This window comes from uncultured Stenotrophomonas sp. (assembly GCF_945952405.1).
GTDB lineage: Bacteria > Pseudomonadota > Gammaproteobacteria > Xanthomonadales > Xanthomonadaceae > Stenotrophomonas.
In genome coordinates, this window is the sequence record NZ_CAMFIA010000014.1 from 56,907 (window position 1) to 105,569 (window position 48,663).

43 protein-coding genes (1 of these 43 cut by a window edge) are annotated in these 48,663 nt (G+C 65.7%); 26 read left to right on the forward strand and 17 right to left on the reverse strand.

Translation table 11 applies throughout. The features are described from left to right. The 7 genes from Q0P60_RS14565 to rpmH all read right to left on the reverse strand — a co-directional run. Window positions 1–286: the beginning of a DUF1629 domain-containing protein gene (locus Q0P60_RS14565; protein ID WP_294994815.1), read on the reverse strand. The gene continues 356 nt to the left of window position 1, outside the view; the window shows 286 of its 642 coding nt (coding positions 1–286); the start codon lies at window positions 284–286; the stop codon falls past the left edge of the window. Window positions 287–838: 552 nt separating this feature from the next. Then, on the reverse strand, window positions 839–1,945 hold the full coding sequence (locus Q0P60_RS14570; RefSeq protein ID WP_294994818.1) for a glycerophosphodiester phosphodiesterase: 1,107 nt from the start codon (window positions 1,943–1,945) through the stop codon (window positions 839–841). 79 nt (window positions 1,946–2,024) lie between these two features. Continuing rightward, entirely contained in the window at window positions 2,025–3,374 is a 1,350-nt protein-coding gene (mnmE, locus tag Q0P60_RS14575) for a tRNA uridine-5-carboxymethylaminomethyl(34) synthesis GTPase MnmE (protein WP_294994820.1), read from the reverse strand. Between the two features lie 3 nt (window positions 3,375–3,377). Then, a complete protein-coding gene (locus Q0P60_RS14580) occupies window positions 3,378–6,050 on the reverse strand; it encodes a polysaccharide deacetylase family protein (protein ID WP_294994823.1) in 2,673 nt (890 codons plus the stop codon). Between the two features lie 115 nt (window positions 6,051–6,165). Further along, on the reverse strand, window positions 6,166–7,881 hold the full coding sequence (gene yidC / locus Q0P60_RS14585; protein ID WP_294994826.1) for a membrane protein insertase YidC: 1,716 nt from the start codon (window positions 7,879–7,881) through the stop codon (window positions 6,166–6,168). After that, window positions 7,881–8,375 (reverse strand): ribonuclease P protein component, encoded by a 495-nt coding sequence (gene rnpA, locus Q0P60_RS14590; RefSeq protein WP_125429104.1) that lies wholly within the window; start codon window positions 8,373–8,375, stop codon window positions 7,881–7,883. Before rnpA ends, yidC begins: the two co-directional genes overlap by 1 nt. Before the next feature lie 5 nt (window positions 8,376–8,380). Further along, window positions 8,381–8,521, reverse strand: coding sequence for a 50S ribosomal protein L34 (gene rpmH, locus Q0P60_RS14595; RefSeq protein WP_005411729.1), 141 nt, complete (start codon window positions 8,519–8,521; stop codon window positions 8,381–8,383). 255 nt (window positions 8,522–8,776) lie between these two features. Between rpmH and dnaA the strand changes: the two genes are divergently transcribed. The 15 genes from dnaA (at window position 8,777) to Q0P60_RS14670 (ending at window position 25,751) form a co-directional block, all read left to right on the forward strand. Continuing rightward, the gene (gene dnaA, locus Q0P60_RS14600) at window positions 8,777–10,108 is read left to right on the forward strand and encodes a chromosomal replication initiator protein DnaA (RefSeq protein ID WP_005411730.1); all 1,332 of its coding nucleotides are present in this window, start codon (window positions 8,777–8,779) and stop codon (window positions 10,106–10,108) included. A gap of 275 nt (window positions 10,109–10,383) precedes the next feature. Next, window positions 10,384–11,484, forward strand: a complete 1,101-nt coding sequence (gene dnaN, locus Q0P60_RS14605; RefSeq protein ID WP_005411731.1) for a DNA polymerase III subunit beta — start codon at window positions 10,384–10,386, stop codon at window positions 11,482–11,484. A gap of 988 nt (window positions 11,485–12,472) precedes the next feature. After that, a complete protein-coding gene (recF, locus tag Q0P60_RS14610; protein WP_294994836.1) occupies window positions 12,473–13,567 on the forward strand; it encodes a DNA replication/repair protein RecF in 1,095 nt (364 codons plus the stop codon). A 112-nt stretch (window positions 13,568–13,679) separates the two neighbouring features. Beyond that, window positions 13,680–16,139: a DNA topoisomerase (ATP-hydrolyzing) subunit B gene (gene gyrB, locus Q0P60_RS14615; RefSeq protein ID WP_294994839.1), complete on the forward strand. Its 2,460-nt coding sequence runs from the start codon at window positions 13,680–13,682 to the stop codon at window positions 16,137–16,139. Between the two features lie 67 nt (window positions 16,140–16,206). Continuing rightward, window positions 16,207–17,052: a CPBP family intramembrane glutamic endopeptidase gene (locus Q0P60_RS14620; protein ID WP_294994842.1), complete on the forward strand. Its 846-nt coding sequence runs from the start codon at window positions 16,207–16,209 to the stop codon at window positions 17,050–17,052. A 71-nt stretch (window positions 17,053–17,123) separates the two neighbouring features. Then, a complete protein-coding gene (locus Q0P60_RS14625) occupies window positions 17,124–17,930 on the forward strand; it encodes a M48 family metallopeptidase (protein WP_294994845.1) in 807 nt (268 codons plus the stop codon). A 132-nt stretch (window positions 17,931–18,062) separates the two neighbouring features. After that, on the forward strand, window positions 18,063–19,250 hold the full coding sequence (locus Q0P60_RS14630; protein WP_294994848.1) for a tetratricopeptide repeat protein: 1,188 nt from the start codon (window positions 18,063–18,065) through the stop codon (window positions 19,248–19,250). 254 nt (window positions 19,251–19,504) lie between these two features. Then, window positions 19,505–20,062, forward strand: coding sequence for an energy transducer TonB (locus tag Q0P60_RS14635; RefSeq protein ID WP_294994930.1), 558 nt, complete (start codon window positions 19,505–19,507; stop codon window positions 20,060–20,062). A 93-nt stretch (window positions 20,063–20,155) separates the two neighbouring features. After that, on the forward strand, window positions 20,156–20,917 hold the full coding sequence (gene exbB, locus Q0P60_RS14640; protein ID WP_005411738.1) for a TonB-system energizer ExbB: 762 nt from the start codon (window positions 20,156–20,158) through the stop codon (window positions 20,915–20,917). Window positions 20,918–20,978: 61 nt separating this feature from the next. Continuing rightward, on the forward strand, window positions 20,979–21,404 hold the full coding sequence (locus tag Q0P60_RS14645; RefSeq protein WP_005411739.1) for a biopolymer transporter ExbD: 426 nt from the start codon (window positions 20,979–20,981) through the stop codon (window positions 21,402–21,404). 3 nt (window positions 21,405–21,407) lie between these two features. Further along, window positions 21,408–21,821, forward strand: coding sequence for a biopolymer transporter ExbD (locus Q0P60_RS14650; protein WP_005411740.1), 414 nt, complete (start codon window positions 21,408–21,410; stop codon window positions 21,819–21,821). 182 nt (window positions 21,822–22,003) lie between these two features. Further along, window positions 22,004–23,464 carry a cardiolipin synthase gene (gene cls / locus Q0P60_RS14655; RefSeq protein ID WP_294994855.1) on the forward strand — a complete coding sequence of 487 codons (1,461 nt, stop codon included), beginning with the start codon at window positions 22,004–22,006 and terminating at the stop codon, window positions 23,462–23,464. Between the two features lie 40 nt (window positions 23,465–23,504). Then, entirely contained in the window at window positions 23,505–23,774 is a 270-nt protein-coding gene (locus Q0P60_RS14660; protein WP_294994858.1) for a hypothetical protein, read from the forward strand. A gap of 9 nt (window positions 23,775–23,783) precedes the next feature. Then, a complete protein-coding gene (locus Q0P60_RS14665; protein ID WP_294994861.1) occupies window positions 23,784–24,527 on the forward strand; it encodes a pyridoxine 5'-phosphate synthase in 744 nt (247 codons plus the stop codon). A 132-nt stretch (window positions 24,528–24,659) separates the two neighbouring features. Continuing rightward, window positions 24,660–25,751 (forward strand): PA0069 family radical SAM protein, encoded by a 1,092-nt coding sequence (locus tag Q0P60_RS14670; protein ID WP_294994864.1) that lies wholly within the window; start codon window positions 24,660–24,662, stop codon window positions 25,749–25,751. An 18-nt stretch (window positions 25,752–25,769) separates the two neighbouring features. On the opposite strand, the gene Q0P60_RS14675 is transcribed toward Q0P60_RS14670, so the two are convergent. The 3 genes from Q0P60_RS14675 to Q0P60_RS14685 all read right to left on the reverse strand — a co-directional run bounded on the left by Q0P60_RS14675 (window position 25,770) and on the right by Q0P60_RS14685 (window position 29,064). Continuing rightward, on the reverse strand, window positions 25,770–26,480 hold the full coding sequence (locus Q0P60_RS14675) for a 2OG-Fe(II) oxygenase (protein ID WP_294994867.1): 711 nt from the start codon (window positions 26,478–26,480) through the stop codon (window positions 25,770–25,772). A gap of 107 nt (window positions 26,481–26,587) precedes the next feature. Next, entirely contained in the window at window positions 26,588–27,604 is a 1,017-nt protein-coding gene (locus Q0P60_RS14680; protein WP_294994870.1) for a class 1 fructose-bisphosphatase, read from the reverse strand. A 257-nt stretch (window positions 27,605–27,861) separates the two neighbouring features. After that, a complete protein-coding gene (locus tag Q0P60_RS14685; RefSeq protein ID WP_294994873.1) occupies window positions 27,862–29,064 on the reverse strand; it encodes an amino acid aminotransferase in 1,203 nt (400 codons plus the stop codon). 171 nt (window positions 29,065–29,235) lie between these two features. Here Q0P60_RS14685 and Q0P60_RS14690 point away from each other — a divergent pair, with 171 nt between their 5' ends. Beyond that, window positions 29,236–31,326 (forward strand): TonB-dependent receptor, encoded by a 2,091-nt coding sequence (locus tag Q0P60_RS14690; RefSeq protein WP_294994876.1) that lies wholly within the window; start codon window positions 29,236–29,238, stop codon window positions 31,324–31,326. 116 nt (window positions 31,327–31,442) lie between these two features. Here Q0P60_RS14690 and Q0P60_RS14695 read toward each other — a convergent pair whose 3' ends face one another. After that, entirely contained in the window at window positions 31,443–31,787 is a 345-nt protein-coding gene (locus Q0P60_RS14695; protein WP_294994879.1) for a hypothetical protein, read from the reverse strand. A 147-nt stretch (window positions 31,788–31,934) separates the two neighbouring features. Here Q0P60_RS14695 and Q0P60_RS14700 point away from each other — a divergent pair, with 147 nt between their 5' ends. From Q0P60_RS14700 to ligD, 3 genes are all read left to right on the forward strand, one after another. Further along, window positions 31,935–32,333, forward strand: coding sequence for a hypothetical protein (locus Q0P60_RS14700; RefSeq protein WP_294994882.1), 399 nt, complete (start codon window positions 31,935–31,937; stop codon window positions 32,331–32,333). Window positions 32,334–32,535: 202 nt separating this feature from the next. Further along, on the forward strand, window positions 32,536–33,480 hold the full coding sequence (locus Q0P60_RS14705; RefSeq protein ID WP_294994885.1) for a Ku protein: 945 nt from the start codon (window positions 32,536–32,538) through the stop codon (window positions 33,478–33,480). A gap of 3 nt (window positions 33,481–33,483) precedes the next feature. Next, window positions 33,484–35,952 carry a DNA ligase D gene (ligD, locus tag Q0P60_RS14710; protein WP_294994889.1) on the forward strand — a complete coding sequence of 823 codons (2,469 nt, stop codon included), beginning with the start codon at window positions 33,484–33,486 and terminating at the stop codon, window positions 35,950–35,952. A 71-nt stretch (window positions 35,953–36,023) separates the two neighbouring features. Here the strand turns inward: ligD and Q0P60_RS14715 are convergent, their stop codons facing one another. From Q0P60_RS14715 to Q0P60_RS14730, 4 genes are all read right to left on the reverse strand, one after another. Then, a complete protein-coding gene (locus tag Q0P60_RS14715; RefSeq protein ID WP_294994891.1) occupies window positions 36,024–36,413 on the reverse strand; it encodes a hypothetical protein in 390 nt (129 codons plus the stop codon). 127 nt (window positions 36,414–36,540) lie between these two features. Further along, a complete protein-coding gene (adhP, locus tag Q0P60_RS14720; RefSeq protein ID WP_294994894.1) occupies window positions 36,541–37,569 on the reverse strand; it encodes an alcohol dehydrogenase AdhP in 1,029 nt (342 codons plus the stop codon). Window positions 37,570–37,665: 96 nt separating this feature from the next. Continuing rightward, window positions 37,666–38,304: a bifunctional 4-hydroxy-2-oxoglutarate aldolase/2-dehydro-3-deoxy-phosphogluconate aldolase gene (eda, locus tag Q0P60_RS14725; protein ID WP_294994897.1), complete on the reverse strand. Its 639-nt coding sequence runs from the start codon at window positions 38,302–38,304 to the stop codon at window positions 37,666–37,668. Between the two features lie 138 nt (window positions 38,305–38,442). Next, window positions 38,443–39,033, reverse strand: coding sequence for a cysteine dioxygenase family protein (locus Q0P60_RS14730; RefSeq protein WP_294994900.1), 591 nt, complete (start codon window positions 39,031–39,033; stop codon window positions 38,443–38,445). A gap of 245 nt (window positions 39,034–39,278) precedes the next feature. Here Q0P60_RS14730 and Q0P60_RS14735 point away from each other — a divergent pair, with 245 nt between their 5' ends. After that, on the forward strand, window positions 39,279–40,334 hold the full coding sequence (locus tag Q0P60_RS14735; protein ID WP_294994903.1) for a LacI family DNA-binding transcriptional regulator: 1,056 nt from the start codon (window positions 39,279–39,281) through the stop codon (window positions 40,332–40,334). Between the two features lie 105 nt (window positions 40,335–40,439). Here the strand turns inward: Q0P60_RS14735 and phhA are convergent, their stop codons facing one another. Continuing rightward, window positions 40,440–41,333 (reverse strand): phenylalanine 4-monooxygenase, encoded by an 894-nt coding sequence (gene phhA, locus Q0P60_RS14740; protein WP_294994906.1) that lies wholly within the window; start codon window positions 41,331–41,333, stop codon window positions 40,440–40,442. A gap of 124 nt (window positions 41,334–41,457) precedes the next feature. On the opposite strand from phhA, the gene Q0P60_RS14745 reads away from it, so the two are divergent. From Q0P60_RS14745 to Q0P60_RS14770, 6 genes are all read left to right on the forward strand, one after another. After that, window positions 41,458–41,943: an Lrp/AsnC family transcriptional regulator gene (locus Q0P60_RS14745; RefSeq protein WP_294994909.1), complete on the forward strand. Its 486-nt coding sequence runs from the start codon at window positions 41,458–41,460 to the stop codon at window positions 41,941–41,943. Between the two features lie 216 nt (window positions 41,944–42,159). Continuing rightward, the gene (locus tag Q0P60_RS14750; protein WP_294994912.1) at window positions 42,160–43,071 is read left to right on the forward strand and encodes a hypothetical protein; all 912 of its coding nucleotides are present in this window, start codon (window positions 42,160–42,162) and stop codon (window positions 43,069–43,071) included. A gap of 77 nt (window positions 43,072–43,148) precedes the next feature. Then, window positions 43,149–44,129, forward strand: coding sequence for a hypothetical protein (locus tag Q0P60_RS14755; RefSeq protein ID WP_294994915.1), 981 nt, complete (start codon window positions 43,149–43,151; stop codon window positions 44,127–44,129). Between the two features lie 49 nt (window positions 44,130–44,178). Further along, window positions 44,179–45,051: a hypothetical protein gene (locus tag Q0P60_RS14760; protein WP_294994918.1), complete on the forward strand. Its 873-nt coding sequence runs from the start codon at window positions 44,179–44,181 to the stop codon at window positions 45,049–45,051. Window positions 45,052–45,206: 155 nt separating this feature from the next. Next, the gene (locus Q0P60_RS14765) at window positions 45,207–46,061 is read left to right on the forward strand and encodes a hypothetical protein (protein WP_294994921.1); all 855 of its coding nucleotides are present in this window, start codon (window positions 45,207–45,209) and stop codon (window positions 46,059–46,061) included. Next, window positions 46,058–47,425 carry an XVIPCD domain-containing protein gene (locus Q0P60_RS14770; protein WP_294994924.1) on the forward strand — a complete coding sequence of 456 codons (1,368 nt, stop codon included), beginning with the start codon at window positions 46,058–46,060 and terminating at the stop codon, window positions 47,423–47,425. The genes Q0P60_RS14765 and Q0P60_RS14770 overlap by 4 nt, the downstream gene beginning before the upstream one ends. Window positions 47,426–47,449: 24 nt before the next feature. Here Q0P60_RS14770 and Q0P60_RS14775 read toward each other — a convergent pair whose 3' ends face one another. Further along, window positions 47,450–48,442 carry a patatin-like phospholipase family protein gene (locus tag Q0P60_RS14775; RefSeq protein WP_294994927.1) on the reverse strand — a complete coding sequence of 331 codons (993 nt, stop codon included), beginning with the start codon at window positions 48,440–48,442 and terminating at the stop codon, window positions 47,450–47,452. Window positions 48,443–48,663 lie beyond the last annotated feature (221 nt).

Consider the following 48,663-nt stretch of genomic DNA (forward strand, 5'->3'; position numbering starts at 1 on the left):
CTGCCTCCATCACCTGGCGGAGCCGTTCCGACACCAGCCAGTAGCCACTCATCCCCCCTTCCAGGTCTTCCGGCAGTACGCCTTCGCGCGGGTAGTAGACCAGGCGCGGAACTTCCCGCAGTGGAGGGAAGCCGCCTTCCTCCGGCTTCAAGATCAGCCGAGGAGGAGTAAGGAGTGCTTGTCGGTTCTCAAAGACGACGCCGTGACCCTTTCCACCCCGGCCAACGTCGGGCCTGAGCTGAAAGAACTCTCCCGCCTTGGGTTGATTGGTCATTGCTGGTTCCATCGTGTCCTGACCTGTCCATATGCCTGCGGCTTTTCCGCACGCGAACAGTAACCCGTGATCATGGGTGGCCCGTCAAGCCGGGCCGGCGCCGACAGGGAGCCGGGTGCTTCAGTTGCGCCAAGCACCTGTCCGCGCCCGCAGAAGTCAGGACGCTCTGAAGTGCCGCAATCCCTTGTTACCAGCAACGATGGCATGTTGGAAAAGCAGCCCAGGCAACTGGAGACCCGTTGTCCTCTTGGGCATGCCGAGTGCATTGAGCGGCAAGGGATTTCATCGGCAGCGCTACCTGCCAGGCAGAAGCAGGCGCGTTACCAGATCAGTGTTGCTGCCCCGCAATCCATCGGGGAAGGATTTCTTCCTGGACGCTCTTGGACGACCTTTTCACCCCCACCTGGCTGCTGCCGAATGGGTGTCCTCTTGCCAGCGGGATGAGGTCGGTCGCGACATCCTCGGCGCACTGCTGTTCCTCAACGCCGACCCGCTGCCGCAGCAGCGCGTGCCGGTGCTGAGAATGCCGCGGGTGCCGGCCAGCGGCCGGCACTACCGGGAGAGTCAGTTCCCCGCCGCGCCCATGCCGTCCACCGCCTGCCGGCCCAGTGCCGGGTCATCGGTGAAGAAGGCATCGATGCCGGTGGCCAGGTAGGCGCGCATCTCGGCGATCGAACCCTCGGCATTGCGCGCGGTGTCGGCGCCCTTGCGCAGGTTGCTGGCCTGGAAGTGGTTCTCCGGGCGGAACGTGTACGGGATCACCATCAGGCCTGCGGCATGCGCATCGCGCACCAGCGCGGTCGGCGTGCCCAGTGCGCCGTTGGCGTCCAGCGGAATGATCGAGCGCAGCTCCGGACCGATGCTGTCCGCATACACGGCAATGTCCTTCAATCCGGCCGGGGTCATCATCTGCGCATAGGTCAGCTTGCCGCCGGCCTTGGCGATGTCGGCCGGCTGGGTGTCGCCCTTCCACAGCAGCTGCAGCAGGCGGATGTTGCTGCTGCGCCCGATCTTGCCGCGCAGGTAGCGCAGGTTGGCGGTCTCGAACGACTGGATGGTGACCGGGCCGACGTTGGTATAGGCGTTGCCGCGCAGCGCAGCCAGCAGTCTGTCTTCCATCGGCAGGCCGATCGACTGGAAGTAGGTCGGGTGCTTGATCTCCGGCACCAGGCCGATGCCACGGTTGGCACGGCCGGCCTGCTGGACCAGGAAGGCCAGGATCTCGTCGAGGCTGGCGATGCGGAACTGGCCGTCGTAGGCGGTGCTACGCAGCTCCGGCAGGCGCTCACGCGCATACAGGGTCTTCAGCTCGGCCAGGGTGAAGTCTTCGGTGAACCAGCCGTCGACCTTCTGCCCGTCGATGACCTTGCGGGTCCTGCGGCTGGCGAACTCCGGATGCGAGGCGACATCGGTGGTGCCGCTGATCTCGTTCTCGTGGCGGGCCACCATCACCCCGTCCTTGGTCATCACCAGATCCGGTTCGATGTAATCGGCGCCATCGGCGATGGCCTGCGCGTAGGCGGCCAGGGTGTGTTCCGGCAGCAGCGCGCTGGCGCCGCGATGGCCATAGACCGACACCTTGTGCGCGGCCGGGGTGGAGGATTCGGCACTCATGGCCACCGATGGTGCCACGGCCAGCGACAACAGCAACGCACAACCCCACGACTTCACTGCGACTTCCCCAAGCGGTATGTGATGGGCGTCAGTATGCGGCGGCAATGTGACAGGTGGGGGACCCGGGGTCGCGGTGTTATTTGCCGATGCAGAAACTGGAGAAGATCCTTCCCAGCAGGTCATCGGCGCTCATCTGCCCGGTGATCTCGCCCAGCGCGTCATGCGCCAGCCGCAGTTCCTCGGCGGCCAGCTCCAGATGCTCATGCGCCAGCTCACCGTCGGCGCGCTGCGCATGCTCCTGCGCACGCTCGATCGCATCCACATGGCGCGTGCGCGCGGAGAATTCGCCGTCCACCTGCTCGCCTGCCCCGGCCGAGGCAATCGAACGCAGGCGCGCATGCAGGTCTTCCAGGCCGGCGCCGGTGGCGGCCGAGACGAACACCCGGTCCGGGTCGTCCAGCGTCGGCAGCGCGTCCAGCAGGTCCGACTTGTTGTGGATGTAGACCTTGTGCGGCACCGCCGCCACGGCATCGCCCAGCGCCACTTCACCGGCTGCCGGATCACGCGCATCCAGCACGATCAGCGCCAGGTCGGTGCGCTCGATTTCCACGTGCGCGCGGCGCATGCCTTCGCGTTCGATGGCATCGCCACCGTCACGCAGGCCGGCAGTATCGACCAGGGTCAGTTCCAGGCCATCCAGGCGGATGGTCTCGCGCAGGGTGTCGCGGGTGGTGCCGGCGATGTCGGTGACGATGGCACGCTCGCTGCCGGCCAGCGCATTGAGCAATGAACTCTTGCCGGCGTTGGGCGGGCCGATCAGCACCGCGTGCAGGCCATCGCGCAGGCGGCGGCCGCGTTCGGCATCGCGTCGCAGCAGGGCCAGGTCGCCGCGCGCCTGCTCCAGCCCACGCCGCACCTGTGCGCCACCCAACGTATCCAGCGGTTCGTCGGCGAAATCGATGGCCGCTTCCACATGGATGCGCAGCAGTACCAGCTGCTCGACCACGGCGTCGATGCGGCGCGAGAACACACCCTCCAGCGAACGACGCGCCGCACGTGCGGCGCGGTTGTCACCGGCTGCGATCAGGTCGGCGATGGCCTCGGCCTGGGCCAGGTCGAGCTTGCCGTTGAGGAAGGCCCGTTCGCTGAACTCACCCGGCCGCGCCTGGCGCGCCCCCAGCGCGATGCAGCGCGCGACCAGTTGCTGCAGCAGCACCGGACTGCCATGGCCCTGCAGCTCCACCACCTCTTCGCCGGTGAAGCTGTTCGGCGCCGGGAACCACAGCACGATGCCGTCGTCGATCACGTCGCCATCGGCGTCGCGCAGGCGCGCATAGTGCGCGTGGCGCGGGCGCAATGCAGGCGCTCCCAGCGCAGTGGCGATGGCCGCGGCACGCGGCCCGGACAGGCGCAGCAGGCCGACCCCGCCAGCGCCGGGCGCGCTGGCAATGGCGACGATGGTGTCGGTGCGGTACGCGTCGTCCATGGCTCAGAGCTTCTCCAGCTGCGCGCGCGCCTGCGCTGCACCACTGCCCTGCGGCTGCAGCGCCAGGTAAGTGCTGTAGGCCTGCTTCGCCTTGGCCTTGTCACCCGCGTTGAAGTAGGCATCGCCCAGGTTGAGGTAGGCCACCGCACGCGAGGGATCGATCTTCAGGGTGTTCTCCAGCCAGCGCGCGGCTTCGGCATAGCGTTGCTGGCGGTAGTAGACGAAACCGAGGTTGTTCGCCGCCTGGGCGAAGTCCGGGCGCAGCTTCAGCGCCTCGGTGAACTGCGCCACCGCTTCGTCGTACTGCTTCTCGCGGTACAGCTGCAGACCACGGTCATTGGCCTGCTGCGCGCGCTGGCGGTCCGAGGCCGGGCCTGCGCTCGGTACCACCAGCCTGGCCTTGCCGCCCTGCAGGTCGGCCACGGTCACCGGTGCCTGGCTGCCCTTGGCTTCGCTGGCGGCATCGACCTTGTTGTTCAGGGCGATCGCATCGGCGGTCAGCTGGCGCGTATCGGCATTGAGGAATTCCTGGCTGTCCGGTACCTGGAACACGAACTCGCCCCCCTGCGAACCGGGCAGGCTGCCGAACGCCGGGGTCTGGTGCGAGACCGCCGACACCGCCGGCGCCACATAGGCCGCCAGTTCGGTGCCGGTGATCAGGCCATCGCCATTGAGATCGCCCTTGCCGGCCAGCGCCTGCAGCAGCACCCAGGTGAACACCGAATGGCCATTCGGGCCGGCGTCGGCCACCTGCTGGTCGGCGCCGCCGGCGGTGAGCATCTGGCGCGCGCTGCGGCGCGCGTTCTCGCGCAGGAACGACGACGACGACGGGCCGCCACGGGTCAGCCCGAGGCCGCTGTAGCAGGCATCCATCACGAACATCACGTGCTTGGCCTGCATGCTTTCGGCGATGTTCTGGATGTCGGTCATCGCGATGGCGTCGGTGGCGAACTCCTTCGGGTCCGAATCGACCGGAATGATGTAGCCGAGGTCGCGCCCGGAGGCGAGCTGGCGGGTGGCACCGTGGCCGGCGAAGAACACGAACACGCGGTCGTTCTTGCCGGTGCGGTCGTCGGCCAGGCGGTCGTGGAAGGCGGCCAGGATGTTGTTGCGGGTGGCCTGCTCGTTCTTCAGCACGATCACCTGCGAGGACGGGAAGCCGAACTGACCGGTAAGCGTATCGGCCATCGCCTGGGCGTCATGGCTGGCGTATTCCAGCTTCGGCCATTTGGCGTAGTTGTCGATGCCGACCACGATCGCCCACGACTTCTCGTAGCCGGTGGTGACGGTGGCCGCACTGGCCTCGCCCTTGCGCGCACGCGCGACGGTGAACTCGCGGCCGTTCCAGCCGGCGAACTGGTAGCCATCGGCGATCAGGCGGTCGAGGATCTGCGGCAGCGCCTTCACCGCGCGGTCGTGGATGTCGTGGAACAGGATGATGCCGCGCTGCTCCTTGTTCACCTGGTCGAGCACGCGCTGCACGATCGATTCCGGCACCGGGTCGGCCCAGTCCATCGAGTCGATGTTCCACATGATCGACTTCAGCCCGGCCTCGTTGAGCAGCTGCAGGCCTTCGGCGTTGCGTGCGCCGTACGGGAAGCGGAACAGCGGCGCGCGCTTGCTGTCGACGTCCTTCAGCAGCGTGTCGGTGTCCAGTACCTGCTGGCGCAGCGCATCGCCGGTGGTGCGTGACAGCTGGGCATGGGTCAGGCTGTGGTTGCCGACCGCATAGCCCTGTTCCATCAGGCTGCGGCTGATCTTCGCCATCGGGCCCAGGCTGACCTTGCCATCGCTCTCGACCTTGCCGAGGTTGCGCCCGACCTCGAAGAACACGCCGGGCACGTCGTAGCGCTTGAGGATGGCCACCACTTCATCGGTGTAGGCCTTGTGCGGGCCATCATCGAAGGTCAGCACCACGGTCTTGGCCGGCAGGTCGCGGCCGAAGATCTCGCGGTCGCTGTCCTTCATCGACATCGGGTACGGCTCGATCACGCCGTAGTCGCGCAGGATCGCCTCGCGGCTGTAGTCCTTGTGCAGGTGGGCAATGTAGTCGTCCCACTTTTCGCGCTTCAGCTCGATGGCGCGGGTGCGCTCGAAGCGGCTGAAGATGCGGGTCAGTTCCTGGTTGTAGTTGCGTTCGATCTCATCGAGCGCCTCCAGGTCCTCGCCAATGCGCTGGTGCAGCTTCACTGCCGGCAACGACGAGTCGGCGCCCACCCGCTCATGCAGGTCGCGCAATACTTCGCGGAACGCCAGCCGATCCGCGTCGAACAGTTCCGGCGCCGATTCGATGTAGTCCAGCACGGTGCCAAGGGTGGCGAAGCGCTGTGGGCTGGAGCCGCGCAGCAGGCTGTCGAACTGCGCGGCGATGGCCGTGCGCTGCTCCAGGCCATCGTGGAACAGCTGCTGGCCCACCCGGGTGGAGGTACCGCGGTCGGCGGCCGACTGCTGGTCCTCGTCGGCCAGCAGCACGATGATCCGGCGGTAGCCGTCGAGCTGCTTCTGCAGCGCGGCCAGCAGGGGCGCGGCGGCCGGATCGGCGGCGGCGGCGGCCTGCGCGCTGGGCTGGGTGACGGTGCTCGCCGGCGCCTTCGCCTCCTTGTCGCCACAGCCGGCAACGGCCAGGGTCAACAGCAGCGAGGGCAGGAACAGGCGGAACGACGACGCACGCGGCATGGCGGACTCGGAAGTGGGAGGAACGGTGTGCGGGCAATTCTAACGCCGCATGCGAAAAGCCCGCCTTGCGGCGGGCTTTTGCTGGAGCCAGCCGGCCAACGGCCGGCTCTACCCCTTACTTCTTCTTGACCGGTGCCGGCGCGGTGGTCGCCGCCACCGGCTCGCCGCCGTGGCGCTTGGTCATCCACCACTGCTGCAGCAGGCCCAGGCCACCGTTGACCACCCAGTACAGGACCAGGCCGGACGGCATGAAGGCCATCATGACGCCGAACACCAGCGGCATGAACTGCATCATCTTCTGCTGCATCGGGTCCATGCCCGGTGCCGGGGTCAGCTTCTGGGTGAACCACATCACCGCTACGTTGATCACCGGCAGGATGAAGTACGGGTCGCGCGCGGTCAGGTCCTGGATCCAGCCGAACCAGGGCGCCTGGCGCAGTTCGACCGATTCCACCAGCACCCAGTACAGGGCGAAGAAGATCGGCATCTGGATGAGGATCGGCAGGCAGCCGCCCATCGGATTGATCTTTTCCTTCTTGTACAGCTCCATCATCGCGGTCTGGAACTTCTGGCGGTCATCGCCATAGCGTTCCTTCAGCTGCGCGATGCGCGGCTGGAAGCGGCGCATCTTGGCACCGCTCTTGTACTGGGTGGCCGACAGCGGGTACAGCACCAGCTTCAGCAGCACCACCAGGCCGACAATCGCCCAGCCCCAGTTGCCGACCAGCTTGTGCACCTGGTTCAGCACCCAGAACAGGCCCTGGCCGATCACCGCCATCATCGAGAAGCGGCTGTAGTCGACCACGCGGTCCAGGCCCGGCACGTCTTCCTTGGCAATCAGGTTGACCAGCTTCGGGCCGACCCACAGGCGGGCTTCGGTGCTGGTGGACTGGCCCGGGGCCACGGTGAAGGCCGGGCCACGGGCTTCGATCAGGTCACGACCGGCCACCTGCGACAGCACGTAGTGTGCGGTCTGGTCCTTCTGCGGGATCCAGGCGGTGAAGAAGTGGTGCTGCAGCATCGCCAGCCAGCCGCCGGTGATGTTCTGGTTCAGCGTGCCGTCTTCCAGGTAGTCCTTGAACGCACGACGCTGGTACTTCTTGTCGTTGTCGTACCAGGTGGCACCGTTGAAGCTGAACGAATCCGGGTTGGTCATGCTCCGCGACAGGATGGTCGGGGTGCGGTCCAGGGTGCGGTAGACGTAGCCGTTCCACGGCGCGGTGCCGGTGTTGCTGACTTCATCCTTGAAGCGCACGGCGTACTCGTTGCGCGAGACGGTCAGGGTGCGCTTGATGGTCACGCCGTTGTCGGCGGTCCACACGAACGGGATCTGCAGCTCGTTCTGGCCCTTGGCCAGCACGAAGTCCTGGGTGTCACCGACCAGCTTGAAGCCGTCAGCGCCCGGAACCGGGGTGTTCTTGTCTTCGCTGGCCCAGCCACTGATCGCGCTGTACGGATGCGCGGGGTCTTCGGTCAGCAGGCGGACTGGCGGGCTGCCTTCGTCCTTGGTCTGCGGGAACTGCAGCAGCTCGGCGTCGAGCACGCGGCCTCCGTCCAGCACCAGGCGCAGCACGTCGGTGGTGACGGTCACGCGCTGGCTGGCCGGGGTGGCGCTGGCCTGGGCCTGCACGGCGGCCTGGCCGGGCGCACCCGGAACCTGGGCACTGGGAATGGCGCCCGGGGTCGCGCCCGGAACACTCTGTGCGGCAGCCGGGGCCGACGTGGTCGTCGGTGCCGGGGTCGGAGCAGCCTTTTCACGGCTCCACTCCATCCACAGCAGCACGGCCACCATCAGCCAGGCAAAAATGAGGAATACGCGGGTCTGGTTCATCAGCGGACAGGCTCGGCGGGGCCGGGACGCGATGCCGGCTCGGTCAAAGAAGGAGTTGCGATGCCATCAGGCGGCGGCATTGTGCCGTCCACGCCCGGCGCGGGCAATGCACGCAGGCGACGCAGCAGGCGCAGGAAGGCCTGGCGGATCTCGTCGTTGCTGGCGGAACGCGCAGCACTACGAGCCACGACGACGAAGTCGCCTGGCTGGATATCGGTACGTGTCTGACGCAGGATGTCGCGCAGGACGCGCTTGATCCGGTTACGCCCAACGGCGTTCGGATCAACCTTGCGGGAAACCGCCAGACCCAGCCTGGCCGGCCGGTCAGCCGGCAGCCAGTGCAGGGTCATCAGCGGATCGGACACACGGCGGGCGCCGTTGAAGACCGTTGAGTATTCGGCACGCGTGCGAACCCGCGCAGAGCGAGGGAATCGCTTGCGCGGGTCTGCAGTATTCACTGTCGAAGGGATTGCGTCTGCCGCGATGTGCGGCATGGCAATCAGGCGCTCAGGACTTTGCGGCCCTTGGCGCGGCGACGCGACAGGATCTTGCGGCCGTCAGCGGTCTTCATACGGGCACGGAAGCCGTGGTCGCGCTTACGCTTGAGGTTGCTGGGCTGGTAGGTGCGCTTCGTGGCCATTGGGGGCCTCTCGTATGAATGGGACGGAAAGAACCGGAAATTCTAGAGAGGTACCCCGGCACAAGTCAAGCCCTGGGAGCTACGCGAATTCACCGGGCTGTGCAATAGCTGTGGATGTTTTTGTGAATAAGTAGGGGACAAGCATTCCGAAGGCGGGCGCTCGGTGGTAGTCTGAGCCATCCATTTCCCCCCTTTCCGGCCTGTGTTTGGGCGCCTTGTCGCGTCCATGCCCCGGCCACCGGACGATTATTGCTGATGGATGCCTGGTCCCGTAGTCTCGAGCGCCTCGAAGCGGAGTTCCCGCCGGAAGACGTTCACACCTGGTTGAAGCCGCTGCAGGCCGATCTGCGCGTGGACAGCCTGGTGCTGTATGCACCGAATGCCTTCATCGTCGACCAGGTCCGCGAGCTGTACCTGGCCCGGATCCGCGAACTGCTGGCCCACTTCGCCGGTTTCAGCGACGTTTTTCTTGAAATCGGCTCGCGCCCGCGGCCGGTGGAGGCGCAGAACGCGCCGGTTTCCACGCCTTCGGCGCACGTTTCCAGCGAACCGCAGGTGCCGTTTGCCGGCAACCTGGACAACCACTACACCTTCGCCAACTTCGTCGAGGGCCGCAGCAACCAGCTGGGCCTGGCCGCGGCCTTCCAGGCAGCACAGAAGCCGGGCGATCGTGCGCACAATCCGCTGCTGCTGTACGGAGGCACCGGCCTCGGCAAGACCCACCTGATGTTTGCCGCCGGCAATGCCATGCGCCAGGCCAACCCGGGTGCCAAGGTGCTGTACCTGCGCTCGGAACAGTTCTTCAGCGCGATGATCCGGGCCCTGCAGGAAAAGACCATGGATCAGTTCAAGCGCCAGTTCCAGCAGGTGGACGCGCTGCTGATCGATGACATCCAGTTCTTCGCCGGCAAGGACCGCACCCAGGAAGAGTTCTTCCACACCTTCAACGCACTGTTCGATGGCAAGCAGCAGATCATCCTGACCTGCGACCGCTATCCGCGCGAAGTCGAAGGCCTGGAAGCGCGCCTGAAGTCGCGGCTTGCCTGGGGCCTGTCAGTCGCAATCGAACCGCCGGACTTCGAGACCCGCGCCGCGATCGTGCTGGCCAAGGCACGCGAACGCGGTGCCGAGATTCCCGATGATGTTGCGTTCCTGATTGCCAAGAAGATGCGCTCCAACGTGCGCGACCTCGAAGGTGCGCTCAATACCCTGACCGCCCGCGCCAACTTCACCGGCCGTGCGATCACCACCGAGTTCGCCCAGGAAACCCTGCGCGACCTGCTTCGCGCCCAGCAGCAGGCGATCAGCATTCCCAACATCCAGAAGACCGTTGCCGACTACTACGGCCTGCAGATCAAGGATCTGCTGTCCAAGCGCCGGACCCGCTCGCTGGCCCGCCCACGCCAGGTCGCGATGGCCCTGACCAAGGAACTGACCGAGCACAGCCTGCCCGAGATCGGCGATGCCTTTGCCGGTCGCGATCACACCACGGTGCTGCACGCCTGCCGCCAGATCCGGACCCTGATGGAAACCGACGGCAAGCTCCGCGAGGACTGGGACAAGCTGATCCGGAAGCTGAGCGAATGATGCACGGATGCCGATGAGGCGTCATCGCACAAAACGGTGCAGAATCCGGTAGCAAGCGCGGGACACGTTGTGGATAAAAACAGCTTCTGAAATCGCGGCAGATTTATCCACAGCTTTCCCCACCCCCTGGGGGTCGGTAATACAGAGGGTTTCGAGGCTTGAAACTCTTTTATTTACAAAGACTTAGCGTTGTTTTCCAGCGATTCTGTCTCTACCAGCACCACCAAGCTTTTGATTTATTCCACATTTTTTAAAGCATAGGGGCACGGAACCACATGCGTTTCACACTGCAGCGCGAAGCCTTTCTCAAGCCGTTGGCACAGGTCGTCAACGTGGTCGAACGCCGCCAGACCCTTCCGGTTCTGGCCAATTTCCTGGTCCAGGTGCAGAACGGCCAGCTGTCGCTGACCGGTACCGACCTGGAAGTGGAGATGGTGTCGCGGATCGCGGTTGAAGATGCCCAGGACGGCGAAACCACCATTCCGGCCCGCAAGCTGTTCGAGATCATCCGCGCCCTGCCCGACGGCAGCCGGATCACCGTCTCGCAGACCGGTGACAAGATCACCGTGCAGGCTGGCCGCAGCCGCTTCACCCTGGCGACCCTGCCCTCCAACGACTTCCCGTCGGTGGACGAAGTGGAAGCTACCGAGCGCGTGGCCATCGGCGAAGCGACCCTGAAGGAGCTGATCGAACGCACCGCGTTCGCGATGGCCCAGCAGGACGTGCGCTACTACCTCAACGGCCTGCTGTTCGATCTGCGCGGTGATGCCCTGCGTACCGTCGCCACCGACGGCCATCGCCTGGCACTGTGCGAAACCGATCTGGCCAAGCCGAGCGGTTCCAAGCGCCAGATCATCGTGCCGCGCAAGGGTGTGACCGAACTGCAGCGCCTGCTCGAGAGCGGCGATCGCGAGATCGAGCTGGAAGTCGGCCGCAGCCACGTTCGCGTCAAGCGCGACGATGTCACCTTCACCTCGAAGCTGATCGATGGCCGCTTCCCGGATTACGAGGCCGTGATTCCGATCGGCGCCGACCGCGAAGTGAAGGTTGATCGCGAAGCCCTGCGTGCGTCGCTGCAGCGTGCCGCGATCCTGTCGAACGAGAAGTACCGCGGCATCCGCGTGGAAGTCTCGCCGGGCAACCTGAAGATCAGCGCCCACAACCCGGAGCAGGAAGAAGCCCAGGAAGAGATCGAAGCCGATACCACGGTCAGCGATCTGGCCATTGGCTTCAACGTGAACTACCTGCTGGATGCCCTGTCTGCCCTGCGCGATGAGGAAGTGATCATCCAGCTGCGCGATTCCAATTCTTCGGCGCTGGTGCGTGAATCCAGCAGCGAGAAGTCGCGCCATGTGGTGATGCCGCTGCGTCTCTGACAGCAGCGCTGTTCCACGTGGAACCGAACGACGCCCGGAATCTTCCGGGCGTTTTTTTTTGCTGGTTCCACGTGGAGCATTAGCCCATCTGCGTTCGGATCGACACAGGCCCGACGCCTTCGTGGCCGTGGTCTGCGGTTCCACGGTCTCCGCGTAGCGAGGCGTGATCGTCGAATCGATCTCGAGTGCCAACGCTGCGCGCCTGGAGCGATTGGCACTCACTGGCTTGCACCGGATCACCGTTGCAGCGATTCACGACCTGGATCCTCCCCAGCTGCCGATGCCCCCGACCCTCCAACTGAGCTGGTCTTCGGTTCCTGCAAACGCCACTGTCCACAGGCCGGGTTTGGGGCAGATCGGGTCAAGCCTGGCTTCTAAATCTGGGTATAAATCTAAAGCATGGTGGTGATGGTAGGGCCAGATCTCGTGGAAAAATCACTTATCTATTTGATTTTAAATGTATTTATGCACCTGAAACCCCCTGTATAGGGGGCCTTGGGGCTGGGGGGGAACCTGTGGATAGTTTCTCGGGCCAGGCAAAAGGGCTTTTTTATCCACAGATTGCCCATACCTTGTGTATAAGTCATACAGGCCCCCTGTGGACAGCGTGGAACGGTCACTCCGAATTTCTTGAAATCTGTGGAACCGCCCAGAGCATGGCCTCGCAGATTTCAAGGAATCTGCGGGTTTGAACGGGCGGGCTGCGCTGCAGAGGGGCCGGGAGGCGCTTGGCGCCGCCGTGGAATCGGTGAAATCTGCCGGTATTGCCCCTGCCAGCCTGCCCAGAATTGAAGGATTCCGCCGCCTGGCCGTGGGCCAACGCGGTCACACCGGAAAGATTGCGCCACGTGGAACCGGCCGTTGCTGCCGACTCGACCGGGCTGCCTCCGGCGTGGCAGCGTGTGGGCCTCGTCGGGCTTGACCGATGCAGTAAGCTGATGGATCCCCTGCCCTTCAACCGCCCCGAGCGGATGGTCTTTCGCGCCCCATGCAGATCCGCCGCCTCGCCTTGCATCAACTGCGTCGCTTCAGTACGGTGGAGCTGTCACCCCAGCCGGGCTTGAACCTGCTGACCGGAGACAATGGCGCCGGCAAGACCAGCGTGCTCGAAGCCCTGCACCTGATGGCGTACGGGCGCAGCTTCCGTGGCCGGGTGCGCGATGGCCTGGTGCGCCAGGGCCAGGAAGCGTTGGAAATCTTCGTGGAATGGGACGAACAGCGTGCCAATCACCCGCCGCATCGCCGCAAGGCGGGCCTGCGCCATAGCGGCCAGGACTGGAAGGGCCGGTTGGACGGCGAAGACGTGGCCCAGCTTGGCAATCTCTGCGCTGCCTTGGCGGTGGTGACGTTCGAGCCCGGCAGCCATGCCCTGGTCAGTGGCGGCGGTGAACCGCGCCGGCGCTTCCTCGATTGGGGCTTGTTCCACGTGGAACCGGATTTCCTGTCGCTGTGGCGGCGCTACTCGCGGGCCCTGAAGCAGCGCAATGCCCTGCTCAAGCAAGGCGGGCCGTCGCGGATGCTCGATACCTGGGATCATGAACTGGCCGAAGCCGGCGAACCCCTGACCAGTCGTCGCCAGCATTACCTGGAACGGTTGCAGCAGCGCACCGGGGCGTTGGCGGCCAGCCTGGCCCCGCAATTGGGGATACAGGGTCTGGAACTGAGCCCAGGCTGGCGCCGGCACGAACTTCCGCTGGCCGATGCCCTGCTGCTGGCCCGGGAGCGCGACCGCCAGGCGGGTTACACCTCGGTCGGCCCGCATCGGGCGGACTGGAGTGTGGATTTCCACAGCATTCCCGGACGTGACGCGTTGTCGCGGGGCCAGGCCAAGCTGACGGCCCTGGCCTGCCTGCTGGCTCAGGCTGAAGACTATGCGGAACAGCGCGGCGAGTGGCCGGTGATCGCGCTGGATGATCTGGCTTCGGAGCTGGATCGCACCCACCAGGCACGGGTGCTGGAGCGCCTGCTCAATGGACCGGCTCAGATCTTCATTACCGCCACCGAATCCCCGGCGGCACTGCAGGATCTGACCCACATCACCCGGTTCCACGTGGAACATGCACAGATCGTGGCTGTGCCATAGTGGGCACACCAGGGCCGCTCGACCCCGGCTGGTATAATTCGGGTTGGAATCCTTTCATTCTCGGCACATCGCCCCAAGCGGTGTCCGACCTGCGGAGCCTACGGCAAGCGCAATGAGCGACGAACAGAACACCCCGGCAAACAACGGCAATTACGACGCCAACAGCATTACCGCCCTGGAAGGCCTGGAGGCTGTCCGCAAGCGTCCTGGCATGTACATCGGTGACGTGCATGACGGCACCGGTCTGCACCACATGGTGTTCGAGGTCGTCGACAACTCGATCGACGAAGCGCTGGCTGGCCACGCCGACCACGTTGCAGTGACGATCCACGCCGACGGCTCGGTCTCGGTGTCCGACAACGGCCGTGGTATCCCGGTCGGCAAGCACGAGCAGATGAGCGCCAAGCTCGGCCGCGAAGTCTCCGCCGCCGAAGTGGTGATGACCGTCCTGCACGCAGGCGGCAAGTTCGACGACAACAGCTACAAGGTTTCGGGCGGCCTGCACGGCGTCGGCGTCAGCGTGGTCAACGCGCTGTCGCAGAAGCTGCTGGTGGACGTGTTCCAGGGCGGCTTCCACTACCAGCAGGAATTCAGCAACGGCGCTGCGGTCACCCCGCTGGCGAAGCTGGAAACCACCACCAAGCGCGGTACCACCGTTCGCTTCTGGCCGTCGACCGTGGCCTTCCACGACAACGTGGAATACCACTACGACATCCTGGCCCGTCGCCTGCGCGAACTGTCGTTCCTGAACTCCGGGGTCAAGATCGTCCTTGCCGACGAGCGCGGTGACGGCCGTCGCGATGATTTCCACTACGAAGGCGGCATCCGCAGCTTCGTGGAGCATCTGGCCCAGCTGAAGACCCCGCTGCATCCGAACGTCATCTCGGTGACCGGCGAGCACAACGGCATCGTCGTGGATGTGGCGCTGCAGTGGACCGACTCCTACCAGGAGACGATGTACTGCTTCACCAACAACATTCCGCAGAAGGACGGCGGTACCCACCTGGCCGGTTTCCGCGGTGCGCTGACCCGTGTGCTCAACAACTACATCGAGCAGAACGGCATCGCCAAGCAGGCCAAGATCAACCTGACCGGCGACGACATGCGCGAAGGCATGATCGCGGTGCTGTCGGTGAAGGTGCCGGACCCGAGCTTCTCCAGCCAGACCAAGGAAAAGCTGGTCAGCTCCGACGTGCGCCCGGCGGTGGAAAACGCCTTCGGTGCGCGCCTGGAAGAGTTCCTGCAGGAGAACCCGAACGAAGCCAAGGCGATCGCCGGCAAGATCGTCGATGCCGCACGTGCACGCGAAGCCGCGCGCAAGGCCCGCGACCTGACCCGCCGCAAGGGCGCTCTGGACATCGCTGGCCTGCCGGGCAAGCTGGCCGACTGCCAGGAAAAGGATCCGGCGCTGTCCGAACTGTTCATCGTCGAGGGTGACTCGGCAGGTGGTTCGGCCAAGCAGGGCCGCAACCGCAAGAACCAGGCGGTGCTGCCGCTGCGCGGCAAGATCCTCAACGTGGAACGCGCGCGTTTCGACCGCATGCTGTCGTCCGACCAGGTGGGTACGCTGATCACCGCGCTGGGCACCGGCATCGGCCGTGACGAGTACAACCCGGACAAGCTGCGCTACCACAAGATCATCATCATGACCGACGCCGACGTCGACGGCGCCCACATCCGCACCCTGCTGCTGACGTTCTTCTACCGTCAGATGCCGGAGCTGATCGAGCGCGGTTACGTCTACATCGGCCTGCCGCCGCTGTACAAGATCAAGCAGGGCAAGCAGGAGCTGTACCTGAAGGACGATCCGGCGCTGGACAGCTACCTGGCCAGCAGCGCGGTGGAGAACGCTGCGCTGGTGCCGGCCACCGGCGAGCCGGGCATTGAAGGCCTGGCGCTGGAAAAGCTGCTGCTGGCCTATGCCGCCGCGCTGGATTCGATCGAGCGCAACGCGCACCGCTACGACCGCAACCTGCTCGAAGCGCTGGTCGACTTCGTGCCGATGGATGCGGACAGCCTGCGCACTGCCGGCGAAGGCGAAGGCCTGGATGCACTGGCCAAGCGCCTGAACCAGGGCAGCCTGGGCAGCCCGCGCTTCAGCCTGGAACTGCAGGAAGCCAACGATGAGCGCCCGGCCGCGGTGCTGGTGACCCGCCGCCACATGGGCGAGCAGCACATCCAGGTGCTCCCGATGTCGGCCTTCGAAAGCGGCGAACTGCGCGCGATCCACCAGGCCTCGAAGCTGCTGCACGGCCTGGTCCGCGAAGGTGCGACCATCTCCCGCGGCGCCAAGTCGATCGAAGTCGACAGCTTCGCCAAGGCGCAGAACTGGTTGCTCGAGGAGGCCAAGCGCGGCCGCCAGATCCAGCGATTCAAGGGCCTGGGTGAAATGAATCCGGAGCAGCTCTGGGACACCACGGTGAACCCGGAAACCCGCCGACTGCTGCAGGTGCGCATCGAGGATGCGGTCGCAGCCGACCAGATCTTCAGCACCCTGATGGGCGACGTTGTCGAGCCGCGTCGCGATTTCATCGAGGACAACGCGCTGAAGGTCGCCAACCTGGATATCTGACACAATCCGGTGACGGCCGGCGCACGGGGAGGTGCGCCGGCCTTCGACTCCCGAACGCAGGTACCTGATGTCCGCATCCGCCCCGGTTTCCGCTCCGCCCCCGATTCCGCCGGCCTCGGCCGCGCCGCGCGCCGGTTCCGCACTGGCGGGCTTCTTCATCGACCTGGGCATCGGTGCCGTCACCCTGTTCGGCCTGAGCCTGATCAGCGGGCTGTTCTGGGGTTTCTACCGCGCGATCGTGGTCAGCCATGCCAACGCGGCGGCCAATGGCGGAGCGCTGTCGACGGACACGGTCGGTGCGGCGGTCGGCCAGCCCGGTGCGCTGGCGCAGATCCTGATGGCCTTGATCGCCACCGGCGGTGCGGCCCTGCTGCTGTATTTCTGGCGACGCCCGGCCAATGCCGCAGAGCGTCTCGCCTCCCGCCAGGCGTTGCAGCGGCCCTCGACCTGGGGCTGGACCCTGCTGGTGGCCACCCTGATCGTGCTTGGCAGCAACGGCATCGCCTTCCTGGCCAAGCAGTTCGGCATCGAGCCGGTGCCCACCAACGTGGAACTCATGCAGAACGCGATCGCGCGTTTCCCGCTGTTCCTGGTGCTGTTTGCGGTGGTGCTGGCGCCGGCCTATGAGGAACTGCTGTTCCGCCGCGTGCTGTTCGGACGCCTGTGGCAGGCCGGCCGGCCCTGGCTGGGCATCGTTCTCAGCAGCCTGGCCTTCGCGCTGGTGCATGAAGTCCCCGGCCTGAGCAAGAACTCACTGCTCGGCATGGCCCAGCTGTGGCTGGTCTATGGCGGCATGGGCGCCGCGTTCTGCTGGCTGTACCAGCGCACCGGCACGTTGTGGGCGGCGATCACCGCGCATGCGTTGAACAACGCCGTGGCACTTGCCGCGATGGTGTTCCTGGGGTCAACGTAACGCCGTGTCCGCTTGACGAAAGATTAAGCCGTTACGCTACACACTGCGCACATGAACACGGGGGAGCTTCCATGAAACACCTGCTGCTGGCCCTTGTCATCACCGCCCTGGTCAGTGCGTGTGCCACCACCACCTCGCCCACCGGGCGCCGGCAGATGGTGGGTGGCGTGTCGCAGGCGCAGCTCGATCAGCTGGGTGCGCAGGCCTTCGCCGAAACCAAGCAGAAGGAAAAGATCAGCACCGACGGCCGCCAGAACGGCTACGTGCAGTGCGTGGTCAATGCCCTGGTCGCGCAGCTGCCGCCTCAATACCGTGGCGTACGGTGGGAGACCGCGGTGTTCGTCGACAAGGAGCCCAACGCGTTCGCCCTGCCCGGCGGCAAGGTCGGCGTGAATACGGGCATTTTCAGCGTCGCCAAGAACCAGGACCAGCTGGCTGCCGTGATCGGCCATGAGATCGGCCACGTCATTGCCCGCCACCACGAGGAACGCATCACCCGCCAGATGGGCGCACAGACCGGCCTGGCCGTGCTCGGCGCGCTGGCCGGAGCCGCCTACGGCGAAGGTGCCGCCAGTACGGTCAACCAGCTCGGCGGCATGGGCGCGCAGACCGCCTTCCTGCTGCCCGGCTCGCGTACCCAGGAAAGCGAGGCCGACGTGATCGGCCAGCGGTTGATGGCCCAGGCCGGTTTCAACCCGGCGCAGGCAGTCGATCTGTGGCAGAACATGATGGCCGCCAGTGGCGGTCGCAGCCCGCAATGGCTGTCCACCCACCCCGATCCGGCCAACCGGATCCAGGAACTGCGACGCGATGCACCGGGCCTGACCCCGGTCTATCAGCAGGCGCAGGCGGCCGGACTGCGGCCAAAGTGCGGATGAGTGCGCAGTTCTATGCTGTATTGCAGCACATAAAACGATTTCTCACGCCATCTGTTTCTGATACGTTTGGCGGCTCAGATTTTTCTGACAGTCCGACTTTGCCGCTAACCGGCGGTTCGATCGAGGTGAACGATGATTTTCCGTAACCACAAAGCTGTGCTTTCCGTCCTCGTCGCGACCGCCCTGACCGGCGCCGTGGTCACCGATGCCTTCGCGCAGTCCTCGCGCTCCTCCGAGCGCGGGAACCGCGGCGGCAAGCAGGCCAAGGCCGAGGTGCTGTACCCGAACGCGACCCGCCAGGAGCCGACGGTCAAGGCCTCGGCCAAGATGGGCAGCAAGCTGCAGAAAATGATCGACAGCTACAACAAGGAAAAGTTCCCGGAGACCCGCACCCAGGCCGACGCCATCCTGGCTGACAGCGCCGCGAACGAGTACGACAAGTCGCTGGCCGCGCAGCTGGCCTCGCAGGCCGCCTACCAGACCGACGACACCCCGGGCGCCATCGCGTACCTGAAGCAGGTCCTGCAGTTCAACGGCCTGGACAACAACGGCCACTTCCAGTCGATGCTGATGCTGGGCCAGCTGCAGCTGCAGGAAGACAAGACCGCTGAAGGCCTGGCCACGCTCGACAAGTACTTCGCCGAGAGCAAGTCGACCAAGCCGGAAGAACTGATCGCCAAGGGCCAGGCGCTGTACCAGCTGGAGCGCTACCAGGAAGCGATCCCGGTGCTGAAGCAGGCCATCGCCGGCGCCGCCGAACCGAAGGACAACTGGAACCAGCTGCTGATGGCAGCCCTGTCCGAAGCCGGCCAGTCCGGTGAAGCGGTCAAGGAAGCCGAAGCGCTGGCCGCCAAGAACCCGAACGACAAGAAGGCCCAGCTGAACCTGGCCAGCATGTACATGCAGGCCGAGCAGATGGACAAGGCGGCCGCGGTGATGGACAAGCTGCGCAGCAGCGGCCAGCTCACCGAAGAGCGCGAGTACAAGCAGCTGTACTCGATCTATGCCAACACCGAACACAAGGAAAAGGACGTCATCGCGGTCATCAACGAAGGGTTGCAGAAGGGCATCCTGAAGCCGGATTACCAGGTCTACCTGGCTCTGGCCCAGTCCTACTACTACTCCGACCAGGTGCCGCAGGCGATCGATGCGTGGCAGAAGGCTGCCCCGCTGTCCAAGGACGGTGAGACCTACCTGAACCTGGCACGCGTCCTGCATGCCGAAGGGCGCATCCCGGAGGCCAAGCAGGCCGCCCAGCAGGCGCTGGCGAAGGGTGTGAAGAACCAGGCTGATGCCAAAAAAATCATCAACCTGAAGTAAGTAGGAATAACGCCTGAATGCCTGCTCAGTTGATGCGCAGGCGCTCAGGATTGGTATAAGCTTGGAGGTTCCTGCGGTGTCATGCACCGCTGATCAGGGATTCCGCCCCCGGCATCCCGGCCCCACTATTGAGCTCTTGGCGCATGACGGAACAACTAGTCGTTCACCGGTACGAACAACCCGATGACAAGGGGCTGAGCTGGCCTCGCATCGTCGGCATCGCGTTTGTAATTGCCCTGCATCTGGCCGCCTTCATGATGCTCCTCATTCCCGCCGTGGCTCCCAAGGCCGTCGCGGAGAAGGAGCGCAACGTCATGGTGACCATCGTCGATGCGCCGCCGCCGCCGCCCCCGCCGCCGCCGCCGCCGCCGCCGACCGATACTCCGCCGCCGCCGGTGAAGAATCTGTCGCCGCCGAAGCCGTCGCCGGTCCCGCCGCCGCCGCAGGCGCCGGTCGTGGACGTGCCGGAACCGCGCCCGAGCGATATCGTCACCCCGCCGTCGCCTCCGTCGCCGCCGGCTGCGCCGACCTCGATCGAGGCCAGCGTGGACATCTCGTCGAAGGCCATGAATCCGCCGCGCTACCCGCCGGCAGCCTTCCGCGCTGGTATCCAGGGCGAAGTGATCCTGATCATTGATGTCGATGCCAGCGGCAACGTCACCAATGTCACGGTGGAAAAGTCCAGCCGTAACCGCGACCTGGACCGTGCTGCGATGGAAGCAGCTCGCAAGTGGCGCTTCAACGCCGCTGAATCTGGCGGTAAGAAGGCGGCAGGTCGCGTTCGCGTCCCGGTCAACTTTGCGCTGAACTGATGCGCCCGGGTGGCCGCCTGGCCACCCCCGCCCCAGTTCGATTGTTTAGCTTAGCTACACCCTTTATCACCACACACAACAAAGGTAAGCGTCATGCTGCAGGAAATTTTCATCGCCGCTGCTGCCGGGGGCAATCCGTCCAACGCCCTGTCGCAGATGGGCTTCGAGCACCTGATCCACGAAATGACCACCAAGCCGGGTGATTTCGCGGTTTCCTGGGTCGTGCTGCTGACCCTGATCGCCATGTCGGCCATGTCCTGGTACTGGACCGTCATCAACATCTTCCGTGCTACCCGCCTGAAGAGCGCCGCTGATCGCGTCGTCAGCCTGTTCTGGGACACCCCGAACGCGCAGGACGCCATCCGTGCGATGGAAGAACAGCCGGCTTCCGAGCCGTTCTCGAAGATCGCCCTGGACGCTGCGCAGGCTGCTGCCCACCACCAGCGCGCTGAAGGCGGCGCCACCGGTGGCGTGGGTGAGAACCTGAGCCGTTCGGAGTTCGTCGACCGCGCCCTGCGTCAGGCCGTGACCCGCGAAAGCAACAAGCTGCAGTCGGGCATGACCCTGCTGGCCACCGTCGGCGCGACCGCTCCGTTCGTCGGTCTGCTGGGTACCGTGTGGGGCATCTACGGCGCGCTGATCAAGATCGGTGCCACCGGCTCCGCTTCGATCGACGCCGTTGCCGGCCCGGTGGGTGAAGCGCTGATCATGACCGCGATCGGTCTGTTCGTCGCGATCCCGGCCGTGTTCGCCTTCAACTTCTTCAGCAAGATCAACAGCGCGACCATCAGCAAGTTCGATACCTTCGCGCACGACCTGCACGACTTCTTCGCCACCGGCTCGCGCGTCCGCTAATTGCGGCGCGCGTCACCCAGCGACGAAGTAAGTAGTCACCAAGATCTAGACGGAGCCCGTTATGGCTTTCAGTAGTGGTAACAGCGGCGGCCCCATGGCCGACATCAACGTTACGCCCCTCGTGGACGTGATGCTGGTGCTGCTGATCATCTTCATCATCACGGCGCCCCTGATGTCCCACAAGGTCAAGGTGGATCTGCCGGAAGCCAACCTGATCCAGAAGCCGGAAGACGCTGAAAAGCGTTCCGGACCGATCACCCTGGCAGTCAAGGAAGACGGCTCGATCTACTGGAACGACGAAGAAATCAACAAGCAGACTCTCGAGTCGCGCTTGGCGACCGCCGCCCAGCAGACCCCGCAGCCGCCGCTGAACCTGCGTGGTGACCGCACCACCAAGATGCGCGTCATCAACGACCTGACCAAGGTCGCGCAGGAGCAGGGCATGCTGGACGTCGGCTTCGTCGCGACCAAAGAGAAGGGGCAATAAGCCATGGCATTCAGTAGTGGTGGTGGCAAGGGCCCCATGGCCGACATCAACGTCACGCCCCTCGTGGACGTGATGCTGGTTCTGCTGATCATCTTCATCGTGACCGCGCCGATCATGACGTACCCGATCGCCGTGGACCTGCCGCAGCGCGTGCTCAACCCACCGCCGCAGCTGGTCGAACCGCCGCCGCCGATCGAACTGAAGATCGACGCCAGCAACCAGGTCTCGTGGAACAACAGCCCGATCAATACCAGCGAGCTGCAGCAGCGGATGGAGCAGGAGGTCCAGCGTGACCCGACCAACCAGCCGGAACTGCGCATCGACGCCAGCCCGGATTCCGAGTACGACGTGATGGCCAAGGTTCTGGCTGCCGCGAAGAACGCTCAGATGAAGAAGATCGGTTTTGTGCAGCAGTAATCGCAACACCGCAATACAACAGTCATGACGCGACTGCAGACGCCCCTGGAAACAGGGGCGTCTTTTTTTTGTTTTCCGGGGTCAGATCCCTTTTCCGCAGGAAAAGGGATCTGACCCCCATCAGGCGCGCAGGAAACGGGATCTGACCCCATCAGGCGGCACTCGCCCGCTATGATCGGCGGATGCTCGCCCTCTTCGACTCCCTGCGTCACTGGCTCGATGGCATCGCCCACCTCGGCACGATCCTGGCGGTGGCGTATCTGCTGTACCTGTTCGCGCTGGCGGGCTGGATCATGCTGCAGAAGCGCGAGCCGGTGGCCACGCTCAGCTGGATCCTGTCGCTGGCGTTGCTGCCCTACCTGGGGTTGTTCATCTACTACCTGCTCGGCCCGCAGAAGGTGAAGCGGCAGCGCCTGCGCCGCGGCCGCGCGCGCTCGGGCATGGAGCATTACAGCGATGTCTGCCCGCCCGATGCCGATTGCACCGAGCTGGCCAAGATCGCCCAGGCCACCACCGGGCTGGCGCCAAGCAGCGCGACCGAGGTCACCTGGCTGGTGGACGGTGCCGCAACCTATGCGGCCCTGCTGGAGGCGGTCGCGCAGGCCCGCGACCACATCCATCTGGAGTACTACATCTTCAACCCGGACCATGCCGGCAGCGCGTTGCGCGATGCCCTGGTCGAGCGCGCACGCGCCGGCGTGCAGGTGCGCCTGCTGCTCGACGCGGTGGGCTCGTCTGCCCTGCCCCGGCGCTTCCTGCAGCCCCTGCTCGACGCGGGCGGCGAAGCGGTCTGGTTCCATCCGCGGCAACTGCTGAAGCCGTTCAAGCGGCCGTGGTTGAACCTGCGCACGCACCGCAAGCTGGTGATCGTGGATGGCCGCCTGGCCTTCACCGGTGGCATCAACATCACCGACGACGAGGACGAAAGCCGCAACCCCGACGCTTACCGCGACCTGCACATGCGCATCCGTGGCCATGTGGTGCGCAGCCTGCAGCTGGTGTTCGCCGAAGACTGGCTGTATGCCAGCGGCCAGGACCACTCGCACTTCGACATCGCGCGGCTGTGGCCGGCCGACATGCCGCTGCGCGCCGATGGCCCGATCAATGCCCAGGTGCTGGTGTCCGGGCCGGATTCGGGCTGGGAAACCATCCATCGCCTGCACGTGGCGGCGATCCAGGAAGCGCATGAGCGGGTCTGGCTGGTCACGCCCTACTTCGTGCCGGGTGAAGCGGCGCGGATGGCGCTGACCTCGGCCGCACTGGGCGGGCTGGACGTGCGCCTGCTGGTGCCGAAGATGAGCGACTCCTGGTTCGTCACCCAGGCCGCGCGCTCCTACTTCGACGAGCTGCTGCACGCCGGCGTGAAGATCTACGAGTACGGGCCGCGGATGCTGCACACCAAGGCGTTCATCGCCGACGATGATGTCTGCATCGTCGGCAGTGCCAACTTCGATCACCGCAGTTTCCGGCTGAACTTCGAGCTGTCGATGATGATCAGCGACCGCGACCGCGTCGCCGCCCTGGCCGAGCTGCTGCAGGGCGAGTTCGACCGGGCCAGCCGCGTGCACGACCAGGCGGGCCGCCCGCTGTGGCTGCACCGCCTGCCCGAGGCCTTCGCGCGGCTGGCCTCGCCGCTGCTCTGACGCAGCGCTACACTGCGGCGATCGTCCGGGGAGCCCGACTATGTACTGGTTGTACCTGCTGCTGGCGCTGGGCTGTTTCGCCTTCGCCCTGAAGACCCCCAGCGCCGGGTTGATGGCCCTGTGCCTGCTGGCGGCCCTCGCCTTCCTGCTGGCCTGGGTGCGCGGTCGCTACGTGGCACGCTTCGGCGACCTGCAGCGCGACCCGGCCACCCTGGTCGATGCCGAGGAACTGCGCTGCCTGCGCGAACAGGCCCAGGCCCGCCGTACAGACGACGGCCACGACCACGATCCGTCCCCTCTTTCCAAGTAGTACCGTTCCATGACCCAGCTCAGCGTCAACGTCAACAAGATCGCCGTCCTGCGCAACTCGCGCGGCGGTGCCGAACCGGACGTGGTGCGTGCCGCCCAGGCCTGCCTGGATGCCGGTGCGCATGGCATTACCGTGCACCCGCGGCCGGACCGCCGCCACATCACCGCCGAGGACGTGCTGGCGCTGTCCACGCTGACGCGCGCGCGTGGCGTTGAATTCAACATCGAAGGCAACCCGTTCGCCCCGCCCCGCGAGGGTTACCCGGGCCTGTTGCCGCTGTGCGCACAGACGCGGCCGGCCCAGGCCACGCTGGTGCCCGATGGGGATGGCCAGATCACTTCCGACCACGGTTTCGATTTCGAACGGGACGCCGAGCGGCTACGCCCGCTGATCGCCGAACTGAAGGCGATGGGCTGCCGTGTCAGCCTGTTCGTCGATGCCGGCAATCCCCTGCTGGAGCAGGCGGCCGAGGTCGGTGCCGACCGCATCGAGCTGTACACCGGTCCGTACGCCGAGGCGCACGCGGCGGGCGATGCGGAGCCAATGCTGGCACTGTTCGCCGCCGCCGCGCGGCGCGCGCAGGCGGTCGGTCTCGGGGTCAACGCCGGGCACGATCTGTCGCAGGACAACCTGGGTGATTTCCTGGCCCAGGTGCCGGACGTGCTGGAAGTCTCGATCGGCCATGCGCTGATCGGTGAAGCACTGTATGACGGGTTGGACGCCACCGTGCGCGGGTACCTGGCGCTGCTGTGACTGTCGCGGGCAGCCGAGCATGGGCTCGGCTCTACACGACCTGACGCCGGGACCAGGGTCGGCTCGGCACCGCCCTGAACCCTTCAGGCGCCCGTCGCAGCCACTGAGACGGTGCCGGCGTACCCTGCCGCCATGGGTATTGCGATCAAGGGCCGAGGTTCCACGTCCCACCTTGCCGGGCGCTTCGAAAGCACCGTCAGCGAGGCGGTGGATGACGGCTGGGCGGTGGATGAGAGCGAGGAGTTCCTCGCCCCGCGCCTGCGCACCGAAGTGCGCGCCGAAACCGCACGCAGCATCATCAGCCGCAACAATTCTCCGGACGTCGGCTTCAGCCAGTCGGTGAATCCGTACCGCGGCTGCGAGCACGGCTGCTCGTACTGTTTCGCGCGCCCCTCGCACGCCTATCTCAACCTGTCGCCGGGCCTGGACTTCGAGACCAAGCTGTTCGCCAAGACCAATGCGCCGCAACTGCTGCGCAAGGAGCTGTCGAAGCCGGGTTACGTGCCGCAGCCGATCGCGCTGGGTATCAACACCGACGCCTACCAGCCGATCGAACGCAAGTTCAAGCTGACCCGGCAGCTGATCGAAGTGATGCTGGAGACAAAGCATCCGTTCTCGCTGATCACCAAGAACGCACTGGTCGAGCGCGACATCGACCTGCTGGCGCCGCTGGCCGCGGAGAACCTGGTCAGCGTGCACTTCTCGGTGACCTCGCTGGATCCACATCTTTCGGCGAAGCTGGAACCGCGCGCATCGGCACCGCATGCACGGCTGCGCGCGATGAAGCGCCTGCACGAGGCCGGTATTCCGGTCGGGGTGATGGTGGCGCCGGTGATTCCGTGGATCAACGACAGCGAACTGGAAGCGGTCCTGGAGGCGGCGCATGATGCCGGCGCCAGCACCGCCGGCTACGTCCTGCTGCGCCTGCCGCTGGAAGTGGCCCCGCTGTTCCGCGACTGGCTCGATACCCATCATCCGGATCGTGCCGCGCACGTGATGAGCACCATCCAGCAGCTGCGCGGCGGCAAGGACTACGACAGCCAGTTCGGCAGTCGCATGCGCGGCCAGGGTGTCTATGCCGACCTGTTGAACAACCGCTTCAAGCTGGCGCGCAAGCGCCTCGGCTTCAACGCGCAGAACAGCCACTGGCCGAAGCTGGATTGCAGCCGCTTCCTGAAGCCACTGCCACCGAAGAAGGATTCGCCGCAGGGCTCGTTGTTCTAGCGCCTGTGGACGGCGCCCTCAGCCGCCGCCAAACAGCTTCTGCGCACTCTGGAACAGGATCCAGCTGGTGGCGATGAACTTGTCGCCCCCCTGCGGCCGGTTGCCGCGATGGGTGTGGGTGAACGCCGTCGGGGCGATCAGCAGGCTGCCGGTACGCGGCGCGATCTTGCGGCCCTGGAACAGGAACTCGGTCTCGCCTTCTTCGAATCCGTCGTTGAGGTACAGCGTCCACAGCACGTGCCGGTGCAGGGTCTCGGCCTGCGCATCACGTGGGTACAGTTCGCAGTGCCAGTAGGGATAACCGCCCTGCCCCGCCGCATACCATTGCAGGTTGATCGCGCCCGGGCGCAGGCAGGTGCGCGCCAGATCGGCCAACTGCTGTTCCGGCATGTCGGGGAAATCCTCGGCGGACAGGCGTCGCGGTTGGCCATTGCTGTCCTGGATCTGCAACATCAGCGGTGCGATCAGCGCCTGTGGATAACGGCGTAGATAACTCAGCAGCCCGTTGAACACCGCATGCTGCAGCTGATGGTCGACATCCTGCCAGCCGTCCAGGCCACTGATGCGCAGATCCTTGCTGTGCTTGAGTTCCGGGAACACGCCACTGCCCACCGCACCCGGCAGCAGGCCCCGTGTGGCGCGCATGCGCTCAACGATCGCGGCACAGACCTCGCTGGGGACCGCGTTGTGGATGACTTCGATGAAATCGACCGGGCCGTGCTCGTGCATCGTGCATTCCTTGGGCGGCAACGGCTTGATGGTGCCGCTTGCCGCCCTCGGTGTCACCCCACGGTCATGTCATCGATCTGCCATGACCGCTGTAGGGTGATCGCTGCTCAGCCCTGCGCCTGGTCGTGCGCGTGGTGGTAGCGCACGGCCTCGGCCACTTCCTCGCGCGAGCCGAGGAACACCGGCACGCGCTGGTGCAGCTGGTCGGGCTGGATGTCGAGGATGCGCTCGCGGCCAGTCCAGGCGGCACCGCCGGCCTGTTCGACCAGCAGGCCCATCGGGTTGGCTTCGTACATCAGGCGCAGTTTGCCGGCCTTGGATGGATCCTTCTTGTCCCACGGGTAGATGAAGATGCCGCCGCGGGTGAGGATGCGATGCACGTCGGCCACCATGCTGGCGATCCAGCGCATGTTGAAGTTCTTGCCGCGCGCGCCTTCCTTGCCGGCCAGCAGGTCGCCGACGTACGCCTGCATCGGCGCTTCCCAGTGACGCTGGTTGGACATGTTGATGGCGAACTCCTGGGTGGCCGCCGGAATCTGCATGTTCTCGGTGGTCAGCACGAACTCGCCCTTCTCGCGGTCCAGGGTGAAGGCATGGGTACCGTGGCCGACGGTCAGCACCAGCTGCGTGCTCGGCCCATAGATGCAGTAGCCGGCGGCGATCTGCTTGCTGCCCGGCTGCAGGAACGCGTCATCGCCCGGCAGTTCGACATTGGTTGGGCAGCGCAGCACCGAGAAGATGGTGCCGACCGAGACGTTGACGTCGATGTTGGAGCTGCCGTCGAGGGGATCGAACAGCAGCAGGAAATCGCCGCGCGGGTAGATGTCCGGCACCGGCTGGCTGTGGTCCATTTCCTCCGAGGCGCAGGCCGCGAGGTGGCCGCCCCAGGCATTGGCTTCAAGCAGGATCTCGTTGCTGATGACGTCCAGCTTCTTCTGTGCTTCGCCCTGCACGTTGCCGGTGCCGGCATCGCCGAGCACGCCACCGAGGGCGCCCTTGCTGACGGCAATGGAGATGCTGGTGCAGGCGCGGGCGACGACCGCGATCAGCTGGCGCAGGTCGGCATTGATGCGGCCGGCGTGCTGTTCCTGGATCAGGAAGCGGGTCAACGAAGTACGGGACATGGGCGGGCAGGTCTCGGCAGCGGGAAAACGCCTATTGTCGCCGGTCCGGCGCGGGCGTGCGTGAGCGCAGGGAGGCGTAATCGTTTCCAGATGCATCGCGCTGGTGGCGCTTCGCCAGGCAACGGTAGAGCCGAGCCCATGCTCGGCTGTCTTCCGCGCTGCGCAGGTGAGCCGAGCGTGGGCTCGGCTCTACAGTGATCCGGCAAAAACAAAGGCGCCTTTCGGCGCCCTTGTTCTCACACCACTGGAGCGTTGCTTCAGCCCTTGGCGACGGTGGCCACGGCCTTGGCGACGTATTCCAGGTTGTTCTGGTTCAGCGCCGCAACGCAGATGCGGCCGGTGCCGACGGCGTAGATGCCGAACTCGTCACGCAGGCGTTCGACCTGTTCGCGGCTCAGGCCGGAATAGGAGAACATGCCGGCCTGCTCATTGATGAAGCCGAACTGCGGAGCGCCGGCGGCGGCCAGCTTCTCGACCAGGCCCTGACGCAGGGCATGGATGCGCTCGCGCATCTCGGTCAGCTCCTGCTCCCACATCGCGCGCAGTTCCGGGTTGTTCAGCACGCCAGCCACCAGCGCGGCACCGTGGGTGGACGGGCTGGAGTAGATCGTGCGGATCACGCGCTTGACCTGCGACTGCACGGCCTTGGCATCGGCCGCAGTCGGCGCGACCATCGACAGTGCACCGACGCGCTCGCCGTACAGCGAGAACGACTTGGAGTACGAGTTGGCGACGATGAAGCTGTCGATGCCGGCCTCGGCAATGATGCGCACCGCGGCACCGTCCTGCTCGATGCCCTTGTCGAAGCCCTGGTAGGCCATGTCGATGAAGGGGAACAGCTGGCGGTCCTTCAGCAGCTGCGCGACCTGCTTCCACTGGGTGACCGTGAGGTCGGCACCGGTCGGGTTGTGGCAGCAGGCGTGCAGCAGCACCACGGTGCCCGGCTGCAGCTTCTGCAGGTCGGCCAGCAGGCCGTCGAAATTGACGCCATGGGTGGTCGGGTCGAAGTAGGTGTAATCCAGCACTTCGAAGCCGGCGGCGCTGAACACCGCGCGGTGGTTTTCCCAGCTCGGGTTGCTGAGCGCAACGGTGGCGTGCGGCAGCAGCTTCTTCAGCACGTCGGCGCCGACGCGCAGCGCACCGCTGCCACCGACGGTCTGTGCGGTGGTGACGCGGCCGGCGGCCAGCAGCGGCGAGTCCTTGCCGAACACCAGTTCACGCGTGGCCTGCGTGTACGCCGGCAGGCCATCGATCGGCAGGTAGCCGCGCGGTTTGGCTTCAGCGGCGAGCTGCTGCTCGATCTGCTTGACGGCGCGCAGCAGCGGAATGCGGCCGCTCTCGTCGTAGTAGATGCCCACACCCAGGTTGACCTTGGTCGGGCGGCTGTCGGCGTTGTACGCCTCGGTCAGGCCCAGGATCGGGTCGCCTGGGACCAGTTCCACGTTTGCAAAGAAGGACACGGCGGTACTCGTTCGGTAGACGGAAAGGGGGAGGAATTGCGCCACGCGGCTTGCGGCTTTTCGGCCGGAAACAGCCCATCGTAACAAAGCCTGCCGGGGCTGGCCGCCGCCATCGTCATCCGCCGCCCCGTACCATGGCGTGCGTTGCCGCCCGATCCATCAACCTGAATCATGAATCCCGCCGCACGACGCCATTGCCTGCCGCTGTCCGCGCTGTTGCTGTCGCCCCTGGCGGCGGTGGCCGAGCCCACCCCTACCGCCCTTCCCGCCGTGCAGGTGCAGGCCGCACGGGTGCCGGGCATCGACCCGTTCGCGCTGCCGGCCAGCCAGGACACGGTCTGGATCGACGCCGGCCGCGCCGGTACCGGCGTGCAGCTGTCCGAGGCGCTGGCCGGGGTACCGGGGCTGCTGGCGCGCGACCGGCAGAATTTCGCCCAGGACACCCAGCTGTCGATCCGCGGCTTCGGCGCGCGTTCGACCTTCGGTGTGCGCGGGGTGCGGGTGCTGATCGACGGAGTACCGGCGACCATGCCCGATGGCCAGGGCCAGCTGTCGCATGCCAGCCTGCTCGGTGCCGAACGCATCGAGGTGTTGCGCGGGCCGTTCTCGGCGCTGTACGGCAATTCCTCCGGCGGCGTGCTGCAGGTGTGGAGCGCGCAGGGCCAGGCCGGCGACCCGTGGCGGCTGCGCCTCAACGCTGGTGCCGACACTACGCTCAGCGTCGGTGCCCAGCTGAAGGGCGCCGGCCGCGGGCTGGACTACAACATCGCGGCCACCCACTTCCGCACCGATGGCTGGCGCGATCACAGCCGTGCGCGCCGCGAATCGCTCAATGCCCGCCTGGGCGGCGAGCTGGGCGGCGGGCGGCTGGAACTGCTGCTCAATGCGCTGGAGGCACCGGACGCGCAGGACCCGCTGGGGCTGACCCGTGCGCAGGTGGCTGCGGACCCGCGCCAGGCGACAGCGGTCGCGCACCAGTACAACACCCGCAAATCGGTGCGCCAGCAACAGGCGGGCCTGCGCTGGACGCGGGAAACCGAGGCGCAGCGCTGGCAGTTGATGGGCTATGCCGGTCAGCGCGCGGTGAGCCAGTACCTGCCGATACCCGCCGCCGCCCAGGCCAATCCCCTGCATGCCGGCGGGGTGATCGATCTCGATGGCGGCTATGGCGGGCTGGACGCGCGCTGGGGCTGGCACGGCACGCTGGCCGATCGTCCGCTGGACCTGGTGGCCGGGATCAGCGCCGACCGGCAACGCCAGCACCGCACCGGCTACGAGAACTTCGTCGCCGGCCAGCTGGGGGGGCGCGGCCGCCTGCGCCGCGACCAGATCGACATCGTGCAGAACGTGGATCAGTTCGCGCAGGCCTGGTGGCAATGGAGTCCGCGCTGGTCGCTGCTGGCCGGGCTGCGCCACAGCCAGGTACGCTTCGAGTCCGATGACCGCTACGTCACCGGCAGCAACCCGGACGACAGCGGCCACCGTCGTTACCAGGCCACCACGCCGGTGGCCGGCATCAGCTTCGCGGCCAGCCCGCAGTGGCGCCTGCACGCGGCCGTCGGTCGCGGCTTCGAGACGCCCACCTTCAATGAGCTGGGCTATCGCGCCGATGGCCAGGCCGGGCTGGCGCTGGATCTGGCCGCGGCCCGCAGCCGCAACCTGGAGGTCGGCAGCAAGTGGCAGGCGCAGGATGGAACCCGGCTCGATATCAGCCTGTTCCGCGCAGATACCGACAATGAGTTGGCCGTTGCCAGCAATATCGGTGGGCGCAGCACCTACCGCAACATCGGCCGTACCCGCCGCCAGGGCGTGGAACTTGAGTACCACCAACCGCTGGCCGCGCAGCTGGAACTGCAGCTGGCCTGGACCTGGCTGCAGGCGCAGGTGCGCTCGCCCTACCTCACCTCCAACAGCCCGGTCGCTGCTGGCAGCCGGCTGCCCGGCGTGCCGCGGCAACAGGCCTTCGCCCGCCTGCAGTGGACGCCTGCCGACTGGCAGTGGGCGCTGGAGGCCTCGGCCAGCAGCGATACCGTGGCCAACGACCTGGCCACCGCGCGAGCGCCGGGCTTCGCCCTGCTGCATCTGGAAGGGGGACGCCGCTGGACCCTGCCGGGCGGCGAACTGCGTGCGTTCGCGCGGCTGGAGAACGTACTGGACCAGGGCTATATCGGCTCGGTGATCGTCAACGATGGCAACGGCCGCTTCTACGAGCCGGGGCCGGGCCGCCGCGCCAGCGCCGGGTTGCAGTGGTCGTGGCGCTAGGACGGTGGTGCCGGCTGCTGGGATTTCGGGTTGCCGGCCAGCGGCCGGCACTACCGGACCCGGGCGATATCCGCTGCGGGGGTTTCAGATTGCCGGCCAGCGGCCGGCACTACCGGTCAATCGGGGGCCTTGGCCGGCACGAACGGCGAGGTCGGGTCGCTGGCCGGGAAGGTCTCTTCCAGGGCCTCGTCCTGGTTGTCGCTGGCCCGCTGCTTGCGCTCCCGGCGCTTGAGCGGGCTTTCCTGGCCGCCGCGATGGCGGTCGCCGCCGTCCTTGCGATCCTGGGCGGCCTGTTCAGCCTCGTGCTTCACCGGCAGATGGTCGCCGCCCTGCGCGGCATCGAAGAAGGGCGCACCGGTGCCGCGATAGTCGGCGGTGTCGGCATCATGCTTGCCGCGCTGCTCACCCGGAATCGGCGGATGGTTGGCGCGCAGCGGGTCGCGGGAAGTCTCTCGGCTCATGGTCTGGCTACCTGCGCTGGGGGCTCCCACTACACCGCCGCACAGGTAAAGCCGCCGCGAACCTGGCGTCAATGAACATCCCGCTCACCCCCCGATAACGGCACCGCGCGTATTCCTGCCCACCCGCCCCCGCTGCAGGAGCCGGCCATGCCCCGTCTTGAACGACCCGCACCGTCCGTGTTCAACGCCCTGCTCGATCCGCTCGGCCAGCGCACCGCGCAGCGCCGCACCCGCCGCCATGAAGATCCGCAGGCGGTGGCCCAGGACTACCTGCAGTACATGCTCAGCGACTATGAGGAGCGTCGTGGCCAGAGCCACCGCAACTGGCGCGACCTGTGCCCGGTGTATGCGTTCGCGCTGACCACCCATGCGGCCGACTGGCCGCGCGGTGACGCCGCCGATACCTGCGAGGAACTGGCCGAGCACTGGGAGCAGATGCGCGGGCAGTCACGCCTGGCGTGGTCGCAGGCGCGGCCCGTGGTGGAAGACGCCTGGCGCGCGCTGGATCACATTCCGGCAGCGGCGGTACGACCGTTGCTGCAGTAACCGAGCGCAGGCATTGAACCTGTAGCGCCGAGCCATGCTCGGCTGCTTCTGTGCCGGAAGCCGCGGCCGAGCCCAGGCTCGGTGCTACCGGCGGCGGTCGCCGTGGCTCGTGCGCCTCTAGAGCCTGCCTGCACGGCACCGACACGATCGATTTACACCGGCCGCCCCAAGCTGGGCACCCTGCCCCACTACAGGTGCGCTCATGGCCCGCCCGATCTGGACCGGCACGCTTTCCTTCGGCCTGCTCAATGTTCCGGTGTCGCTCATGTCCGGCGAACGCAAGGTCGACCTGCAGTTCCGCATGCTCGATTCGCGTGACCGCAAGCCGATCCGCTTCGAGCGCGTCAACGCGGAAACCGGTGAGGAGGTGCCGTGGAAGGACATCGTCAAAGCCTACGAGTACGACAAGGGCAGCTATGTCGTGCTGGAGGAAGGCGATATCCGCTCGGCGGCACCGGAAAGCCATGAAGCGGTGGAAGTGGAATCGTTTGTGGACGCGGCGCAGATCGATCCACGCTACTACGAGAAGCCGTACCTGCTGGTGCCGGGCAAGAAGGCTGAAAAGGGCTATGTGCTGTTGCGCGAGACATTGCGCAGTACCGGCAAGGTGGGCATCGCGCGGGTGGTGGTCCGCACGCGCGAGTATCTGTGTGCGGTGATGCCGCACCAGGATGCGCTGGTGCTGATGATCCTGCGCTACCCGCAGGAGCTGGTTGATCCGGAGGACTACACGCTGCCTGCCGGCAAGCTGTCGGACTACCGCATCACCAGCAGGGAAACGGCGATGGCCGGGCAGTTGATCGAATCGATGTCGGTTGACTGGGATCCATCGCAGTACCACGACGTGTTCCGCGAACGGCTGCAGCAGGTCTTGAACAAGCGCATCAAGTCCAAGGGCGGCACCACCCGGGTGGAAGAGGAACCGGCACCGCGCGAGGACGCCACCACCAATGTGGTCGACTTCATGGCGCTGCTGCAGAAGAGCCTGGACGCGAACAAGCGCACGCCGGCAAAGAAGGCCGCGACGCGCAGCACCCCGGCCAAGCCCGCGGTGAAGAAGACGGCCACGAAGGCCGCCAAGAAGGCGACCCGCAAGGTGGCCAAGAAAGTGGCGGCGAAACCCGCGGCGCGGCGCAAGGCAGGGTGAGCCATGTCGCTGCACCAGTATCGGCGCAAGCGGCGTCTTGGCGGCGGCAGCGGGCAGACCCCGGAACCTGACGACACGCCGCGACAGGGGGATCCGAAACGGCGACCGGTCTTCGTCATCCAGCTGCACCACGCAAGCTCGCGCCACTACGATTTCCGCCTGGAAATGGACGGTGTGCTGAAGAGCTGGGCGGTGCCGAAAGGCCCTTCGCTGCGCGCCGGTGAAAAACGGCTGGCAGTGGAAGTGGAAGACCATCCGCTGTCCTACGCGGGTTTCGAAGGTGATATTCCCGAAGGTCACTACGGTGCCGGCCATGTGCGGGTGTTCGACCACGGCAGTTGGGCCTGCGAGGGCGATCCACTGCAGGCGCTGGCGGCAGGCAAGATCGACTTCGTGCTGCACGGGCAGCGCTTGGCCGGTGGCTGGAAGCTGGTGCGCACCACGTTGAAGGGGCGCCAGGTGCAGTGGCTGCTGATCAAGCGCGACGATGCCGAAGCGCGTGATGCCGAAGCCGACGATCTGCTGGCGGAAGACGCGCCGCTGCCGAAGCAGCACGCAAAGGCGGTCACGCGCAGTACGCCCGCCGCGCGTACGCGACGCAAGGCCGATGTGCGCTGGCATGCGCGCGCGCTGCGACTGGACAACGCACGCGACACGCCCTACCCGCAGGCCTTCAAGCCGCAGCTGACCGATCATCGCGACAACGCGCCGGAGGGCGCCGGTTGGTTGCATGAGATCAAATGGGATGGCTACCGCCTGCTGGCCGATCTGCACGACGGAGAAGTGAAGCTGCGCTCGCGCAACGGCCTGGACTGGACCGCCGACTTTCCCGAGGTGGTCCAGGCGATCCAGGCGCTGCCGGTACGCGACGCCCGCCTGGATGGCGAGCTGGTGGTGCTCGACCCACAGGGCCGCAGCGACTTCGCCGCATTGCAGCGGGTGATCGATGGCAGCTCGAAGCAAGCGCTGCGCTATGTGGTATTCGATCTACCGGGTGTCGCCGGTGCCGACATCAGCCGATCGCCGCTGCTGCAACGCAAGGCATTGCTGAAGGAGCTGCTGGGCAGCACGCCCGGCACGCTGGCCTTCAGTGAACACGTGATCGACCATGGCCCGCAGGTATTCGATGCCAGCGGCAAGGCGGGATTCGAAGGCATCGTCAGCAAGCAGGTGGACGCCCCCTACGTGAACACCCGTGCCCGCAGCTGGGTGAAGGTGAAGCACGAGGACACCGACGAGTTCGTGATCATCGGCCACACGGCGCCGAAAGGTTCCCGGGTCGGCTTCGGATCATTGTTGCTGGCAACACCGGACAGCGATGGGCTGCGCTATGTCGGCCGGGTCGGCACCGGCTTCGACGGACAGGGTCTGCGCGCGCTGAGCAAAGCGCTGCGACCGCTGGCGGTGACGGCACCGGTGCTGGAGCTGCCGGCCCATGTTCCCTTCCGTGCCGCAAGCGTGCGCTGGGTGAAGCCGCAGGCCGTCGCCGAGGTGGCGTTCCGCGGCTTGGGCAAGGAAGGCCTGCTGCGCCAGGCCAGCTTCAAGCGGCTGCGCACCGACACGTTGAAGGAGGATCTGCCCGTGGCGCCGTCGAAGGCTGATGCACCGTACGAGGTTGAGATTACCCATCCTGAGCGGGTGGTGTTTCCCAGGCAGAAGCTCAGCAAGGGCGATGTGGCGGCCTACTACCGGCAGATGTCGCGCTGGATTCTTCCCGAGATCGCCGGCCGCCCACTGTCGCTGCTGCGTTGTCCCGACGGTGTGGGCAAGACCTGCTTCTTCCAGAAGCATCATGGCCCGGGCCTGGGCGACGCCGTGTATGCGGTTGAGCTCCAGCAGAAGAGCAGTCGCGAGGACTACGTGTATATCGAGGATGCGCAGGGCCTGCTGCAGCTGGTTCAGATGAACACGCTCGAGCTGCACCCTTGGGGTGCGACCGTGGCCGATCCTGAGCACCCGGACCGGCTGGTGTTCGATCTGGATCCCGGCGAAGGGGTGGGCTGGGCACGGGTCAAGGCCGGCGCGCGCGAGGTGCGTGAGCGCCTGCTGGAGATCGGCCTGCAGAGCTTTGTGCGCCTGTCTGGCGGCAAGGGCGTGCACGTGGTGGTGCCGTTGCAGCCCAAGGCGGATTGGGACCAGGCCAAGGCGTTCTGCCAGGCGTTCGCGCAGGCGATGGCGGAGCAGGCGCCGGAGCGCTATGTGGCGACGATGAGCAAGGCCAAGCGCGACGGCGTGATCTTCATCGACTGGCTGCGCAATACGCGTGGCGCCACCAGCGTCTGCTCCTGGTCACTGCGCGCGCGCGACAGTGCCGGTGTGGCAGTGCCACTGCGCTGGGAAGAACTGGCACGTGTCACCGCCGCCGACGCGTTTCCGATGGCCAAGGCGCTGGCGCGGGCGAAGCGCTTGAAGGGCAACCCGTGGCACGGCATCGAACGGCTGAAGCAGACGTTGCCGTCGCTGAAGCGGTAGTGCCGGCCGCTGGCCGGCAACAGCAGGATGGCCGAGGTTGCCGGCCAGCGGCCGGCACTACCTGTATGCGCTCAGCGCAGATCGCGCGACGCGCGGCGCCCGAACCACCAGCCGGCCAGCAGCTGCAACGGCAGCGATACCAGCAGCGACACCACGAACCAGAGCGGGAAATCCGCACCCACGCTCCACACCGCATAGCCACAGCCCAGTGCGATCAGCGACCAGATCGAGAAGCCATGCGATCGCGGCCAGCACGGTGCGTAGTAGGTCGCGAAGGAAATGCCGGCGACGCCACCAAGCACGCTGAAGGCCAGGTCCCACCCCAGCTGCACGCTGTTGGACGGTGACAGGCCCAGCAGGGGGGGCAGCCAGCTGGCGACGCTGCTGACCAGCGCAAGCGACAGCACGCCGCCGATCAGGGCGACGATGGACAGGAACAGGATCTTGAGCATGCCAGGCATGCGCGCATTGTACGGCCGCGCGCCGTGCCTGCGGTGGCCGGCCGGCAGCCGGCAGCAGCGGTGAATCGGCATGGCCGCCGCGTCCGTGGGAGAGGGGGACGGAGCGACGGCGGCCATGCACAGGTGGTCAGGCGGCGAAGTCGAGCACCACGCGGCCTTCGATGCTGCCCGCATGCATGCGCGCGAACACGTCGTTGATGTTTTCCAGGCGTTCGGTGCTGACCGTGGCGGCGACCTTGCCCTCGGCGGCGAACTGCAGCGATTCCTGCAGGTCCAGCCGGGTACCCACGATCGAGCCGCGCACGGTGATGCCATTGAGCACCATGCCGAAGATATCCAGCGGGAAGTTGCCGGGTGGCAGGCCGTTGAGCGACACGGTGCCGCCGCGGCGGACCATGCCCAGTGCCTGCTCGAAGGCCTTTGGCGAAACCGCGGTGACCAGGGCGCCATGCGCGCCGCCAATCTCCTTCTTCAGATAGGCCGCCGGGTCGGTGGTGCGGGCGTTGACCGTCACCTGTGCGCCCAGCTGCCGGGCCAGCGCCAGCTTGTTGTCGTCCACGTCCACTGCGGCCACGTTCAGGCCCATCGCCCGCGCATACTGCACGGCCATGTGGCCAAGGCCACCGATGCCGGAGATCGCCACCCAGTCGCCTGGCCGGGTGTCGGTGACCTTCAGGCCCTTGTAGACGGTCACCCCGGCGCACAGCACCGGCGCGATCTCGACGAAGCCCACTTCCTTCGGAAGCAGGCCGACATAGTTGGCATCGGCCAGCGCGTACTCGGCGAAGCCGCCGTTGACCGAATAGCCGGTGTTGCGCTGCGTCTCGCACAGCGTTTCCCAGCCACCCAGGCAGTGTTCGCAATGGCCACACGCCGAGTACAACCAGGGGATGCCGACCCTGTCGCCTTCCTTGACGTGCCCGACCCCGCCACCCACGGCCACGACGTGCCCCACGCCCTCGTGACCGGGGATGAACGGCGGGTTCGGTTTCACCGGCCAGTCGCCCTCGGCGGCGTGCAGGTCGGTGTGGCAGACACCACAGGCCTCGATCTTGACCAGGACCTCGCCCGCCCCCGGGCGCGGTACCAGGACTTCCTCGATCACCAGTGGCTTGCCGAACTCACGCACGACAGCGGCCTTCATGGTTGGATTCATGTTCGGATCTCCGTAGTGCGCTTGCCCACAGAATGACGCCGGCGCGAGGCCGGCGCTTTGATCACGATCAAACCTTTGAAGATCCGTGCAGCGGGTTCAGCTGGCCAGCACCGAGGCCTCGCGCGCCAGGCGCTCGATCGCATCCCAGTCACGCGTCTGCAGCAGCGCCGGGGTGGTCAGCCACGAACCGCCCACGCACAGCACGTTGGGCAGATGCAGGAACTGCGGCGCAGTCTGCGCGCTGATGCCACCGGTCGGGCAGAAGCGCACATCGGCGAACGGGCCGTGCCAGGCGGCCAGCAACGCGGCGCCACCGGCCTGCACCGCCGGGAAGAACTTGAAGGTGTCGCTGCCGTGTTCCAGGCCCATGATCAGGTCCGAAGCCGTAGCGGCACCGGGCAGGTACGGCAGGTCGGCATCGCGCGCGGCCGCGTACAGCGCCGGCGTTGCACCCGGAGACACCGCGAAGCGCGCACCTGCCTGCCTGGCTGCCTGCATCTGGGCAGCATTGAGCACGGTGCCGGCGCCGATCACCGCATCCGGCACGGCTTCGACCATCGCCTTGATCGCGTCCAGCGCCTGTGGCGTACGCAGGGTCACTTCGATCACCGGCAGGCCACCGCGGAACAGCGCCTGGGCCACTTCGACCGCTTCATTCACATCTTCGGGGGTGTACACCGGAATCACCGGTGCCAGCTTCAACAGCGCGCGCAGGCGCGGATCAGCGCTGGACATCGTCTTGCTCCTTGCCCGACAGGGCATCGCGGATCGCCGCCGGGCCTGGCAGCGCAGCGGCGCATGATGCCACGCGGACCGCGAAGGTGCTGGCGAAGGCGTGGCTCGTGCCCTGCTCTGCCCTGCCCCGTACCGGGTTCAGGCCGGGTCGGCCTGCAGGGCCTGGATGCGGCGCTGGTACCAGTCGCCACCGAGCGGATCGAACACCGCCGAGCGCTCCATCGGTGCCTCGTAGACGTGCACCGAGATCGCCAGTGACTGGTCGCTGGCATTGCGCAGGGTGTGGTACTCGTGCGGCGGAATCAGGCTGCCGGCACTGCCGCAGCCCCCACGCAGCACGGCGTGGCGGCGGAAACGCCAGCGCTCCCCGGCGCACTCCAGCAGTTCATAGCGGGTGATCTCCAGCTCGCCCGACCACACTCCCTCCACACACCACATGGCATCGTGGTCGTGCAGCGGCGTGCCCTGCCCTGGGCCCCAGCTCATGGCAATCACGCTGTAGCCGTGTTCGCGGCTGTGGTACAGCGGGCGTCGCGCGTAATGATCACTGACCGGACGGTGCACGCACTCGGGCAATTCGATGCGGCTGTCCGCGATGGCTTCCTGCAGCGCCAGCTGCAGGTCGGCGGTGATGCGCTCGGCATCACCGGAGGTCATCGCCGCGTCGACTGCGGCGATCAACCGGTCGCGGCCACGGAACGCCGGAAACGGAGAGGTCTGCAGGTCCATGCCCCGACTGTAGCGGAGCATGGTTAAGGGAATGTTGGCGATTCGCGCGCGTCGCGTCCGCATTCAGGGTGAACACGCGCGAAAGAGAAGACGGGTTCAGATGCATTTCGGCTAGAGCGGTCACAATGGAACCTTGCGCAGTAGAACTGGTCGAACACGACACGGTTCACATTCACTGCGACATTCCGCAACTTCGCGCCCGACGGGCGCAAGGCTAGAATTCTCCGACTTACCTGGTTCTATACATGTCAGTGCGAATTATTAGCGATGCTGCATTGCCGGCATCGAAGGGCAAGGCTGCCACGATCAACGACATCGCACGACTGTCGGGAGTTTCCAAGAAAACGGTTTCAAGAATCATCAACAACTCGCCGCTGGTACGCAAGGACACCCGCGACAAGGTCGAAGCGTTGATGCGCGAGGTCGGTTACGTGCCCGACCCACTGGCGCGCGGACTCGCGTTCCGCCGCTCCTTCCTGATCGGCCTGGTGTATGACGACCCGGGCGCCCAATGCATCGTTGACCTGCAGCATGGTGCGCTGGAAGCACTGCGCGGCACCGGCTACGAGCTGGTGGTGCACCCGTGCGACAGCGCGGCACCGGAGGGCGCGCAGGGCGTGCGGCGCTTCGTGCAGCAGCAGAAGCTGCATGGCGTGATCCTTGGCCCGCGCGCCTCCGAGTCGGTGGCGCTGGCACAGATGCTCGATGAGATCGACTGCCGCTATGTCCGCATCAACGCGCACGCGTCGGAGGACGAAACGCAGGCGGTGGTCACCCATGATCGCGATGGCGCTGCCGCGGCAGCGGGCTACCTGCTCTCGCTCGGCCACCGCGACATCGCGGTGATCACCGGACCGGGTGACCGCCGGTCCGCCCGCGAACGGACCCATGGCTTCCTCGACCGGCTGGCCCAGGTGGGCCTGACCCTGCCGGGAGAGCGCGTGCTGGAGGCCGGCGATACGTTCGAGTCGGGCGTGCATGCCGCCGAACGCCTGCTGCTCGGCGAGGGCCGGCCCAGCGCGATCTTCGCCGGCAACGACGAGATGGCGGCCGGTGTGTACCAGGTGGCGCTGCGCGCCGGCATCGCGGTGCCACAGCAGTTGTCGATCGTCAGCTACGACGACAGTCCGCTGGCATCGCGGCTGTGGCCGCCGCTGACCTCGGTGCGCCGCCATGTCTCCGATATCGGCCGCATGGCAGCCGCGATGCTGGTGCAGACCGACGTTCCGGAGGTGCCGGTCGCGGCCAGCGTGCACCCGCAGCTGATGGTGCGCGGTTCCTGCCGGGCCGTGGAGGGCTGAATGCCCTGCCCTCGCCTGCACGGCGGCTGCAGTGCGGGCGGGCAGCAACGAAAACGGCGCACCCCGGTGCGCCGTTTTCCGTACCCAGCCAGCCGCGCGGCGTGACTACACGTCGCCGCCGTCGGCCCAGCCTTCGCCCGTGCCCTTCTGGAACACGCGGTCCTGGTCCTGCACATCACCGGCCGGCAGATGCGCCTGGTCGGCCAGCGCCGCGTAGATCGGAGTGAAGTCCGGCGACGTCGCCTGCATCAGTTGCTCGAAGCTGTCGATGACGAAGTAGGTCTTCTGGAAGGTGTCGATGCGGTAGCGCGTGCGCATGATCCGCTGCAGGTCGAAGCCGATGCGGTTGGGTGCGGCCGATTCCAGCGAGTACAGCGACTCACCCTTGGACGACACGATGCCGGCACCGTAGATGCGCAGGCCCTCGGGCGTATCGATCAGGCCGAACTCCACCGTGTACCAGTACAGCCGGGTCAGGTTCTGCAGCGCCTCCGGGCCGATCGCATGGGCTTTGACACCGCCGCGGCCGTACGCCTCCATGTAGTCGGCGAACACCGGGTTCATCAGCAGCGGCACGTGGCCGAACAGATCGTGGAACAGGTCCGGCTCGGCGATGTAGTCGATCTGGTCCGGGCGACGGATCCACCAGGTCACCGGGAACCGGCGGTTGGCCAGGTGGTCGAAGAAATCCAGTTCCGGCAGCAGGCCCTCAACGCCGACCAGGGTCCAGCCGGTGGCGGCGCCGAGCACTTCGTTGAGCTGGTCGAAGCGCGGAATCATGTGCGCGCTCATGCCCATTTCATCCTGCGCATCCAGGAATTCCTGGCAGGCACGGCCGACCAGCAGCTCGCGCTGGCGCTGGTACAGCGTGCTCCAGGTGGCGTGGTCGTCGGCGCTGTAGGTCTCCCACGGCTGCTCGACGAGCGCGGTGGTGTACACCGGCACGTAGCCCTTGTCGGTCTGCTGGTGTTCGACGCGGCGGGGCTGGGCGAGGTCCATGGGGCACTCCTTGACGGGATACCACGATGCTAGGCCAGGGGCCGCGCAACAGGGTTGCAAAAGTTGCGTCGATTGGCCTTGTTGGCGCAATATCCTTGCGTACTCACCATGTTGCGGGGCAACAATGGCCGGAGAAGTCCAGTTCGATCGCACGGATATACGCCTGCTGGCCGAGATCCAGCGGGATGGGCGCGCCACCAATGCCGAACTGGCGGCGCGGGTGAATCTCTCGCCCTCGGCCTGCCTGCGCCGCCTGCAGCGGCTGGAAAGCGAGGGCGTCATCATCGGCTATGGCGCGCGCCTGGAGCCACGTCAGCTCCGCCTGGGCCTGCAGGCCTTCGTGCGCGTGCAGCTGGAAAAGCACGACCAGGCCGCCATCGGCCACTTCGTGGACAGCGTGCAAGGCTGGGATGAAGTGGTGGCCTGCCATGCGCTGACCGGCGACATGGACTACCTGCTGCACGTCTACGTGCGTGACCTGGAACACTTCTCGCGTTTCCTGCTCGACCGGCTGCTCAATGCCGGCGGCGTGGCCGATGCCAACTCCAGTTTCGTGCTGCGCACAGTGAAGGGCTTCCAGGCGTTGCCGCTGTCGCAATTGGAGCCCTGAGGCGCAGGGTGACCGGGCGGGTGCGCGTGGCCTGCGGAGCCAGGGCGAATCCGCGCGTGCCATGTGCGGCCTTGTTCAATGCGGTTGTGGCCGGGCCTCAGGGGGCCGGCAAGTCCGCGGGGTGCCGCTGTTCGCCTTGATCGGTGGCAGCCCGCTGGATCAGGCTGATGGACCGGTGGCCCACTTCGCGGCCCAAGCCCGACGACAAGGACGGTCATGCCCCTGTTGCGTTCCATGCCTGTGTTCGCGTTCGCGTTTGCGCTTCCGCTTCCGCTGGGGGCGTGCGCGCAGCGTGATGTGCCGCGCAACATGTCTCCCACGCAGACCAACGAGCAGGGGTGCACACGCAAACGCAGCATTGGCCCGCAGGACGCCTATGCCGTGCCAGTACCGCTGAAGCAGGCCTGTGTTGGCCCGTACCTGCTGGAGCTGCCGCAGAACTACTACTACAACCAGATGGGGCCGTGGCACGACGATAGTTTTTCCTTGGCATTAGAGTACCCGTCATTGCAGCCCTTCAAGCCGGGTGAGCGGATCAACCCCAGTGTGGATGTGGGCATACGCACGGTGACTGTCAGTTATTCGTACATCAGCCGTCTTGATGTACGACAAGCGCTTCGGAACCAGTACACGCCCATGGAGTATGAGAAGGACGATCCCGCTGCATCGCTGGCAACACGCATAAAGGGAGATTCCCGGTATGGCCTGATTCCCTACTATGCCGACCTTGAGCGCATTCGCGCGTTCGACCGGAAAAGAATGGGCAGGGAACGTGCCCCGGGTGTCGGATCCTGGTACCAGGATTGGTTCGTGGCGAGCGATGACGACGGTCAAGTGCAGACATTCATCTGGTGCACCTCACGCGAAGCGGTCGATCCAGGCGTTGAGTTCCGCGATGGCAAGCTGGTAAAGAACGCAAATCGCGGTGTTCCAGAGTGCGTGCACTGGTCCATCCTTCCAGGGCATCGAACCCTTGTGAAAATCCGCTATCCCCGGGTGGCATTGGAAAGCTGGCTTCGCACGCAGGAGCGCGCGCATCAGCTATTCGTGGAAAACACCGATCAGCAGGACGGCGGCGAGGAGTCCACCACTTTGGATAAACAGGACGTTGTCGGTATCAGCTCTTGATTCGACAGGTGACTCCACTGCAGGCTGATAAACCGATGAGCCGACATCGCGGCCAGAACTCGATTACAAGGACTGTCATGCCCCTGTTCCGTTCCCTGCTGGTGTTCGCATTGGCGCTTCCGCTGGGGGCGTGTGCGCAGAGTGATGTGCCGCGCAAGCCTCCACGATTGCTGACCAATGAGCAGGGCTGCTCGATCACGATCGACAATCAGCCGACCAATCCCTACCAGGATCCATCGCCGATGGATCGCGCCTGCATCGGACCCTATCAGCTGGAGCTACCGCAGAACTACTACTACAACCAGAAGGGGCCGGAGCACGATGGCAGCTTCGCGTTGGCGTTGGAGTATCCATCGCTGGAGCCCTTCAAGCCAGGCGAGCGGATCAACCTCACGGTCGATGTTTCGGTGCGCTCGGTCACGATCAGGTACAGCTACGTTGATCGAGTTACCCCACAGGAGGTTCTACGGAGGGCCTATACGGCGCGGGAAGGGCGTGAAGATGATCCTTCTGCATCCTTGCGGGGGCGGATCGTCGGAGAGCCTCTGCATGGGCTTGTGCCGTACTACGTGGACATGGATAAGGTTCGAAGCTACTACCAAGGCAAAGGGTATCGCGAAGACGCGCCGGTGATGAGAGCGGATCTGTGGCACACCGACTGGTTTGTTGCGCGCGACGCATCTGGTGAGATCAGCCAGATCATCAAGTGCACGCCTCGCGAGATCACCGAATCGGGCGTCGAATACCGCGATGGAAAGATGGTGAAGAAGAAGGTCTACGGATTCGCGGAATGCGGTCAGACATTCATCATCGAGGAATTGAGCACGGTGGTCGATGTGAACTACCCCCGTGAGGGGCTGGCGAACTGGCAAAGGATGGAAGCACGTGCGCGCGCGCTGCTGATTGACAACATCAGCAGGAAAAGAGCTTCTTCGCCCTCGATGCAGACTGAACCTGCAGGCCGTGAGAACAACACGTCCAGGCAGCCTGTCCGATGGGATAAACAGGCACTGCCGGTATCAGCCCTTGATTCGACAGGTGTCTCCGCTGCAGGCTGATAAACCGATGAGCCGACATCGCGGCCAGAACTCAATTACAAGGACTGTCATGCCCCTGATCCGTTCCCTGCTTGTGTTCGCGTTGGCGCTTCCGCTGGCGGCGTGTGCGCAGAGTGATGTGCCGCGCAAGCCTCCACGATTGCTGACCAATGAGCAGGGCTGCTCGATCACGATCGACAATCAGCCGACCAATCCCTACCAGGATCCATCGCCGATGGATCGCGCCTGCATCGGACCCTATCAGCTGGAGCTGCCGCAGAACTACTACTACAACCAGATGGGGCCATGGCACGACGGTAGCTTCTCCTTGGCATTAGAGTACCCATCATTGCAGCCCTTCAAGCCGGGTGAGCGGATCAACCCCAGTGTGGATGTGGGAGTGCGCACAATCCGTATTCGCTATACGTACGTCGGCAGGATTGATGTACGGCAGGCGCTTCGAAATGCCTATACGCCACGCTCGTATGCACCGGATGATCCGGCGGCATCACTGGAGGGACGCATCCAGGGAAAGCCTGTGCATGGGCTTGTTCCGTACTTCATCGATATGCAGAAGATCCGCAACTACCAGCGTGCACGGGGCATTAGAGAAACCGCGTCAGTGATGAAGCCTGACTCTCACTACGATTGGTACGTTTCACGTGACGCATCGGGCACGATCGATCAGTTGATCGAATGCACGCCACGCGAAATTTCTGAATCGGGGGTCGAGTACCGCGACGGGAAGATGGTGAAGAAGCGCATTATTGGCTTTGCCGGCTGCAGGCAGCAGTTCATCATCGAGGAGCTCAGCACCATTGTTGATGTGAACTATCCCCGTGAGGGGTTGGCGAACTGGCGAAAGATGGAAGCACGTGCGCGCGCGTTGCTGATTGACAACATCAGCAGGAAAGGAGCCTCTGCGCCCCTCGATACAGACTGAACCTGCAGGCCGTGAGAACAACACGTCCAGGCAGCCTGTCCGAAGGGATAAACAGGCACTGTCGGTATCAGCTCTTGATTCGATAGGCGTCTCCGCTGCAGGCTGATAAACCGATGAGCCGACATCGCGGCCAGAACTCGATTACAAGGACTGTCATGCCCCTGTTCCGTTCCCTGCTGGTGTTCGCGTTGGCGCTTCCGCTGGGGGCGTGTGGGCAGAGTGATGTGCCGCGCAACATGTCTCCCACGCAGACCAACGAGCAGGGGTGCACACGCAAACGCAGCATTGGCCCGCAGGACGCCTATGCCGTGCCAGTACCGCTGAAGCAGGCCTGTGTTGGCCCGTACCTGCTGGAGCTGCCGCAGAACTACTACTACAACCAGATGGGGCCGGAGCACGACGGCAGCTTTGCACTCGTGTTGGAGTATCCATCACTGGAACCCTTCAAGCCAGGCGAACGGATCAATCTCTCGGTTGATGTTTCGGTGCGCTCGGTCACGATCAGGTACAGCTACGTTGATCGAGTTACCCCGCAGGAGGTCCTGCGGAGGGCCTACACGCCTTGGGAGGGGCGTGAGGATGATCCGTCCGCATCCTTGCAGGGGCGAATCATTGGCGAGACTGTGCATGGGCTTGTGCCGTACTACGTGGACATGGACAAAGTCCGGAGCTATTTCCGGACGCAGGGGTACCGCGAGAATGCCCCCGTGATGAAGGCTGGGGCGCACTTTGACTGGTATGTCTCTCGTGATGCATCGGGCGCAGTCAACCAGCTGATCGAGTGCACACCACGGGAAATCTCCGAGTCGGGCGTTGAGTACCGCGACGGGAAGATGGTGAAGAAGAACGTGCACGGGTTCGCGTACTGCAATCAGACGTTCATCATCGATGATTTGGATACGGTTGTTCGAGTGCGCTATAGCCGCGAAGGCCTGGCAGACTGGAAGCGGATTGAAGCTCGTTCACGTGCACTGCTGGTTGAGAACATCAGGAAGGAGCGCAACAAGTGAGTGGCCTGACCCGAAATGATCTCGACATCCTCACGGCGTATGCGGAGGCGGGTAACCGCGAACTCTACTTCAACTACCTGGCACACAAGGAAGGCAGCGACGGCTATGCGTTGCTAGCGTTGGGTGTCGTACGCAACGACAACATTCCTGGCGCCACTGCCAACACCTTTGCCAATCGTCAGGCGCTCGCCGACGGTGTAAATATGAGCGAGAGCCAGTGGCAAGAGTTCGGGGTTACGCTGATGCGACACGATCTTGCCCTGCGCAAGCAGTGGTTCACGGAGGGACGCCCTGATTTAGCGCTTAATCTTCCAGTCTTGGATGTCCGGGATTCCCATGATCTAACTTTCGACGAATGGAGAGTCGATCGCTCCGGCTGGACGCCCTACAAGCTCCTCGAGGCAGCGCGTGCATACGGTGGTGAACCGGAAGCCGAAGCCGCCTGGAAGATGCTGCTGGACAACCGCAATCTGGGGCTGGATCGCGGCGCGCAGACTTCGATGCTGGTGCTCCGCAAGTACCGCGACCACTTGCAGGATCCGGATGGCTATCTGCGTGAGATGGCGGATGCGCGCGCGCCGCATGGCCTGATCAAGCCGGTGACCAATCTGGATCCTGATCGGGTGCGTTACGATGGAAACGACTACGTTCACGGTGTTGACGGTTGGCGGCAGAAGTCCGCTGAGCTTGAGGTGGGGTCGTTGGGGCCGACGGCGGTGCATGTGCGGTCGCCGCCGGCGAGCGACCTGAAGGTCACCAACCCGGAGACCCTGCGCTATCTGGACGATGCGCGCGCCACCCGGCAACTGCGCGAAGAGCTGCGACAGCAGTTCCATCCGGAGGATCCCAACCGGGATCGGCCGATCATGCGGAGCCCGGAGGTGCTGAGCGACGCTGCGCCACTGGACCCGCAGCCGGAGCGTCCGCTGGCAGCGGCAGTGGATCCAACCTCACCACAGCATCCGCGGCATGCGCTGTACGCGCAGTGCGTGGCCGGTGTGCAGGGGCTGGATGCGCAGGTCGGCAAAACCTGGGACCGGCACAGCGAATGCATGGCGGCCAGCCTGACCACGCTGGCCGCAGGGCAGGGGCTGCAGCGGGTGGACCATGTGCTGCTGAATGGCCCGGCGCCCGGCCTGCAGCCGGGGCAGAACGTCTTCGTGGTGCAGGGCGAGCCGTCCGACCCGGCCCATCTGCGTACGCAGATGCCCACCGCACAGGCGCTGGCCACGCCACCCGAGCAGTCGTTCCAGCAGCTGGCGGTGAACGATCAGCGCCAGGCGCAGGAACAGGAGCAGGCGTTGCAGCGCAGCCAGGAGGAACAGCTGCAGCCGGCCCGCGCCGCGCCGGTCATGCAGGCCTGAGCGGAAGCGCTGGGCGGGTGCCGGTCAGCACTTGTCCTTGCGGCCCATCAACTTGCCCAGGCGCGAGGCTTCCTCGCACTTGGGCGCCGCTACCGGCGCCGGGGCGGCAGCAGCGGCGCGGGCTTTCTGCAGCTGCTGGATCTTGGCGCGGATCTGCGGCATCGCCGCCATCGCGGCCTTCTCACCTTCCAGGATCGCGGTGCCGCGCTGGCTGAAATCGGCAGCGCCGATGTCCAGCACCTTCGGCCGGATCACGATGTCGGCACGTGCCAGTTCCTGCTCGCCCAGGCGCTGGCCCATGATCGAGATCGACTGGTTGACGATGCCGAGCATGCCGGTCGGTGCCTTGCCGCTGGCCTTGCTGGAGATATCCACCGCGATCACGAAGTCGGCGCCGAGCTGGCGCGCGGCATCCACCGGCACCGGGCTGACCACGCCGCCATCGATGTAGTTGCGGCCGCCGATCTTCACCGGTTCGAACACGCCCGGAATGCTGCTCGAGGCACGCACGGCCTGGCCGACATTGCCGCGCACGAAGATCGCGCGCTCGCCGGTTTCCAACTGCGTGGCCACGGCGGCGAACGGCTTCTTCAGGCGCTCGGCCGGCCGGTTGGCCACCTGTTCGTTGACGTAGTCCTGCAGCTTCTGGCCCTGCACCAGTCCGCCGGAGAACAGGCGCACGTCGCGGATGCTGGCTTCGTCCAGCGCCACTGCCTTGCTCTGCATCTGGAACGCGTCCATGCCGCTGGCATACAACGCGCCGACCACGCTGCCGGCACTGGTGCCGGACACCACCACCGGTTCAAAGCCATTGGCCTCGAGCATCTTGATCACGCCGATGTGGGCAAAGCCCTTGGCTGCGCCGCCGCCGAGGGCGATGCCGATCTTCACCGGCTTGGCCTGCGGCACCACGGTCGGTGCCGGCGGTGGCGTGGGGCGGACCGGATCGCCACCGCAGCCGGCGAGCAGGCCGATCAGGGCGACGGACAGCAGCATGCGGGGGCGGAACAGGCTCATCGGCAGTGCGCTCGCGGCGCCGGATTCAGGAAAGGGCGCCAGCATACCGAAGCCACGGCGGGCCGGGCAGGGTGGGGCGGCTGCCTATTCATGAAGGTAGTGCCGGCCGTTGGCCGGCAACCGCTGCCGGCCAGCGGCCGGCACTACCGGGTGCAAGGTGCATGAGGCTGCCGGCCAGCGGCCGGCACTACCGGGTGCAAGGTGCATGAGGCTGCCGGCCA

Excerpts from the sequence above, each read along its gene's own strand:
- Q0P60_RS14730 (WP_294994900.1), bottom strand. The coding sequence starts at position 39,033 with ATGGACCTGCAGACCTCTCCGTTTCCGGCGTTCCGTGGCCGCGACCGG.
- Q0P60_RS14775 (WP_294994927.1), bottom strand. The coding sequence starts at position 48,442 with ATGAGCCTGTTCCGCCCCCGCATGCTGCTGTCCGTCGCCCTGATCGGC.
- exbB (WP_005411738.1), top strand. The coding sequence starts at position 20,156 with ATGCTGCAGGAAATTTTCATCGCCGCTGCTGCCGGGGGCAATCCGTCC.
- cls (WP_294994855.1), top strand. The coding sequence starts at position 22,004 with ATGCTCGCCCTCTTCGACTCCCTGCGTCACTGGCTCGATGGCATCGCC.
- Q0P60_RS14660 (WP_294994858.1), top strand. The coding sequence starts at position 23,505 with ATGTACTGGTTGTACCTGCTGCTGGCGCTGGGCTGTTTCGCCTTCGCC.
- eda (WP_294994897.1), bottom strand. The coding sequence starts at position 38,304 with ATGTCCAGCGCTGATCCGCGCCTGCGCGCGCTGTTGAAGCTGGCACCG.
- Q0P60_RS14745 (WP_294994909.1), top strand. The coding sequence starts at position 41,458 with ATGGCCGGAGAAGTCCAGTTCGATCGCACGGATATACGCCTGCTGGCC.
- ligD (WP_294994889.1), top strand. The coding sequence starts at position 33,484 with ATGTCGCTGCACCAGTATCGGCGCAAGCGGCGTCTTGGCGGCGGCAGC.
- Q0P60_RS14715 (WP_294994891.1), bottom strand. The coding sequence starts at position 36,413 with ATGCCTGGCATGCTCAAGATCCTGTTCCTGTCCATCGTCGCCCTGATC.
- Q0P60_RS14645 (WP_005411739.1), top strand. The coding sequence starts at position 20,979 with ATGGCTTTCAGTAGTGGTAACAGCGGCGGCCCCATGGCCGACATCAAC.
- Q0P60_RS14765 (WP_294994921.1), top strand. The coding sequence starts at position 45,207 with ATGCCCCTGTTCCGTTCCCTGCTGGTGTTCGCGTTGGCGCTTCCGCTG.
- Q0P60_RS14750 (WP_294994912.1), top strand. The coding sequence starts at position 42,160 with ATGCCCCTGTTGCGTTCCATGCCTGTGTTCGCGTTCGCGTTTGCGCTT.
- dnaA (WP_005411730.1), top strand. The coding sequence starts at position 8,777 with ATGGATGCCTGGTCCCGTAGTCTCGAGCGCCTCGAAGCGGAGTTCCCG.
- adhP (WP_294994894.1), bottom strand. The coding sequence starts at position 37,569 with ATGAATCCAACCATGAAGGCCGCTGTCGTGCGTGAGTTCGGCAAGCCA.
- recF (WP_294994836.1), top strand. The coding sequence starts at position 12,473 with ATGCAGATCCGCCGCCTCGCCTTGCATCAACTGCGTCGCTTCAGTACG.
- Q0P60_RS14635 (WP_294994930.1), top strand. The coding sequence starts at position 19,505 with ATGATGCTCCTCATTCCCGCCGTGGCTCCCAAGGCCGTCGCGGAGAAG.
- Q0P60_RS14735 (WP_294994903.1), top strand. The coding sequence starts at position 39,279 with ATGTCAGTGCGAATTATTAGCGATGCTGCATTGCCGGCATCGAAGGGC.
- yidC (WP_294994826.1), bottom strand. The coding sequence starts at position 7,881 with ATGAACCAGACCCGCGTATTCCTCATTTTTGCCTGGCTGATGGTGGCC.
- Q0P60_RS14695 (WP_294994879.1), bottom strand. The coding sequence starts at position 31,787 with ATGAGCCGAGAGACTTCCCGCGACCCGCTGCGCGCCAACCATCCGCCG.
- rpmH (WP_005411729.1), bottom strand. The coding sequence starts at position 8,521 with ATGGCCACGAAGCGCACCTACCAGCCCAGCAACCTCAAGCGTAAGCGC.
- rnpA (WP_125429104.1), bottom strand. The coding sequence starts at position 8,375 with ATGCCGCACATCGCGGCAGACGCAATCCCTTCGACAGTGAATACTGCA.
- Q0P60_RS14620 (WP_294994842.1), top strand. The coding sequence starts at position 16,207 with ATGTCCGCATCCGCCCCGGTTTCCGCTCCGCCCCCGATTCCGCCGGCC.
- Q0P60_RS14760 (WP_294994918.1), top strand. The coding sequence starts at position 44,179 with ATGCCCCTGATCCGTTCCCTGCTTGTGTTCGCGTTGGCGCTTCCGCTG.
- gyrB (WP_294994839.1), top strand. The coding sequence starts at position 13,680 with ATGAGCGACGAACAGAACACCCCGGCAAACAACGGCAATTACGACGCC.
- Q0P60_RS14665 (WP_294994861.1), top strand. The coding sequence starts at position 23,784 with ATGACCCAGCTCAGCGTCAACGTCAACAAGATCGCCGTCCTGCGCAAC.
- Q0P60_RS14675 (WP_294994867.1), bottom strand. The coding sequence starts at position 26,480 with ATGCACGAGCACGGCCCGGTCGATTTCATCGAAGTCATCCACAACGCG.
- Q0P60_RS14680 (WP_294994870.1), bottom strand. The coding sequence starts at position 27,604 with ATGTCCCGTACTTCGTTGACCCGCTTCCTGATCCAGGAACAGCACGCC.
- Q0P60_RS14755 (WP_294994915.1), top strand. The coding sequence starts at position 43,149 with ATGCCCCTGTTCCGTTCCCTGCTGGTGTTCGCATTGGCGCTTCCGCTG.
- dnaN (WP_005411731.1), top strand. The coding sequence starts at position 10,384 with ATGCGTTTCACACTGCAGCGCGAAGCCTTTCTCAAGCCGTTGGCACAG.
- Q0P60_RS14690 (WP_294994876.1), top strand. The coding sequence starts at position 29,236 with ATGAATCCCGCCGCACGACGCCATTGCCTGCCGCTGTCCGCGCTGTTG.
- phhA (WP_294994906.1), bottom strand. The coding sequence starts at position 41,333 with ATGGACCTCGCCCAGCCCCGCCGCGTCGAACACCAGCAGACCGACAAG.
- Q0P60_RS14650 (WP_005411740.1), top strand. The coding sequence starts at position 21,408 with ATGGCATTCAGTAGTGGTGGTGGCAAGGGCCCCATGGCCGACATCAAC.
- Q0P60_RS14705 (WP_294994885.1), top strand. The coding sequence starts at position 32,536 with ATGGCCCGCCCGATCTGGACCGGCACGCTTTCCTTCGGCCTGCTCAAT.
- Q0P60_RS14630 (WP_294994848.1), top strand. The coding sequence starts at position 18,063 with ATGATTTTCCGTAACCACAAAGCTGTGCTTTCCGTCCTCGTCGCGACC.
- Q0P60_RS14625 (WP_294994845.1), top strand. The coding sequence starts at position 17,124 with ATGAAACACCTGCTGCTGGCCCTTGTCATCACCGCCCTGGTCAGTGCG.
- Q0P60_RS14670 (WP_294994864.1), top strand. The coding sequence starts at position 24,660 with ATGGGTATTGCGATCAAGGGCCGAGGTTCCACGTCCCACCTTGCCGGG.
- Q0P60_RS14700 (WP_294994882.1), top strand. The coding sequence starts at position 31,935 with ATGCCCCGTCTTGAACGACCCGCACCGTCCGTGTTCAACGCCCTGCTC.
- mnmE (WP_294994820.1), bottom strand. The coding sequence starts at position 3,374 with ATGGACGACGCGTACCGCACCGACACCATCGTCGCCATTGCCAGCGCG.
- Q0P60_RS14580 (WP_294994823.1), bottom strand. The coding sequence starts at position 6,050 with ATGCCGCGTGCGTCGTCGTTCCGCCTGTTCCTGCCCTCGCTGCTGTTG.